Genomic DNA, 57671 nt, shown 5'->3' on the forward strand with positions numbered 1-57671 from the left:
ATTATCTATTTTAAAGAGCGTTGCTAACCGCTGAGTTGTTTAAGCTTGGTCAGTTACTTCGTTGTTTTGAAGCCCTGTCCGTGTCAGCGAGGGCGTATATTAAGGATCTACAGATTTAGTGCAAGTACTTTTTGAAAGTTTTTTCTATAAATCTATTATTTATTCATTACACTCCTTTCCTGCTCATTTTAAAAACAGCAGTCCATCTAATATCTCTAGATCTGATCCTTTTTAGCTTGCCAATCAATCGCTGGGGACGCCAAGCCATGCATTCCTTTATAAGCAGGCGACACTGGAGGCACCCAACACTCTAGGGCCTGGTCATCAAGCTTGTAGATATCCACCTCCAGAGGATGGCAAGTCGATAGAGGATCTTGCCCATCACGACCGAGAAAATCCACAGAGAGATCTCCTCCAGGACAGCATGACATAGCGCAAAGTAAATCGATCTCCGCAAAGAACTCTAAGAAGTCGCCCTTTTTAGCCGGACAAGGCTTCATAAAGTACTGATCATCATTATTCAATCCAGTACACTGAAATACATTTAGTACATCATGCACATCAAACTCTGTTAATCCATACGGCAGAATCGCACGAACCAAATTTGAGTGACAATGAAAATCAAAGTCTTCACCTGTTAGTAGATAATTCACATAAGGATCACAACGCGTGCCTAACAGATCATGTACTCGACCACCATCTGCATCCTCGCCATAATCCTCCAACGTATCTTCTATAATAGTCGCCATTGGTCTTAAAAAGGGTAAGGTTGACCATAAACGGTCATACGTACTGACGTGTGCGCGTTGAAGCTGTCGTGTACGAGAGGCCCACATTCGTTCACGAGGATCATGAAGATTCCACATGTTAAAATCACCAACTTGCGGCCCTTCTGGTACGCGTATACGAAACACATGACCTGCTGGTACTTTCCAAGCCACTCCATCCCGCATGGGCACACGAACAGTATCAACAAGTGTCCTATTTGCATTTCCCTCTTTTAAGGAATTATAAAATGCCTTATTTATCGCCAATTTTGACCCAGGCCCACTACGATAAGCCGCCTCAACATGATTCCCCATGACAAACTCCCTTAAAATGAATTGACTCAAGATTAACGAAAGAGGAAAGTATTAAAAACTGAACAATCTTAAATACACTTAAATATTTTAAAGTGAATGATTCCCTATAATGCTTTAAAGACGTTTCAGCTTGTTATTCAACAGCGCAGCCTCCGCAGTGCTGCAGAAAAACTACACCTAACGGAATCGGCCGTCAGCCACCAGTTAAAAAAGCTTGAGGAAACGCTAGGCGATACGCTTCTATATAAAGAGGGCCGAAGACTGAAAGCAACACCAAAGGGGCTAGCACTTGCCCAGCGTTTACAGGCTCCTTTTGCGGAAATAGAGCATCATGTATCTGCTTTCAAAAATGATACACGCAACGATATTGAGATTTTTTGCCTACCTTCCCTAATTAGTTGTTGGCTGATGCCTAAACTGGTCACCTTTAGTCGGCGTAACCCTGATATCTCGGTTTCTTTAAATTATTTGCAGTCTATGCCAACCTTTATTGATAGCCATGCCATCTGTATACGTAGCATTGAACCAACAGAACCTGCCTCTCTCCCGACGTATACACTATTTTCAGGCGAAACAATTCCCGTATGCAGCCCTCTTTATCTCAACCAAAAAGGATCGATAACAATCACTGATGAACTTTTACAACACGAGCTGCTTCATGATAAAAACACGCTAAGCTGGGAGCATTGGCTGTCTGACCACGGACTTCATTTGAGAGAAAAACCGCAGCACATTTTTGAAGATTTTCACCTGTTAAAAACGGCGACACTTGCCGCCCAAGGAATATCCCTATGCCCCGCAATACTGATTGAAGAAGAACTAGCGAACGGCCAACTCGTCAAATTATTCAGCCAGAAAGGAAACATTGGTAGGCAATATGTAGTGGAAACCAATAACCACCCCAATCACTCGATTAAGAAGCTGTTGAATATGCTAATCGTCCAAAATAACCGGAATGGCATGCGTTAAAGACATCTCAAACTCGTTAATTTCTGTTCGATAGGCGCAAACCTCTACACCTTTATTAACCGCGGAACTTAATGCTTGTGCATATTTCTCATCTATATGCCGAGCGGCAGACACCGAGTCAATACCCGTATGTGAAACACAAAACAATAATACCGCCCGATGACCCTGTTGCACCATTTTCTCAAGCTCACTTAAATGCTTACGGCCGCGCTCAGTCACCGCATCAGGAAAATACCCAAGTCCATCTTCCTCTAGCAGCGTGACGCTTTTGACTTCCACATAACACAGTTCACCAGACTCTTTGCTCAACATCCAATCAATACGACTTGCGTCACCGTATTTAACTTCCGACTTCTGGTTATCGTACCCCGCCAGCTCCACTATCACGCCATTGCGAATGGCCTCTCCCACCACTTTATTTGGCAGTCCTGTATTAATGCAGGCTAAGTGGGCTTGATCAACCTCAACCAACTGCCATGTATAGGCCAACTTAAGTTTGGGGTTATCACTCTTGGACACCCAGACTCTCGCATTTTCTTGCTGACAACGACGCATAGACCCAGTATTGGGGCAGTGAGCCGTAATCACTGCTCCCGTATCCAATTCAATATCTGCAAGAAAACGTTTATAACGCTTAATCAAACGTCCAGAAAGCAAACGAGGTAGCTCCATATCCACTCCACAAAAAAGCGCCTACAAAGCAACCACTCTGCAAGCGCCTTAAAATTACTTATCACTTTATCTATTAAACGTGGCGGGACCGTTTTCTAAACCCAGCACGCACCAATACATAAAGCACACCCAACATACCACCAAATAGCACAACAGCGATCACAATAATCGGCTTCTTACTATCGCTGGAAAAATCACTAAATGGCACAACGGCTTAGATTGGGTCATCTACTACATCCTACATACATCTAAAACAATCCGTCACACATTACCAATCATTTGCGACGTGGACCAGTCAAATAAACGTAAGTGTGTCATGAAACACAACAAACAGCATAACTTTCAACCTCTTAACTGAGTCGACTGATATAAAGCCTCCCCCTGAAACCCAACAAAATCGCTTTAGCAAACCTAGCCAACCGAATAAGCCGACCAGGGCTGAGCACAGAAAACATTATGCAAAAATTGTTACATAATATAACAATTAGAACTATCAACTATCCTGTTTGGGATATGAGTGCCACTCCAAAGCTTGTCATGCTGCATATGAGTTTTATAAAAAAAATGAAAGAGGAACGTATGAAAGCAACTAAATTAAGCTCACTTATCGGCATCGGAGCCAGCCTTCTCATTGCTCAATCAGCACTTGCTACAGAGAACGGAGCCCCGACCACAGCACCAGGTATCTATGGATTTGGAGCAGGCTTTATGCCACCTGTTACCGACATTGGCGCCTTCGCAGTACGTGGCTCCATCTACAATGCAGACAAGAACCTAGACGGTAACGGCGACGATAGCTTGACCGACTTCTCGCAATCCGTCAAAGCTTTGTCATTAACCTACTTGAAAATGACAGAGAAAACCTTCCAAAATGCCAGCTATGGGTATGGCCTTGTGATTCCGTTCGTAGAGCTGGATATCGACGGCAAAGTACCTAACGCTCCGGTTACCGTCTCTGGGTCAGACGCTGGCATCGGTGACATCCAAGTGATTCCATATATTCTTCAATGGCATCCATCAGCCAATCTAGCAACTAACACTCAACTACAGATACAAATCCCAACGGGTAACTATGACAAAAATGATACCATCACCACAGGTCTCAACCATTGGGCATTTTCTCCAGCATTTAACTTCACCTACCTCACCGACTCCGGCTTCGAGGTATCGTCCAGCTTCCAGATAGACATCAGTACTGAAAACAAAGACACAAATTACACCAACGGTATTGAATACCGCCACGAGTTCGCGATCGGACAAGCTTTTAACGATTGGACACTTGGTGTAGGCGGCTTTATCTACAAGCAATTAACTGATGACAAAGGTCCAGCAAGCAGCAACATCGTGGATGGCAACCGAGCTGAAGCAATCGCAATAGGGCCGGAACTTAGCTTCTTCCGCCCAGGTCTACCTTTAGTATCATTCCATGCATACAAAGAGATCAGTGCAAAAAATCGTACGCAGGGCTATTCAGCCGCATTACTGGTTTCGCAAAGCTTCTAACGATTGAAACAGGATCATGTCGACGATAGTCATCCCCTTTTCTATCGTCGCCATGATCCTGCGGATTCGTTACCCAATGGCAACATTGTAAATACCGCCCATTTCAATCGTTTTATCTACTATCCAAAATAGCCACCTGGGTTCCCACGTCTAAGCTAAACCTACTACCAATTTAAAAGGTGTTTTCCGCCCATTATTGGTTACACTGTCAGTATTGTTAAAAGGCTTAAGACTGGGTATGAGAGTAGAAGAGATTTATCGTCGGGATTTAAACCTGTTGGTCGCGTTGCAAGTGTTGGTTGAGGAACGCAGCGTCAGTAAAGCAGCAGAGCGTTTGAACTTGAGTCAGTCCGCCATGAGCCGCGTACTAGGGCGATTGCGCAGCTTGTTATCCGACCCAGTGCTAACACGCCAAGGGCAACATTTAGTCCCGACCGAGAAAGCACTATCAATAAACAAGGCGCTAGAAGAACCGCTTGGCTCTCTACGACAGCTCTTGTCTCCTATTGATTTTGACCCCAAATCTTGTGATCAAACCTTCACAATTGTTACAACAGACTATGCCATGCAAACCATTTTACCCTTTGCATTGCCGCGCATTTACCAAGAGGCTCCGCATGTCGCGTTTGAGCTTCTACCTCTACAAGATGACCGCCTAAAAGAACAGCTAACTTACGGCCGAGCCGACCTCGCGATTTGCCGACCGACCCACTCTATTGAACCATTGCAATACGGGGCACTTGGGCGCGTTGGCGTATCGTGTTTGCTCTCTAAACACCATCCGCTTGCGAATCAACAAATGTGTTTGGATGACTATTTGCATTATCCGCACGCCATGATTGCGATCAGTGATGGTGTAAAAGCGCTTATCGAGCAAGCACTAGAGGATAAGCCGAAGCGGCGCATGGTCCTCAGCGCCTATCATTTAGAAGCCGCGTTAGCGATTATTGATATGATGCCACTCATTATCACAGTACCCGCAGATTTAGCACACTTAGTTTCTGAGCGTTATGACCTGGTCGTCAAACCTCTACCTTTTCATTTTACGCCATTCGATTACTCCATGATCTGGCATCCGCGTTGCGACCATTCGCCAGCACAAGAATGGCTAAGAAGTATCGTCAAAGAAGAGTGTGGCAAACTGATTGCTAACCGTGTCGTAGAAATGGGGCTGGATACGAGCACTGATTCCATACCCTAACGCCAAATAAGCGCAGATTTTAATCTATGTATAATCTGCATAGATCCCTTCACTTTTTATCATTTGAGTCCCCCCTGAATACTCTCTAAACTCCGCCAATCTTGTCATTGAGCGCATAGGCATACTTGCTTGGTTCCATGTGGTGAAACTGCCACACGCTTAACAGTGGACATAACAAGTACCCCATCAACATAAGCATTATTAAGAGCAATTTATGTTTACTTTCCGGTTTCCACTCCTCGTTTGGCTAGGCATAGGGATATTGATTACCAGCTTAGGAATCAGGCAATCCTTTGGTATTTTCATGATGCCGATCACAGACTACTTTCACACAGGGCGGGAGTTCTTCAGCTTTGCCATTGCCTTACAAAACTTACTGTTTGGAGCATTCCAACCGTTTGTAGGTATGGCCGCTGACCGATGGGGCCCCAAGCGTATTATCATTTTAGGAGCCATCGCTTACGCCTCAGGCTTGTATTTAACCTCGATCACCGTCGAGCCCACTATGATGTACCTAACACTAGGTGTCCTTGTTGGGTTTGGGTTAAGCGCCACCAGTTACGTAATCGTATTGGGAGCCATCGCGAAAGTGGTACCCGCTCAACATGCAGCGAAAGCATTTGGTCTAACCACTGCGGCTGGGTCATTTGGCATGTTTGCAATGATCCCTGGTGCGCAAACCATGCTGAGCATTTACGACTGGCAAAGCGCCCTGCAAATCTTCGCAGTTCTATGTAGCTTCATCGTGGTGTTTGCCCTATTCATCAACACCACTAAAAAGGAAGAGGCGCATACCGCCACTCCAGTACACGAAGACACGCAAACAATAAAAGAAGCGTTGAAGGAAGCATTCGCTCATAAAGGCTATTGGTTAATTCATATTGGCTTTTTTGTATGTGGCTTCCATGTCATGTTTATCGCCACACATCTACCAAGCTATGTATTAGATAAAAACCTACCGGCCTCTACCGCTGCGATGGCACTGGCATACGTCGGTATATTCAACATCCTTGGCTCCTACTTCTGGGGCGCCATGGCAGACCGTTATAGCAAACATTACGTCATGTCAGCGCTGTACTTCGTACGAACCGCTGTCATCGCGGCGTTTGTACTGATACCAACGACTGAGCTAACGGCTGGTATCTTCGGTGCCGCAATCGGCTTTTGTTGGCTAGGGACCGTACCTATTACCTCAGGCTTAGTGCGCCAGATATTTGGTGCGCGCTACCTATCGACATTATATGGTTTGGTTTTTTTCTCACATCAAGTAGGTAGCTTTTTGGGGGCTTGGGTTGGCGGCGTCATCTACGACTACTACGGCTCATACGACCCAATTTGGTGGTCAGCCGTCGTGCTTGCGTTTATCTCGGCATTGATCCACTTACCCATCAATGACAAGCCTGTGCCACGATTAAGAATGGCAGCAGCATAATGCCCGAAGGCTCCCAACATAAGATATTGGGAGCCCTTTCTTTAGACCCTAGATTCACAAATGCTGACCCGTGCTCTTGTTCGTCCCTGCTAACAGGAAGAACACCAGAACAGCCAGCCCCGCGACCAATGCCGCAGCCGTCATCAGCAGTACCGAGTGCGTAGCCGAAAAAGCCGCCTTGCCCGCCGCAACCAATGCCGCCGCTTGATCATCGGAAAGCTGTCGAGCAACTAAGTACGTATCTCCCATCGACACAGCCGCCTGATCAGCAAGACCAGATGGCAAGCCAACCTGTGCCGTAAGGTTACGCCCGAAAATTACCGACATAAACACACCGAACACAGTGATACCGAGACCTGTGCCCAATTCGTACCCTGTTGCCTCCAACGACCCCGCAGCACCGCCCTTGCTCGCGTCAACCGAACTCATAATAGCGATGGATGACGCGGTGAGGCCAACACTGAGAGCCAAGCCCAGTAGGGCCAGCAGCACAGGCACCATTACTCCCAGAGCATGAAAGTCCAGCACAGCAAGCCAACCTAGCGACAGAGCAGCCGCCACCATCGACAAGCAAGCCACTGGCCGCAGCCCATACTGAGCCGATAACCAGCCCGCTACTGGCCCTCCTACTGCCGCCGCTGCCATGATAGGAATCATGAATACACCTGCCTGAAGAGGCGTTTTATCTAAGACATATTGCAGCTCCTGCGCCAACGTCAACTCAACCCCCGCCAATGCACCACTCGCAACCACCGCCATGATGATGCCCGCGACAATGGCAGGATGGCCAAACAAGGACAGATCCAACATGGGCGTGGCGGCGTGCAACTGCTTGCGCGCAAACAGAACCAACATTGCCACCCCAAAAACCAACGTCAGCAACACCACAGTCAGGGATTGCTTGCCAGCAAATCCCGTCTTAGCCGCATACACCACCGCAATCATGCCCATCACTAACAACAAAGCTTGGCCAATCGGCCAATGACCAGACGTCGTTTGCTCCTCACGCGACAGCAATAGCCAGCAGGCTGGCGCAACGATCAGCATCACAGGCACATTGATCAGAAACACCGCCCCCCACCAGAAATGCTCCAATAGCGCACCGCCAATTAATGGACCCACCGCCGCACCAGCGGCGCCAACGGTCCCCCATAATCCGAGCGCCAGCCCTCGCTCCTTCTCGTCCTCAAAGGTACGGCGGATAATGCCCAGCACACACGGCATGATCATGGATCCCCCCAACGCCAGCATAACGCGCGCCCCTATCAGCATCTGCGCAGTAGGCGCAAATGCGGTCGCAGCAGAAGCAACCCCAAAGATCAACAAGCCAATCAACAAGATTCGGCGGTTACCCACTTTGTCAGCCAGCGTCCCCATCGGCACCAGCAAACCCGCCATTAACAATGGGTAAATGTCGATGACCCACAACACTTGGTTATTGGTCGCACCCAACGCTTGAGTTAACCTAGGCACAGCCACATGCAAAATGGTCATGTCGAGAACGACGGGTAGAAATGCCAACATCACAGCCAGCAGAATCAGCCATCGCCTGGGGTTTGGAGTGCAGTAAGACACATATTCACCTATAATTTGCGCGTTCTTCAAAATTTAAATACGACCGTATTTAAATGAATAATAGTGGGGTTAGAAGAGAAAGACAATGGGTAGAAAACCAACCATCTCACGAGACGGGCTGCTAGACGTGGCCGAAGAGCTGGTGCGTCAGCAAGGCGGCGGAGCACTCACCATCGGCGCTTTAGCCAAGGCAGCAGGGATTTCCAAAGGCGGTGTGCAGTATTCATTCGCCAACAGGGACGACTTAGTGAGCAGCCTCGTTGACCGCTGGATAAGTCGCTTCGACGCCATGCTAGGCGACACTGAGACGCTCGACCCAGTCGACTTTATCCGACGCTACATCGCCGCGACACGCACCTCACAACAGGCAATGGACGCGAAAATTGCCGGCCTAATGGTCAACTACCTAGAAAACCCTGAGCACCTGAAAGAAACACGTGATTGGTACCGAGGTATTTTTGATCGACTAGCCAGCACATCGCCAAATGCCCAAGCCGCACGAGTGGCCTTCCTAGCCGTCGAAGGACTCTTCCTCCTACGCATCAACGGCATCGATGAAGACGGCGAATGGACGAGCTTTCTGGACGATGTAGAGGCAGTACTCACGCGCTTGGTGTGACTTATTTCTATTAAGTGGCATGATCTTCAGATTAAACTCGACAAATCGATAGGATACTAATGCCAAAAATAGTAAATATTCCTTTAAGCGATTTAAATTAGTTGCCTTCTAAAAGGACGCTACTTATCAAAATATTTAACCATTTTCTGGATGGTATTATATGTAATATCCAACTCATCTCGGGTGAGCTTTGTCGCCACTTCCGTTGCCCATAATGCTTGTCTGTGATCAAGCAAATCATAAATGCGTTTACCCTCAACAGTCAGAGCTATGTGCTTCGCACGCTTATGATTTGGGTTGTCAATAAACTTTACTAAACCGTCTTTCGCCATCACATCCACGATTCTTTGACTGGCCTGCCGACTTTGCCCCATTGCTCGACCTATTTCCGGAACAGTGAGCAGTACATCTGACTTTTCTATTGCTCCCATGATTTTCCAGCGAGCACTACTTAAACCAAACTCTTCACTCATTCGATCGCCTTCTAAATTGAGCGCGCCGCTGACCTTAAATATTGCCAGTACGATCTTAGTGAAAACTGCACCATCTGAATCCATAATCCCTCCCTCACAAATATTGACAACACATTGTCAATTGATCTAGATTGACAATATATTGTCATATCATACTATGCAGGTAAAGAACATGAAACAAATCGTCCACCGAATCGCAGCAGTAACAGCAACCCTATGTGTTGCAACCTTTTTTGTTACTACCTTACTGGTTGAACTATTTGGTTCGATTGAAGCAATCAGGCAAGTGAAGTCTCTTATCGTTTTTCCAGGTTTATTCATTTTGGTTCCAGCCATTGCACTAACAGGCGCGACAGGGTTCTCTTTGTCAAAACAACGTTCAGGAAAAATAGTTAACAGGAAGAAAAAACGTATGCCTTTTATTGCCTTGGGCGGTGTTTTTGTCCTTATTCCTGCCGCCATATTTCTTAATCAATGGGCTGCTGAAGGAAACTTTAATACCCAATTCTACTTGCTTCAAGCTACTGAACTGATAGCTGGCGCAGTCAATCTCACACTCATGACAATGAATATTATTGACGGTAGAAAACTCGTTTTTAAAGAGAGGTAAGCTAATGAAGCTCATAAGTCATTTCGGGTATATAACTCAGGTTGTGGTGCTGTTTGCACTGTTGCTTACTCCTAGCATGACAGTATTTGCAGATGAAACAACATTTCAAAAAGTATGTAGCTCATGCCACTCAGGAGGAATCAAAGGCTGGTTATCAGGTGCACCAAATGTAAAAAAAGGGGAAGAATGGACTAAGTATCATCAGCGCCATAATAAAAAGGAAATGATGGCCATCGTAATGAATGGGCTAAATGGGCACAAAATAAAAGGCGGCTGCAAAAGCTGCTCTGATGATGAGATCAAAGGAGCGCTGAAGTACATCTTTTCAAATACAAAAGTGCATAACAAGGAGTTAGAATGAAACGCTATTCTCCCGTTCTAGTCGCACTGCATTGGATTTCAGCCTTAGTCATCACAATAGCTCTGTTCATGGGATTTGATATTGCGGCACTTTCCAACGAACTTGACCTCAAGGTTGATCGTATAGTAGTCCATGCCATTGCAGGAATTATGATTGGTTGCGCTTTTTTGCTCCGATTGACCATTAAGTGGCTACGACCAAGCAGCGTACCGAGCTACACAAAGCGCTCTATGGTAGAGAGAGTAGCCAAAATCTATCATGCAGGTCTATATATTCTTGTTCTGGCTGTAGTCATTAGCGGTATTACAATGGCGTTCAAAGTGGATTTCCCAAATATTGTGGCGCAAGGAAGCACATTACCAGATGAGTTAACCTTTCTTGTGTCAAGACAGTTGCATGGACTACTAACGCGAATACTATTAGTCGCAGTAATCATCCATATCCTAGCGTCACTATATCACCAACTAATTCTAAAGGATCACTTATTCACACGGATGTGGTTTGGAAAACGATAGTATTTTAGTAGAGTAATATTAAATGCACTATCAGAGTCATGGTCAAGGTTATGGAGGCAGTCATGGCTATGCAGCATGATGATCGATTTCAATTAGATAACTGTGTTGTAGTCAACTCCTGAAACCGCTGAGCCTCCTCCTCATTCCGTATTGGATTAAACTGAATGAGGAGGAGAAGTAATTGAGGACAGTGGAACCACCAACTCAATTAATAACTACTTTTCTAAGTGTGACTTTAACGATTGCCCAGCTTGAACCAGCACATTTTGAACAGCAGGCAGGATATGCGCAAGAACTAATCATCTGCCGGAGCCAGATTAAAACCGCCAAATGTCATGATATTGCGAAAGCGACCTAATCAAGGGAAAGACCAACGCATCGACTGTAGGGATTAGACACAAAAAAGCCCGCTAGATAGCGGGCTTGGGCGTGCTTATTGCAGTTCAGTGCAAGGTGTTACCTAACGCTGAATTATTCCCACTCGATGGTTGCTGGTGGCTTAGACGATACGTCGTAGGTCACGCGGGAGATGTGTTCGATTTCGTTGATGATACGACCAGACACTTTCTCTAGCAGCTCGTACGGTAGGTGTGCCCAGCGCGCAGTCATGAAGTCGATGGTTTCAACAGCGCGAAGTGCGACCACGTATTCGTAACGGCGGCCGTCGCCTACCACACCCACAGATTTCACTGGTAGGAATACCGCGAACGCTTGGCTTGTTTTTTCGTACCAGCCTGCGTTGCGAAGCTCTTCAATGAAGATAGCGTCGGCACGACGTAGGATGTCGGCGTATTCTTTCTTCACTTCACCCAAAATACGCACACCAAGGCCTGGCCCTGGGAATGGGTGACGGTAGACCATGTCGTATGGTAGGCCTAATTCAAGACCTAGCTTACGCACTTCGTCTTTGAATAGCTCACGCAGTGGCTCGACCAGTTGCATCTTCATGTCTTCTGGTAGGCCGCCAACGTTGTGGTGCGATTTGATCACGTGCGCACCACCTGTTTTACCGGCAGCGGATTCGATCACGTCTGGGTAGATTGTACCTTGCGCTAAGAATTCCACTTCTTTTAGAGTCGCCGCTTCTTCATCAAAGACTTCGATGAAGGTATTGCCGATCACTTTACGTTTCGCTTCTGGGTCGGATACGCCGCTCAATTTACCAAGGAACAAGTCCTCAGCGTCAACGCGGATCACGTTAACACCCATGTTCTCTTTGAACATCGCCATGACTTGGTCGCCTTCGTGAAGACGAAGTAGGCCGTTGTCTACGAACACACACGTTAGCTGGGTGCCGATCGCTTTGTGTAGCAACGCGGCGACAACCGATGAATCCACACCGCCAGACAAGGCAAGCAATACTTTTTTATTGCCAACCTGTGCTTGCATACGCTCGATTGCATCTTGCGCGATGTTCGCAGGCGTCCAAAGGGTTTCACAGTTACAAATGTCCACGACAAAGCGCGAAAGGATACGGCCACCTTGCAGCGTATGGGTCACTTCTGGGTGGAACTGAAGACCGTAGAATTTTTTCGCTTCGTTCGCCATAGCAGCAATTGGACAGCTTTCAGTTGAAGCCATTAAGGCAAAGCCTTCAGGCATATCAACCACTTTGTCACCGTGGCTCATCCACACATCAAGCAAAGCCACACCATTGTTAGCAACATGATCTTCGATGTTTTCTAACAGAGAATAGCTGCCGTGGGTGCGAATTTGCGCGTAACCAAACTCACGAACTTCCGATCCTTGGACTTTACCGCCCATTTGCTCGGCCATGGTCTGCATGCCGTAACAAATACCTAATACAGGTACACCAAGTGTGAAAACTGCTTCAGGGGCACGAGGCGAACCTTCTTCTGCAACTGACTCAGGGCCACCTGCTAGAATGATGCCTTTCGGAGCAAAGTCGATGATCTCTTGGTCGTCCATATCAAACGCACGAACTTCACAGAAAACACCAATTTCACGTACGCGACGAGCAATCAGCTGCGTGTACTGTGAACCAAAATCAAGAATAAGAATTTTATGAGCGTGGATATCTTGCGACATTATTAGCTAGTCCTTCGCCCCTACACTGTAAGAGCCATATAAAAAAAAAAGAAGATGGGGCGCGATACGCCCCATCTTGGTTTTTCATCAATCAGGCTTAACCACCGGCTTGGTAGTTAGGAGCCTCTTTCGTGATGGTCACGTCATGAACATGGCTCTCGCGCATGCCCGCACCCGTGATTTGAGAGAATTGCGTCTTAGTACGCATTGTCTCAATGTCTGCTGAGCCAGTATAACCCATTGAAGAACGCACGCCGCCCATCAATTGATGTACCACGGCAGCCATCGGACCTTTAGAAGGTACGCGACCTTCAATACCTTCCGGTACAAGCTTCTCAACACCACTGCTTGCGTCTTGGAAGTAACGGTCAGAAGAGCCTTGTGATTGAGACATCGCGCCAAGAGAGCCCATGCCGCGGTAGGCTTTGAATGAGCGACCTTGGAATAAGACTACTTCACCTGGTGCTTCGTCCGTACCTGCTAATAGGCCACCGACCATGATGACGCTTGCGCCAGCCGCAATGGCTTTAGCGATGTCACCAGAGAAACGCACGCCACCATCAGCGATAACTGGAATGTTGCGCTCGTTCATCACCGCTGCCACATTGGCAACCGCGCTGATTTGCGGCACACCTACTCCCGCAATGATACGAGTGGTACAGATCGAGCCTGGGCCGATACCGACTTTCACACCGTCAGCGCCTGCATCCGCTAGCGCAATCGCAGCTTCCGCTGTCGCAATGTTGCCACCGATCACTTGTACTTGAGGGAAGTTTTCTTTCACCCAACGCACGCGATCGATCACGCCTTTTGAATGGCCGTGAGCGGTATCAACCACAATCACGTCAACGCCCGCTTCCGCTAGCGCTTTAACGCGATCACCAGTGTCAGCGCCTGTACCAACGGCTGCACCAACGCGCAGGCTGCCGTTTTCGTCTTTACAAGCATGAGGATAAGTTTGAGCTTTATTGATATCCGTTACTGTCACCATGCCGCGCAATTCAAAGTTGTCGTTAACAACCAATACTTTTTCAATGCGGTGTTCGTGCAACAGTTTACGGATCGAGCCGCTTGAAGCGCCTTCAAGAACCGTCACCAAACGCTCTTTTGGCGTCATGATGTCTGCGACCGTTTTATCAAAGTCTTTGATGAAGCGAACATCACGGCTGGTAACGATACCAACTAGGTCTTTACCTTCTACAACTGGTACGCCTGAGATGTTGTTGGCAGCCGTTAGATCCATTAGCTCGCGAACCGTCGCACTTGAATGAATCGTCACCGGATCTTTAACGATGCCGCTTTCGAATTTTTTCACTCGACGAACTTCAGCTGCCTGTTGCTCAATCGTCAAGTTTTTGTGGATAATGCCAATACCGCCTTCTTGTGCAAGAGCAATCGCCATGCGGTGTTCTGTCACCGTATCCATGGCAGAAGAAACAAGAGGGAGATTCAGTTCGATATCCTTAGTCAGGCGAGTTTTTAGGCTCACGTCCTTCGGAAGAACTTCAGAATAGCCGGGGATAAGCAATACGTCGTCAAACGTTAAAGCTTGTTGCGCAATTCGTAACATAATAGGGAATTTCCAATGCCAACTGGGTTTCAAGATGGCAAGTAATTCTACTCCAACATTATGAATCGGTAAATCAAAACCACGAGACATTGATGAAAAAATTTACAACTTTGCACAGTTCGGAACCCACATTCAGCGTCTCAGAATTAAACCGGCAAATTCAGCAATTACTGGAAGCCAGTTTACCGTGGATTATGGTGGAAGGAGAGATCTCAAATATTGCAAAACCTGGCTCAGGGCATTGGTATTTCTCCCTGAAAGACGACCGAGCACAAATCCGTTGCGCCATGTTCAAAGGCAAAAATGTCGCGGTGCGATTCAAACCCAAAGATGGCGACCTCGTACGCTTACGAGCACGAGTCACCTTTTATGGCGCGCGCGGTGATTGCCAGCTTGTGGTCGAAGGCATGGAAGCGGCAGGAGAAGGCGCCCTGCAAGCAGCCTATGAACGCCTAAAACATCAATTACAAATGGAAGGCCTGTTCGATCCAGCCCACAAAAAGCCCCTTCCCACTCGGCCCGAGCGTGTCGCCATCATTACCTCTGCTCAAGGTGCTGCTGTGCGCGATATGGTCATTGCATTCCGCCGCCGTTTTCCTCTGACTGAATTAACGGTTTTACCAACCCTTGTCCAAGGCCATGGTGCCGCCAGTAACATCCAACGCCAACTGGAACGCGCCGATTCAAGCGGCCACTTTGATGCCATTATTGTCGGTCGTGGCGGTGGTTCATTGGAAGATCTATGGAGTTTCAACGACGAATCCCTCGCGCGCGCCATTTTCCAAGCGAAGACGCCTATCGTCTCCGCTGTTGGCCATGAAGTGGACTTCACTATTTGCGATTTTGTCGCCGATGTACGAGCGGCAACGCCGACTGCCGCTGCCGAATTACTCAGCCCAGATGTACGCGATCTACAGCAAAAAATTGCACATTTCGAGCAGCTATTCACCCGTCGGTTTGAGCAAACATTACAGCAGCATCAACAACGCTTGGATTTTTTAGTACGTCGAATTCGCCACCCTAAAGAGCGCATCGAGCAACAACAACAGCGTTTAGCGCAAGCTCAAAAAGGTCTACAAAAAGCGCTCGCAAATCATTTAGAGCAACGTAAAGTGCGCCAAAGCCATGCTTTGCAACGGCTTATTGCTGCTACGCCTCAAAAAGCGATTGTCGCCCACCAAGACCGCATAGCCGCCTTAGAACAACGACTGGGCCAAGCGCTAACGAATACACTCGCTCGCAAACAAGACCGCTTTGCCAGCCTCGCTGAAAAGCTTCACTTAGTCAGCCCACTCAATACGTTGTCGCGGGGCTATGCCATCGCCCGACATGGCGAGCAAGTCATCCGATCTAAAGACGACGTTGCAAAGGGTGACGCCATCGAAATTAAGGTACAAGATGGCACCATTGACTGTCTTGTAAACGCCACGCATGCTGGAGGTTAAGCTCCTCGGTTATTCCTTTATTCAAGCGCCTCTATACCGTTAGAGTATTGCTATATAATCCAACGCTCTAAGGACGCACTGTGACCCCAAAAGATTTATTACTCGGCATCGCTATCATTTTTGCTTGGGGGTTCAACTTTGTCGTCATCCGTTGGGGCTTAGATGAAATGAGCCCAATGATGCTAGGGGGCATGCGCTTCTTAGTGCTCGCATTTGTCGGGTCGTTTTTCTTTGCTCGCCCGAAAACACCATTCAAATGGTGGGTTATCTACGCACTCTCGCTAAACTTTGGGCAATTTGCACTCCTTTTCAGTGCCATGACATTCGGCATGCCAGCAGGGCTTGCCTCTCTCGTGCTTCAATCCCAAGCCATCTTCACCTTAATTTTCTCCGTGCTGCTGTTAAAAGAGTACGTTCGCCCTTATCAAATACTCGCCATCGGCATTGCTTCCGCAGGCTTAGCGGTTATTGGTGCTGGGGGAGAAGATACTACGATGACCGCACTCGGCTTTGCTCTGACGCTCGCCGCTGCATCAAGCTGGGCTTTGGGTAACATTACGACGAAAGCCATTATTCAAAAAGGCTATGAAGCCAACCTCAGCCTGATTGTGTGGAGCTGTTGGATCACCCCACTGCCCTTTTTCATCTGCGCCTATTTTATTGATGGCATAGATGTCATGTGGGCGGATATCGTCAACATAAACCTAAAGGTCGTCGCAACACTTGTCTACCTGTCTGTGATCGCAACGTTGGCGGGCTACGGCCTGTGGAGCCACCTGATGTCGCGTTACAGCGCTGGAACCGTGGCACCGCTATCATTGGGCGTCCCCGTCGTCGGACTCACCTCTTCCGCACTGTTACTTGGCGAGCAAGTAAGCTACCAACAATGGATCGGCATCCTGATCGTACTCACAGGACTCATGCTCAACACCTTCGGTGGCGCATTAAGACGCAAAAGATAGCGCAGAGCATAAGCCGTCGTTCTCAGGCATTCTAACGAAGAGCACACACTGCATCTGCGATGTCATCTTTACCGATTCTAGAAAAGGCTTCTGGATATATTAAGTAATAAAACGGGCTATTTACAATATGAGCCAGCTCTCGCCAACTTTTTAAAAACAGTCGATCAAACGCTACCGATTGAGAATAAAATTCTTGGTTTAGCTCTCGCCACAATAAAGAAACCGCTGTTGTATTGATTTCTTTTAGGCTGTAAAGCTTATACTCGAACAAAGCTAGGAGCCGATGACGGTGATACCACTCTATCTCTTGGCGCTTTTGCCACGTTGCAAGTACTTCCTGCAAGCCATGCTTTTCAAGCCAGTAACAGGCCACATGGTGTTCGAAATACAGCGCAATAGTCTCCGATAGCAAGGGGGAAATATCTTGTCTTAGTATATAGCGTTCGCGCACGATTTCTTGATGTACCAAATGCCCACATTCATGGGCGAGTAAGATAAGGGACTCCAGGTCATTTACGTAATTTAGCTGGATATAGGAGCCCGCTGGGGTATCCATACACATTGAAGGCTCGCCTGGTTTAAGCAAACGAATACGCCCGTCTGTGTACGCTTGACGTACTTTTTGCCCATATTGCTCATCAAGCGAAGCAAATGCTTGGCTAACAATAGCGATCCCTTCTACTAGCGAAAAGTGCAGCATGCTCCATGGCGTCCGCTCAATCTCTCTAAGTTGCTTAAGAGAAATAGGTTTATCCATCTTTGTCTGTGATATTAGATTATTAAAATAGTCTCGTGCGACAGCAAAGCACATTCCATCACTTAACTGCCTAACTATCTCTTTATTATCGAATGCAGATAAACGCTGAGTAAGCACCATAGGTGAGCTTTCTTCTAGGCACTTGGCTTGTTTGTGCTGTTTAGAGAGCACATCAAGGCTTAGCCCATTCGCTAAGCCCGTTGCGTCTGCTGCGGTGATGGGCGCTTCACCGTCGTTTAACAAGGCAAGCAGCCATGCAGGCTTAGAGGCTTCCGTTAACAGCGCTAGGGCTTCTTCAATAAAGCCATTGGTTTTTTCCGCTAACGTCTCTGCCAGCGGCGCTACAGCTTCTTTTAGACAAACAAAATATGGATCATTGTTTGACTCGATTAACTTAAGCGTCACAGCACTCTCTAACGCATCAAAGTGCTGATCCAGCATTTCATAGTGTTTCAGCCGCCAAACCAATGGTTTGTCTTTGTGCGCACAAAATTCATCAGCCAGTTGCTCTAGTTGTGCTCGCTTCTGAGGGAAGTCAGTTAGATTGTTTTGCAGCGCTAGCGGTGCCAAACACCAAGATTCAAGCATAAAGCACTCTCCTCTTAGTTAGCAGCTTGATTGTGTACACCCACAGGGAAATTGAGAAAATAACTCACCGAGAAAGTCGGGGAGTCCAAACAATACACAGCGTGGAACCAGCCAGCAGGCTGCACAAGAATTTCTCCCGGATGCAAAATCGCTTCGAGCCGCTTAGCCTGCTTAAACATAGGAAAGTGCTCGTAATTGGGCACTTCTGGCTTTACCCAACAGGGTTGGTAGTTATTGTATGCCTTCATAGGATAAAGACTGGCAGCTTGATCTGGTGAATAAAGAATCACTTTCTTGCGCCCCATGATCTGGTATAAAAAGCCATCCAGTGGATCACGATGCAAGCTGCTAGCGGGCACATTTACTGGCACAGAGCCCAGCCAGATTTGCGGTGGTGTATAATCATGGGTCGTGAAATACTGAGGCAAAAAGTCTTCGATCATTTGCCATGGCAGCGAACACCCTTCCGTATAAACTTTAGTATGCCCTTCGATGATTTCAGCGGCATCCTGTTGATCGTTCGATAATAATTGATCAACAAACTCGGCAACGGTTTCTTGTTGTGTTGCAGATTTAACACGCAACAAAACGTCCCCGTATTTTTCCTTCAGCTTGGTGAGGCTCCACTCAGAATGAGGCACGTCGACAGGTGCATTGCGAATAACAAATGGCTGCTTTTTCTCTATCGCCTCAAGAATCTCCATTTCACTGGGACGATCCAAATAGAGAATGCCATCCGCAGCATACGCTTCCCGATAGTTCTCTGTTGCATCTTGAAAGGTATGCTGAGTCATAGCTGAGGGCTTTACCAAAGCCTTGGCTATATGATTGACAATGTTCAAATTCCCCGTCATATCCATATGGCCAATGATATCTGGGTCACGGTAGTCTACTGCTTCGACGTCCTCGACAATGCGCTCAGCCACGGATAATGGCATGTTAACCTGCGCCTCATAGCCGCCTTCCACTTCCTCAGATAAAAATAAACCCGATGAATTAAACTGGACAAAAAGTGTATGAGTATTGCCCTCGTCTTCGAATTCAAATTTACAGCTTCCAGATAGCTGTTCTGGGTTTTCAAAGCCATCAATTAAGGTTTGTGCAAACTCCCTTAGTTTAGGCTGCATCACAGGATTGACGTTGACCACGCGCTCTTCTGCTAAGCACGCTTCCTTGTGCATGTTCATTACGTATAACTCCTTGTTATATTAAAAGCCTATTTTATTTATTACTCGCGAATATTTGCCCAATATCGGACTGGGCGTAATAGCTTAATTGACTGAGTGACACCGCCAATGATTTCAGGGCGGATAGCCATTCTAGCTGTTTGTCCAATACATCCTGCTGCACATTTTCAAGCGAATAAAAATTAGCCCGACCGACTTTGTAACGTGAGCGCTGTTGCTCAAGTCCTTTCTTCGCTAGGTCTACCTGATGAGCCAGCACCGCGACCTGCTCATTCAGGTAACTAGCACGCTGGCTAAGAGAATAGTAGGAAAGCCTTAGCTGTTTCTTTACTTGGGCTTTTTCCAGATTCGCAACATCGGCCGTCGCACGTAATGCTTCAATTGTCTGATGGGTACTTTTATTCGTTAGCTCATAGGAAAAACGAATACCATAGGTGTTATTTTCCACATCAGGAGATGTGGCGAAGTGCTGCTTTTGATGCCGATAAAATAGATCCAGTTCAGGGACTAAGTCCTGCTCCTGCTGTTGCTGTTGGTATATGGCAGTATCATAAGAAAGCTCAGCCTGTTTTAGCTCTGGATGATGCGACATCCGTTCATTATCTATCTGTAACATTTGCGCTTGCAACGGCTCTAATAGTTGGCTCAATGAAGCGAAAGGTTGCAACTCTAAGGTATCGCTCAACCTTAGAGTTGCCAGTGCAGCCCGTTCCTGCAAAGCGATTTCCACCTTGGCACTGTCCACTTCAACTTGCTGTTGCTGCACTTCTGCCAGTGCTTTTTCCACTTCATAAGGCGTGGCCTTCTCAGCTTGCATCATCTGCTCAGTAATCCGAGCTGTGTGTTGCATACTTTGCAATAGATCCGCTTGAACCTTCCAGTTTTCATAGGCTACTTGAAACTCAATAAACGCTTGTAAACTATCGCGCTGCACACTCAGATTAGACAGATCTCTTTGCGTTTCGAATTGCTGCCAAGCGTTTTGCGCAAGGCGTTTATCCAATTGCTGGAAATAAGGCGTATTATTTTTTAGCAGTGGCTGACTAAGCGTCAAACTCGTATCTCGGCCACTTTGACGCTTCGCTAAGCTATCACTGCCGAGTCCCTCACCTTCCAATACGCTTGTGGAGAGCGATAAGTTCGTTCCAACATCAGAGGTCCAACTGGCTTCAAGCCCTGCTTGCCATTGCTCATAATCCAATGATGTTCCTAAGCTATTGGTATGACTGTTTTGTATATTGGACACAGCCGTAACCGAAGGCTTCCAATACTCTTCCCCTACTTCTAGAGCGAGACGCTGAGCTTTTTGCTGAACTTCTAGTTGCCATAGCTGGTAGTTTTGCTGCTGTTGTAGTGCTAAAAACTGCGTCAGTGATAAAGCCTGTGCATTCGATACACTCGGCAATAGAGCAACACCACTCAGTAATAAGCCATTTAATAAATATTTTCTCATGATGGCTCACTCAACGCGGTACGCAGATACTTGGTAAACGGGTCGAAAATATAGTTGATTAAACGGCGCTCACCGGCCCGTATTTCGACACTTAAGACGCTACCAGGTCTTAGTAGAGCATCTCTTGAATCAGCCCTAAGCGCAGTAATTTCTGTAATTTTGCCCGTCATACGGTACACACGACCACTTGACTGATCACTTTTTTGCGACGAAGACGCAATAAAGGTGATCTCTCCCATCACATAGCCATGATCATCTGGATTATTCCCCAATGAACTGGCACGAAAAGTCATACCGGGCTCCACCCAGATGGCATAATTCGCAGGGATCTCAATATCAATCTCTAACTCATTTTCTGTATAAGACGGGCGAATCGACAATAAGGTAGTGGCTTCAGGAATACGTTCCTTATCCCCCTGAATCAGCATGGCATCAACCGTGCCATTGATCGGAGAAGTAATCCCTAAATCATGCTTCGAGCGTTCTAAGCTCTCCAATTGGAAGAAAGTGGTATGGTAATCATCTAACTGGTCATGAAGCCCGACTAGGCGCTCTAAAATATAAGCACTTTCCGTTTGCGCCTGTTCTTTTTCTAAACGTTCGCTCTCTGATTGCAGCGATACGATAGTCTCATTCACCGACTCTAGCTGAGATTGTAGTGATAGTAAGTTCGCTTGCGCCTGATCAAGGGTTGCTTTGCTTTCTATTTGCGTTTGATATAACTCTTGAATACGTTCCAGCTCCGTCTGTTGTAACGCTTCTCTTGCTTGTAAATTGGCATATTGGTTACGAGCAGAAGCCACTTGTTGGCTCAAGCTAGCACGCGCCTGCTGGTTTACCGCTATCGTATCTAAGAAGGGTCTGGAAAGATAAGACTGATAACCCAGACGCGCAATCGGATTATCGATTTGCGCTAGCCCAACAACCAGCTCTTGACGTGTATGAGCGTCCAGAAGGTCATTAATCTGATAAAAACGGGTCCATATATTTCGAGCTAAGTTTTCGAGCTGCTGCTTGGCTTGGTCTATTTTCAGATCAATCTGCTCTGAGTCAAACTGAACTAATAGATCGCCTTGTTGCACCTGAGATCCCTCTTGTACCAACACGCGAGAGATGAACCCAGGTTCCGTATTGCGCACTTCAAATATCTCAGCTTGGGTATCCAATACGCCTTGGGCTGGCACAATCTTATCCACTTTGAAGAAAGTGGCCCCGAGAATAGCCAGCGTAAAGCAGATAAAAATAATACACACCATGATCTTGAGATCAGAGGGTGTATTAAAGTGCCTACTGTACATAGGGTCGTCACTTAAAATATTCAGCGCGTGAATCTCTTTAAAACTGTATTGCACTGTCTTGCCCTTCTTCCATGATGGCATCTTGATTCAAAAGCAACGGAGTAACTTTATCATTGTCATCGCGAGACAACGAAGCCCACATAGTGCGGTAGCTATTCTCACCCGCTAGCAGCTCAGGGTGACTGCCAATGGCCTCCACCTCGCCTTGGTTCATCACCACCAATCGATCACAGTACGATAAGGTATTCAGACGATGAGCAATGATCAGCCCAGTTTTATCCTGACAAGCCTGATAAATGGTATCCTTTATCTTCTCTTCCGTTTGGTTATCCAAGGCGCTGGTAGCCTCATCAAACAACAAGATATCCGAATGACGCACCAAAGCACGGGCGATAGCAATTCGCTGCCGCTGTCCTCCAGATAAATTGCCACCATCCTCTGATAACTGAGTGAGAAATTTTTGTGGCATGTCATCGACAAAGCTGTCCGCCCCCGAGCCTTTTAACGCCTCTTGTATATCTTCCAAATCAGAGTTTAAACGACCTAAATGGACATTTTCCATCACCGACGTGTTAAACAAAAAGCTGGTCTGTTGAACAGAGGAGATGTGGGAACGCAACACATTTTCTGGCAATAGACCGATGTCATAACCATTAATCTTAATTTTGCCTTTGCTAGGACGATAAAAGCCCATTAGTAAGCTAGCTAAAGTCGATTTGCCTGAGCCACTGCTGCCAACTACTCCAAGGACTTCACCTTTTTTTACCGTAAAACTAACGCCCTTAAGCACATACCCATCATCTTCCAAAGATGTGTCTTCACTGGGATAGCGAAACCAAACATTCTCAAATTCAATATCGCCATTTAGATCCACATCTTTCGCATCCAGCTGCATCACGGGCGCCGTTGGGGGCACTAGTTCATTCAGTTTTTGGTTAGCCAGTTTAAAGTTTTCCCAACCACTGGCGGTCATCACCAGCGACACCAATGGATTCACCACATTACCTGCGAGCATATTAAACGCGATCAACTGGCCGATGGTCAGCTGATTAGCAAACACTGCCTGAGCGCCAAAGAAAATCACCACAATGGTAATTAACTGACTTTGAAACGACACCAACGCTCGCACTACATTGGAAAGACGCGCCACATTAAAGCTGCCATACAAATTGGTCTCTAAGGCAATATTAGCTCGGTTTCGAAAATATGACTCATTGGCTAATGACTTAATGGTTTTCATGCCTTTTAGAGTCTCAATCAGAGTGGATTGAAACCCTGCATCGTACCCATAAGCCTGCATCACTCGCTTACGAATTGGCTTTAACGCCACTGCAACAGTGGCGGCCATCAATATACCTATGCCTAAAACAATCCCCGTCAACTGAGCGCTATACATAAACAACACAGGTAAAACGACGATCAGCGAAATCACCGACACCACCGATGACAACGCCTGACGTACCAAAAAGTTTGAGGCTTCTTCTACTTGATCCACCAGTTTGGTTAGATCCCCAACCTTATTACGATCAAAATACGGCACCTCCATCGCCAATAAACGACGAAACACTTCTTTCCCTAAGCCATTTTGATATTTCGCGAACAACACATTTTCTTGGAAATCGTGATAGCACTGAAACACACTGGAAGCGACCGCAGCCAGTAATAATAAAACCACCACCACATATAAAGAGCCTGTGGCTGAATAAGGTAAAATTTTATCGGCAAAGGTTTGAAAGCCTAATGGTGTTGCTACGCCTAATAAAGCCATAAAAACTGCTGCGCCAATAATACTTAGAATAGTGGGGTTATGGGCAAAAAAGTGCTTAAACGTATAATTTACAGCCACTGTATTAGTATCCATCGTTTCATTGCCGAACATATTTTTTGGTTTAACAGCTGACTGAATATAAAAAGCTTGATCAACTAAATCGAACTCTTTGATAAGCTCAGCTAAAGAGGCTTGATGTCGAAAAATCTCCTCATTTACATTAAAATACTCAGTTAATGAATATTGATCACCTTGCTCCCTCCTCAACAGAAATGAATCGCCATCACTCGATACAACCATGATTTTCAAAGAGGATGAAAGATCAAGCTCCAACAACTTATCTAAATCATCGAGATAAAAATGGACATCATCACATTGCTTAAGTGCATTAATAACAATAGAAATTGCAATATGCCTATCAGATATCTTAGTACTAAGAGACAACCCCAAAAGAGAGCTCGAATCAACTTCACATGAGATCTGGTTAAGTTGATTCAAACAGTTCTCTTTCAATTTCACTGGAATAATCATAGAAAAATCAAAATACATTAAAAAATATTAAAATAGTTCAGCTCTATTTACCTTATCAATAAAATCCAAATTAACTCTGTCACCTTCCTCTATATCATATGTTGACAAGAAAGCGATCATCACATTATTATTTTTCATCCCTTCAAAATAATAATAAACGTCTAACTTAGATTTCAACTTTCTATCACCTTTTTCTAGACTCTGATACCCATAAACAGAAAATTTATTCGCCTCAAATCCAGAAAATATAGAGATTTCATCAAAATCTTCTATGATAAAATAATATTCATTTGGTGATGATTTTTTCATTGATGTCAGAACAACATTCATTATATTCTCTTTTTTTTTCGAAAAAGAAGACTCAAATTCGCTTATTGCAATATCAATATGATTAAAATTATTATCGTATCTTATATAAGTATTTGTTTTTGTTGGTTCATTAACTTCCCATTCATATTTATAGCTGGGAATAGTCCAATAAAACCCGTCAATCCCTATAACTTGATCTGCAAAGCAAGCATAATTATAACAAAGCATAAAAACCAATAAAAAATGTTTCATATCACCTCCAAAAATTAGCACCTAAAAATAGGTGCTAAATTCTATGTTCTATTTTTTAATATGTACGATAAAAATCACTCATGATCATACCTTCTCCTGTTTTAATTGCTGTGTTAATATCTTTTGTTAGCCCCCCTTTATCTATATAGTCAACCGCCTTATCTACTGTTTCGTCAAAATCTTTATCTGCGGAAGAGCCGTCATAAGCTGAACTAGCGAGTGAACTAGCTCCAGCCCCCACGATAACATTCCCTCCAGACATCATAGTTCCCGCAGTAGCAGCACCTTTGGAAATAACCATATTATCAGCAGCCTTTAAAATAGACTTTGCAGCTGCACCAACAAATGAATTTTTTTTCCCATTTTTATATTCGGATTGAATGTTTTTCGTTAAATCATGCACATCTTTAAGTTTATCAGTGGCATTTATAACCTTATCTCTATTTTTTGGTATTGAAAGAGAAAGGGTAATACCACTCTCGCCCTGACTGCTTTTTTTCGAAACCTTTCTAGCTGCATTAGCTATTTTACTGCCACGAGCTTGACTGCGGCGGCTGCGGCGGCTGCCACCACCGCCACCGCCACCGCCACCGCCACCAAAGGCAACACCCGTTAGCGAGTCAGAACCAGCGAAATTTGTTTTTTTATAAATACGTGACATAATAAAATCTCCTTTATGTGTTTCGTTCACGTTTTGGAATACGGAATGCTCACCATGAACATTCCGTGGATTGAGGGGAGTTGCTGCTCCCCTTTAATCTTTAAATCTGTAATACTGTATCAGGTAGAGTGATTACCCGTTGCTTGATATTGATGCCTTTCCAAGTATAAATCTTTCGAATGCTGCCATCTGAGTTGCGCCCTAAACTAAACGCTGTTTCATCTGGGAACACATTGATACGCAAGTCTTTTAAGATGGCTTTCGCATGCCCCCAAGGGGCAATATAGTCATTAAATAGTAAGTGCTCGCCACTCTTCCAATCGTCAAATTCCAATGCACCTTGCTCTTCGATCAAATGATGCCGACATTCATCGCTAATCCATGCCCAAGTGGCTAAGCCAATAGGGTTATTTTGTTCATCAAAGTAGATTCGATACTGCGAGTTTAGGATGGCGGCTGTAATTTCAGCATCAAAGGTAGCCATATCCCAGTTACGATGGTAGTCCGACTGGGACATCAACCACATACACATGCCGAGTGAGGTTTCAAAATCCATTTTCATTATTTACGTTCCATCTTATCCAATACACCGCTACCAAATATGGCGAAGATTACCTGTTGAGTGATCAAGTAAATAAGCGTTTGAAAATTCACGGCCAGCATGACTTTCAAGATAACCCTTAAGAAAACGATAGATATTCAGCGGAGAAGAAAATGGTGAAATAATATAATCAAATACCACATCACCATGCTTTGCTTCACTAGATAATAATGATCCGGACTCTTGAACATCACCGTAAGTACGATACGTCGCTAGAGCAACAGGACGATTCTCATTGTTAAATAGGATAACTGCCTTTTTTTGCTCTAATGCATGTTTAATATGCTCAAAACAATCACCCAATACAGAACTAGAGTAATTATTATGGCAGCTAAAGAGCATGGAGGCGATTCCCATACTTCGCCAAAAATTTAGGTTATTAATGTTTTCAACACAGGGAAGTGGGGATGTAAAAATATCCGTTTCCATATCGCTCTATCCTTGTTTTTTTAATTCTTTTTCGATTGTATTTTTAAACTTATTGAGTTCAAGCGCATTATTTAAAACCAAGCATACGACAGAAAGAGGAAATTGCCATTCCTTATATTCCAATAGCTTTTCCTTTTGTCCTTTAAAGTAATAATGTAAATAAAGTTGGCTAAATAACTTTCTGAACACTGCTGCACATACTCGTGTACCCAGAGAAGCATAACGAGGGAGCTCTCCTAACTTTAACAACATTGCTAGATGAACTGCATCTGCAATGGGGCTACCACACATTGTGCCACACCAATCAATAACTACTCAGTCATCACCATCTTTTATAATATTATTAAAATAAAAATTCCCATGACATAAATAAAAACTATCCTCTAATCCTGAAAGTCTCTCAAGAAAAAACCTTTTTCTCTTTCACTAAATATATCGACGGATTTTGTTTTGGTGGCTAGCTCTTCTTTCTGATCGCATCCATAAGTTATTTTATTCGTATGAAATACCCTGTGTATTAGCAAACACCCTTGCATAAAAAACTTCCAAGACTGCTTGAAGCCAGCATCTAATGCAGATACGCCATAAGCATGTTGAAAATAAGCACTAAGCAGCCTTCATACTCAAATACATTCCCCCACATTCACTACGTTTACAGGGGATGATTTAGCACATTTCGTTATGTCCAATTCATACTGGACGATATTTTGGGGAATATTATGACAAAAAGCTTTGCAACGACATCCTCGTTTATTGCAAAGACTTCTCCCATATGGCCACTTCCAAGTAGCATTGAAAAATCCTTTTTCACATATATAGGTAAAGTAGGGGTTGAAGAATCCGTCTTCATTTAATTTTCAATAATCCTTAAAAATAAATATTCTGTCAACCCAGTTCAGATATAAAATCAGAAAATACTAAAAAGATGGCATTACATATAAAAACTAAACATCAAGTTATCCAAGACTTCCAATCACTTATGATATTAATAACTAGATAGAACACTGCAGTTTCCTAGATCAAGGCTTTCTTCTATCCTCTCTTGCGCGAGCTGAATTCGTTTCGCCAGCCCTACAGGTACCCCGCTGCATGTCTTGCAAAGCAGCCCTTACCCGCAATTTTCAGAAATAAAGCATTGAACTAAACATCATCTTCCTTTATCAAAGACATCTTTCTGATTCCTATAGCTGGCAAACCCAACATGTACGACTCCATAAAATCCAAACTTAATAACCTGAAGAACAATAAGATCTTTGAACTGCTGGTTGTCTCAGTCATCATCATCTCGGCTCTTGAGATTGGGGCGAAGACTTTTGAGTTACCGGAAACGGCGATATCACTCACATCCATCTTGGATGCCTTCATCACTATCTTTTTCCTATTCGAGCTGACGGTTCGCTTTGTTGCAGATGAAGACAAACGAAACTTCTTTAGAAAAGGATGGAATATTTTCGATACGCTGGTCGTTGTCGTCAGTCTTATTCCAATTGAAGACTCAGAAATGGCGCTGCTGGCCCGTCTGGTTCGGGTATTCCGTGTGTTAAGGATGGTTTCGGTTGTCCCAGAACTGAGAGTACTGATCAATTCGTTAATCAAAGCCTTGCCACAATTAGGCTATGTCGTGCTGTTGATGTTTATCATCTTCTACATCTATGCGGCGATCGGCAGTTTCCTATTCAGCGACATCAACTCATTTCTTTGGGGGGACATCGCCATTTCGATGCTGACCCTCTTTAGGGTCATGACATTTGAAGATTGGACAGATATCCAATACGAAACGATGGAAGTTTATCCCTTTAGCTGGATTTTCTACATGTCCTTCATCTTCTTTACCGCGTTTGCGTTTCTCAACATGGTCATCGGGATTGTGGTCAATGTTATGGAAGAGGAGCACCAAGCGGCTAGGGAGAAAAAAGAGCCGTCGCTGAGTGAGCTACAGCAAGAGCTGAAAGAAATCAAAGCGGTGCTGTCAGAGCTACAAAAAAAGTAACCCGTAAGAAGACACTGATCTCAACGCTGGATTGTCGATACATTAGACAAAAAAGCCCACCTTATAGGTGGGCAAACCCGCTGGGAGTATACGCAGCTAGAGTGGAGTCATATCAAACACTGTAGAGCTTAGGACCAACCCGCGGTGGACTTTATTTCAAGATAGTCATGCAGCCCCCATTTACCGTGCTCACGACCATTGCCTGATTGTTTGTAGCCACCAAACGGGGCTCTGGCATCCCAAGCAGCATTGTTAATCCAGATCGACCCAACACGCAGACGCCGCGCAATATAGCGTGCCTTATCTAAATCTGGACACTGCACATAGCCAGACAGACCGTACACAGTATCGTTGGCAATTCGTATCGCCTCATCGATATCTTGATATGGAATGAGCGTAATGACTGGCCCGAAGATTTCTTCACGTTCAATCGTCATGCCTGGTGTTACATCAGCAAACACGGTGGGCTTAATGTAGAACCCAGACTCCAGCCCCTCAGGGCGACCAAGCCCGCCACTCACTAGGGTTGCACCTTCTTCAATACCAGACTGAATCAGAGATTGGATACGCGTAAATTGCAGTTGATTCACTACAGGACCAAGACTCACCGCTTGTTCAGGGTGACCGACGGTATGTGCTTCTGCGGCTTCTTTGGCGTATAGCTTCGCTTGTTCCATTTTGTCGGCTGGGACCAGTAAACGTCCGGGTGAACGACACGCCTGACCGCAGTTTACAAAACACGCTCCAACCCCCTCAAAGATCGCAGTTTTTAGATCGGCTTCAGGCGTTACGATATTCGCAGATTTGCCGCCTAACTCTTGAGCAACGCGTTTGACCGTTTCCGCTGCCGTTTTGGCCACCGCAATCCCCGCGCGAGTCGATCCCGTAATCGAAATCATGTCCACGTCAGGGTGGGCAGAAAGTGCTTCCCCTGCCACCTCACCATAGCCCGTAACATGGTTATAAACGCCTGCCGGAAAGCCTGCCTGTTCGATCAACTCAGCAAACAACAGCGAAGAGAGCGGTGAGTACTCAGATGGCTTTGCCACCACAGTGCAGCCTGCGGCCAAAGCTGGAGCGACTTTCACCACGAGTTGGTTCATGGGCCAATTCCATGGTGTGATCAAACCGCACACACCAATGGCCTCGTAGGATATCTGCGTGTTGCCCTGCATCGTGTCCATTTCAAGCTCATCCAGCGCATCAATCGCCGCTTCCAAGTGAGCCCGCCCTACCCACGCCTGAGCGTCTTTTGAGAACGATAAAACGGTTCCCATTTCTTTGGTCATCAGTTGAGCAATCTCGTCGTAACGCTCGTTATAAAGCTCTAATAGCCGACGCAACAGCGTCAGCCGCTCTTCTTTACTGGTCAATTGCCACGCGTCAAACGCTTGGCGGGCAGCTTGAACGGCATCGTTCACATCTTGCTCATTGCCCATTGGGATATCATAAAGAAAGCTTTCATCTGCGGGGTTAATGAGTGGATGCTTTGCCGTACCGTGGGGCGTCACCCATTGGCCATTGATGTAAAATTTATCGATATTGTTCATCGTTGTTTCCTTCTAACGCAAAGACGTGGGTTTCAAGCCGAAACGCATCGACTCTTGCTGTAGTTGCTCATAAGCATCGGGAATCGCATCAGGGCCAACCAATTTGAACGTCAGCGCCGTCACCGGATGATGATGAATCAGTGTCGCGACATCTTCTGGCACTTTCCCTTCTGGGTCTGAACCATTCAATCGCGCAAATTTGATCGTCTGCATATGTTGGTAGAGATCCTTACCTTTCAGGTTCACACTGTCATTGCAGGCGGTTCTAAGTGTGTCTTCATCTAGAGGTATCAAGCCGCTCCAACTGTAAGCGAGATAACGCGCTTGTTGTTCCAGCACAGGCAAGTAAGGGCCGATTTGTCCCCACAATCCCATGAAGGCTAGGTTCGGTACATCTGGGTGAAAGGTATGATTTGCTAAGGTAATGTGTTTGTTGGTTACGTCTAGTTGTTGCCGTAACTCGTCACTCAAAAATGGCAAATTCAAGGTATACCCTGTGCCAAAGATAATGCCGTCAAAGTCCGCTTGGCTACCATCGGTAAAGTGGACAACTCGGCCCTCTACTTTTTCGATCCAAGGTTTACAGGTAATTCTATTTTCTGCGATCAGATGCAAAAAATGCTGACTGCCCGTCGTTCCCGCAACAAGCACATCTTCGTCAGGTTCTGGAGCCCCATACCAAGCAGGGTTACCTGAATATTTCAGAATAAATTCTCGTGTCTCCGCCGCCCATTCCTCTGGCGTTGCCTGCTCTTGCCAAAGCGCGGCACTCCGAGTGAAGGCATAACATTCTGTTGGCGTACCTGTGATCAATTTAGGCATCACATATCGCTGGCGGCGCATCGTGGTTGTCACACTTTCTGTGCCGAGCATAGCCAAGTCTGACGCGATTTCTAATGACGAAATATTCCCCCCAGCGACGAGCACTTTTTTGCCGCGGTAGCGTTCTGGGTCGTCATAATTAAAGGCATGAATCACACCACAGTCACCAGAAAACTCTGCTAAGCCCTCAATCTTCGGGATGTCAGGCGTGTTGTAAGCGCCTGTTGCAATCACCACTTTATCGAAGGTTTTGTGTTGCACCTCACCATCATGATCAAGCTCAAGATGCCAAACGCCCTCCACCCGTGATAACGATGTGAGACGTGTCTGAGTCTGCAATACACTGTCTAGCTCAAACGTGCTCAAATAGTCTTTTAAGTATTGCTGAATCTCCGTATTTTTCGGGAACAGTGCGATGCCATCTTTATGATCAAGATCGGAAAAGCGCGTTACCATTCTCGCTGTATTCGTACGCATTTGGGGCCACACGCCTGAATTTGGGTTATTGCATGCCCATTGCCCTCCGACGTCACTGTGGCTTTCATAAATCACTGGGGCAAAGCCTTGTGACTTCAAATACCGAGCCGCCGCGATCCCACTTGGCCCTCCACCAATAATTGCTACCGATTCCATCATAGCCTCCTTAGTGAAAGTAAATCCCACCACATACGTTCAGTGCTTGCCCTGTCACAAATGCGCTTAAATCCGAGGCAAAAAACACCGCAGGCCCAACAATGTCACTCGGCTCACCCAGACGTTTCAGCGCCGCCACCTCTTTCCAATGATTGATGGCTTCTTCAGACCCAAGATTGTTTTTGCCCATTTCCGTTAAAATGATGCCGGGGCAAATGGCATTGACGGTGATGCCATCCATACCCGTTTCTTGGGCATAGACACGTGTTAAGGTCACCGCCGTTGCTTTGGTTGCCGCATAATGCCCTTGTGTTGGCACACCTTGACGGGCAGCAATCGAGGCGATGTTGATGATGCGCCCATTTTTGCGCTGGCGCATTTGCGGTAGCACCGCATTGGTGACAAACAATAAGCCTTTACCATTCACCGCAAAGTGCGCATCCCAATCCCCCTCACTAAGGTCTTCCAATAATGACGGTTTAAGAATGCCTGCATTATTTACTAATACATCAATCTGTCCGGCCTGCTCTGTCGCTTGCGCCACCATGTTTTCGACGGCACTCTTATCAGTTATGTCTGCGCCAAACACCCAGCATTTGCGACCAAGCTTTTCGATGGCAGACTTTGCTTCGTTTAACCCTTGTTCTTCACGTGGTAAATCACAAATCACCACATCCGCGCCATGCTCAGCCAAGCCTTCTGCGAGCGCTCGACCGATACCACGGCTGGCACCTGTCACCAAAACAACCTTGTTTGTTAAATCAGACATTGCGAACCTCTTATTCTTGTTTTAAATAGTTTGCGAATTTGGCAGACTCAGCCGCGCTAATTCGTTGCAGACATAGCTTTCAAAGGCCAATCGCTCATGGCCGCCCACGTATCATCAAACGATGTTAATGTGCCGTCCGATCCAAGCCCCATCGCCACTTTTGCCGCTACCGCACCGGCGAATCGAACGCTTTCTTGTAACGTCCAGCCTTTAACCAGCCCGACAATAACGCCAGCAGAAAAGCTATCACCGCATCCTGTGGTATCAACGACATCGATGTCATGTGCCGCTAATGAGAATGACTGCCCTTGTTCTGGGTCGACGTACACTCCGTCTCCCCCCATGGTCAAGATGACATTTTTGACGCCTTTGTCTTTGAACCAACGAGCCACCTCAACAGGAGACTCCAAACCAGCCATCGCAGATGCTTCCTCGATAGAAGGAATGAAGTAGTCAATATACGGTAGCAGTGGTAACACTAACTCCGTGGTCTCTGGCGTCGCTTGAATCAAGTCAAACGTTGTGATGCGCCCAAGCTCTTTCGCTTTTTGAATAAAACGCAATGTCTTGGCGCCGTCGAATGTGCGCAGTAAGCCCGTCCCGCCAATATGAATAATGCGAGCATCCAGCGCGGCCTCCATATCTTCATCCGCCACATCAAAGGTCGCGGCCGTCCCCGGTACATGTAAGGCAGGGCGCTCGCCATTGGGTCGCACAGGTAAAATGGTTGCAGAGGTTTGGACGCTGCCGTCACGTCTTACTAGCGTCGTATCAAGACCGAAAGCATTCATTTTATTAACTAAAAAATCGCCCATTTCATCCGTGCCGACAGTGCTTACCATACGCGTATTCAAACCTAGAATGGCGCAGTCCACCGCGGTGGCCGCGGCTGTGCCTGCGACGGTCATCCGTATCTGTTCAATAAAGTCCGCGCGCCCTCCTTCGGGAATACGACTCACGGGATAGCCTAGGACATCCAGCACAGCAAAACCGACAGAACTTACATCAAAACTTGGCATTTTATTCCCCTTATTCCGCACGTTTGCGAAGGCCAAAAGACAAACCTAATACAATAAATACAAGCAGCCCGATCCCAACTTGCTGCCAGAAGAAGTTCAGACCAAGCAGCAGCAAACCATTTCTCAACATTGCCAAGAACAACACACCTAAAATGGTACCGAACACAGAAGGTTTGCGTTCTTTACTAATGGCGGTACCGATAAACGTCGCGCCAATCGCATCCAGCAAAAAGGCGTCTCCCGCAAGCGGTACATAGGAGCGCACTGTTGAAGATAACAACACCCCAGAAATGCCACACAAAACCGAGCACGAGACGAACACTAAGGTGAGCTGAAATGGCACTCGAATACCTGAGTATTTGGCCACACCAGGCTGCGCGCCTAGAGCACTCACATAACGACCAAATTTACCGCGATGTAACGCAAGATAAACGGCTATGACGCAAGCCACTAACACGAGAAACGGTGTTGGAATGCCAAACAAAGACGTACGAGTAATCGCTTCAAACGGTGCCGCGAATTCACTTTTTGTCAGATAAATCGGTACGCCACCAGACGTCGCCAGTTGCTGTACCGACTTACCGATAAACAGCACCCCAAGTGTCGCTAAGAACGGATCGATCTTGAGCTTATTAATCAACAGAGAATTGGTTAGCCCGACACAAGCCGCGACTAAAATAGCGACGATGACAGCAAACACACCATTATGTCCCGCGCCAATCATCATAATAAACGCCATAGAAGCGAGGTCGATCGACACGCCAACAGACAAATCAATCCCACCTGCTGCGATAACGATGGTCATTCCCAAGGCGACAATTGCCAGTAGGACCACTTTATTCGCAATCAAATTGGAAAAGTTATCGAAGTTCAAAAAGCCTTCGGCCGTCATCGAAAACAGAATAAATACACCGATAAAGGCAACATAAACCGCTTTGTGCGACATCGACTCGAGGGACATTTTTGGGGTAAGCGTTTTATTATTAACAGTCATATCCTTTCCCCTATGATTTTTTTGCAAATGAAGTAACGGCCACGACCACCAGAATCAGAGCGCCTTGTACGCCGCTTACCCAATAAGAGGAGATACCTAGTAGCTGAAAGCCATTCGACAATGCGCCGATAAACAATACCGCCAATAACGTACCGCCGATGGTCGGCACAAAGCGCCGTGAAAAGACCGCACCAAGGAGCGCTGCCGCCAAGACAGGCAATAACAACAATCCAGTGCCAGGTGTCGATGCACTTAACCGCGCAACGATTAAGATTGAGGCAGCGCCCGCAGCAAAGCCTGAAAAGAGATAACTGCCATACACATATCGCCCAGCATAGATGCCCACGGATTTAGCGGCTTCGACGTTGCCACCCACCGAATAAAGCCGTAACCCCACTGGGCTATAATGCACAATAGCAACCATCAGGGCGGCACCAATGATGAGACACCAAGCCAGCGCGCTGATACCAAGGAATTTACCAAACGCAAGCGTATCCAGAAGAGGAGACGCGGCACCTATCACGGTGTTTTGTGTCACCGCCAGCTCTAACCCCGCCGCGATATTCATGACAGCGAGCGTACTCAATAACGGCATAATGCGCAGTGTCACCACGGCAAAGCCATTGAGAAAGCCGACACACAAACCGGTTGCAATGGCCGCTGGAATCGCCAAACTATCACCATAACCACGCTCTAACAAAACTGCATAGACCGCCGCACAGAGACCCGCGTTGGCAGCAATTGAAAGGTCGATACCGCCTTTTTGCACATCGGTCCCAGTGCCGATAAACACCACCGTAATGCCGAACGCTAAAAAGCCTAGAATCGTCGATTGCTCAATGATATTGAGTATGTTGTAACTCGTGGTAAAGCCCCTCGCTGTCACAGCAAAGAACACCATGATCCCTAAAAATGCTGCGAATGCACCGAGCCGTATCGCCATTTTTTGTAGGGTATAACCATTTGAATTCATGTCGGATTTGAACAGTTGGAGCTTCATACTGCACTCCTATTTATCGTTATTTTTTTACCCGAAGCCGCAGCAAGTAGTTGCTCAGAATTGATGCTACTGCCTTCATACTCACCGATAATTTCGCCCTTATAGATCACCAGCACTCGATCACACATCTCTGCTAACTCTTCAAAATCAGACGAGACAAACACAATCCCTTTGCCCTCCGCCGCCAATCGGTTAATCAGCCCATAGATTTCGATCTTAGAGCCCACATCAACGGCTACAGTCGGCTCATCCAATAAGTACACTCGGCTATCACATGACAACCATTTGGCAACGACCACTTTCTGTTGATTACCACCTGATAGGTTTCGCACCAGCATGTCGCCACTTGGCGTTTTAACCCCAAGTTCTTCGATCAATGCGTCAACTGATTCAATTTCTTCTTGGCGGTTTACAAACCCTCTCTTGGAGATTTTGTCGACCGAGGCTAAGGTGATGTTTTCAGCGATAGAGAGATTGACGGCGACACCATGCGCACGGCGATCTTCCGGTATCATGGCAATACCATTTTCTACGGCATTGACAGGGCTTCGGAATTTATGAGATGTGCCATCGATAGAAACTGTCCCACTGTCTGGTGGCAACAGACCAAACAAGCTTTGCAGTACTTCCTTATCACCCGATCCAAGCAAACCCGCCAGACCGACCACTTCACCCGCGCCAACTTGAAAAGATACGCTGTCGAAGTGGCTGGCTAGGCTGAGATTGTCCACTTCCAAAACGGGCGCACCGACTTCAACATTACGTCTTGGGTACATCTCAGAAGTGTCTCGATTGGTCATCATGGTGACGATCTTTTCGATGCCGACTTCTTTTGGTGACACTTGACCGACATTTTCACCGTTACGCAATACCGTCACCGTGTCACAAATACTCTCAATTTCTGACATGTAATGAGAAATGAATACAATGGCGATGCCTTCCTCTTTGAGGCGGCGTAACACTGTAAATAGACTTTCCACTTCTTTCGTAACCAACGCTGCGGTCGGCTCATCTAGCACGAGGACTTTTGCGTTCTGGCTGAGAGATCGCGTAATCTGCACGATTTTCTGCTGTGCCGTAGATAAGTCGGTTATCAGTGTTGTTGGATCGAGCTCCAAATCAAAGTATCGCTGCAACAGCTCTGTTGCTTGAGCATTCATCTTGCGGTGATTAATAAATGGTCCAAAGGTTGGTTCATTACGCAAAAAAATAGCTTCGGCTACCGTTGCGGTGCTAACCAGTAAACGATCTTGGTGAATGAAATGAATGCCGCACTTCTCGATGATCTTCGGGGTAATACTTTTTAGCTCTTTGCCTTCGACAAAGATAGAACCCTCATCGTGACGATAAATCCCCGCCAAGACTTTAATTATTGTGGATTTACCCGCACCATTTTGACCAACAACCCCATGAATCGTCCCGTACTCAATAGTCAACGATGCTTGATTGAGTGCTTTGACTGGTCCAAATACCTTGGATACGTCTCGCATTTCTACTGCGACTGAATTCATACTTCCCCCTAAAAAAACAGGTGATCAAACATGCCGCTTATCACAGCAGGCATGTTTGATCGGACAGAGTCTCTGCTTCGAAAAGATTCGAATTAGAGCTCGCTGTTTTTATTCACCAACACCGCAGGCACCATCGTAAATGAAGGTACTTTTCCGCCATTTAAGTAAGTCGCGACGTTCTGAGCCGCTTGTTTACCAATTTCATAGGCTTGCTGTACCACCACAGCACCGGCTTGTGAATCAGGGTCCTTAACCATTTCCACGTATTCAGGGCTACCATCTACCCCATAGGTTTTCACATCAGTACGGCCCGCTGCCTCAATCGCTTGAGTCGCACCAATCATTGGCACATCCCAGCAGGCAACGACGGATTTCAGACCAGAATCTGGACCATATTTCGTGAGCATGTCTGTCATATCGGAATACGCTTGCTGCACGGTGTTAGGGATCACATCACGTAATTCAGGGTCGATGATTTCGATATCTGGGTACGATTCAAATACATAACGGACTTGATCGAGACGAATCTTACAGACTGGAACGGACGCAAAGCCGTTAAACATCACGACCTTACCTTTCGCATCCATGTCTTGCACCATTTGCAGTGCTAACTCGGCACCGATGTTGTAGTTATTGGAGGTCGTATTATTGATGGCGTGAGGGGTCGCCGTATCAACGGTAAACAAAGGAATGCCAGCTTGTTTGATGCGTTTCAGCCATGGGTTAAGCACTTTCAAGTTACCTAATTGCTCAATAATGGCATCCGGTCTTTGTGCGATCAGTGTCTGAATCTGACTGATTTGAGTCTGGTCGTTACGACCGGCATCTAGCGCAATCACTTCAGCACCCAATGCTTTGAGCTCATCGACTTGCCCTTGGTAAGCCTTTAGATCCCAATCATGGTCTGTGCCGATTACGGTTACGCCCACCGTTTTCCCGGCTAAAGGAAGATCATCCGCAGCGATGCTGTAAGAGCTTGCTGCCATGGCGATGGTCAAAAGTGAAGCGGTGATCATTGTGCGGTTTTTGTTTTTATTCGATTGCATTTTGATAGTCCTATGTTGTGATTAAACACCAGTTCAGTACCAAGACTGACTCAGTCAATTTCAGCATCATCAGTCAGCGTGGCCGTAGCCTGACATTCGATTGATGACGTTCTGAATCTCTTCTTCTGATAACAAAGGCGGCTCGCCCATTGGCAAACATCCCAAGTATTGTTTTGCGAGTGTTTCTACTTCTACTGCTAACCACAGGGCTTTATCTAACGAAGCCGCTGTAGCAATCATTCCGTGATGCGCAAGCAAACAAGCCGAACGCCCTTCGAGAGCTTGCAATGCGTTTTCCGATAATTGGCCAACACCAAACGTCGCATAGGGTGCGCAACGAATATTGTGGCCACCACAAACAGCAACCATGTAGTGGATAGGTGGTATTTCCTTTTCCATAATGGATAGCGTTGTACACGCTGTAGGGTGTGCATGCACCACGGCATTGACTTCCGGCTTACGTCGCATAATTTCCATATGAAAATTCCACTCCGACGACGGCGCTCTGTTGCCCACAATCTGCCCATCAAACCCCATCCAAACAATGTCTTCAGGTGTCATCGTTTTGTAGGGCATGGATGTCGGTGTTATAAGAATGCCCTCGCCGTGGCGCACCGAGATATTGCCCGATGTGCCTTGGTTAATGTGCAACGCATTCATTGAAATACAGGCATCAATGATGCTTTGGCGAATATCAATTTCCGTTGATTCTGTTGAGTTGTTCATTGTGTCCCTCACGTCTAAAGACAGGTGTAACCACCGTCGATGGCAACGACGGAGCCTGTTAAATAAGTAGATGCATCAGATCCAAGAAATAGAATCAGCGCGGCGATTTCTGAAGGTGAGCCAAGTCGGCCTAACGGTGTCATTTCTAGCCATTTTTTGAATAGATCAGGTTGCGCGCGCATCTCCAATGTCATATCAGTCGCGACGTACCCTGGTGCCAAAGCATTTACTCTGATGCCTTGTTGTGCCCACTCAACAGCCAGCGCTTTGGTTAGCTGGTGCACGGCCGCTTTGGAAACCATGTAGCTTGAAGCAAACTGGGGTTGATTGATGACGCTGCCCGACATAGATCCCAAGTTGATAATCGATCCACCGCCTTGTTTCATCATCTGCGCTGCAAACGCTCGGCAAGCCCAGAAAGTGCCGTTGATGTTCACATCAAGCACTTTATTCCAGTCGTCAGAAGAAATGTCGGCCGCTGAATGTAACAAAGCGATTCCAGCAGAATTCACTAACACATCAATCTGTCCGAAAGTGCTCATCGCATTCTGAGCACAATCAACGACGGCCGCTTCATTCGTTGCGTCGACGACATAAGTAGCGATGGTGATGGGGTATTGATTGAGAAGGGTCTCTTTTAGCGATTCCAACGAGGATTGATTGAGATCTATCAGCACCAGATTGGCACCGCAAGCGGCAAATGCCGTGGCAGATTCAAGCCCAATACCACTGGCTGCACCTGTGATAACGACGACTTTTTTTGATAAATCAAAAATATCGGGATAGTTCATGTCGATCTCTTTTTTATTTATTGTTATCAACTCGTCAGAACTAAGCGTCTGCTCATCCTGTAGAAATCACTATAGTGTATGAAATTCGACCATGTCAATCTGGTAATAACCAGAAATTGAATTATTTTTGGTTATTACTAGAAAAAAGTACTTTTTGAAGGTGTTTTTCGTGTCATCAACGCAAAAAAAACCTTTGTTTTTTTGAACAAAAAACAAAGGTTCACTGAAAGGTAATGGGCCAAAAGGCTTTAAAATTCACCCATATTAATTACTAGCAGAATCTCCATTGCTGGTCGCAACGTGAATTCGTGCAACCGCAGAATTGTAATAAGCGCGATAAAATTCTAGCGGCATATCATTCGTATCGTAGGCAATGGATTCGATTGCGATCACAGGTTGATCACTGCTCAGGGCAAGTCGCTCACAGACTTCCACCGACGGCATCGCGGCGGTGAACCAACGCTCCGCCCGCTTTGCCACTAAGCCGTAACGGTCTTTTAGAAGCTGGAACATGGATTTATCTTCGATATCCAAGTGTTCAAAGTCTGGAACCTTATAACCTGGCAACGAAATAATGGTATGGGTAATGGGTGCGCCATCGGAGTAATAGATTCGCCCAATTCGGACGACAGTGCCATCTTTTGGAAGGTTGAACACACGTATCTCAGCGTCATCCGCTTTCACTCGACTGAACTCAAATGTTTTTGAGGTCACCGTGTAGCCGCGCGCTTCTAAATCAGCATGTACTGACATGTTGGAGGTTAGGAAGTCGGTTTCCATGCGAGGCTGAGCAACAAAAACACCTGTTCTTGCGACCTTGTAAAGGAGCCCTTCCGTCGCCAGACTACCTAATGCCATACGCACGACCGAGCGAGACACACCAAAAATTTCGCAGATGGTTTGTTCGGAGGGTAAGCGCATATCAGGCAGTAAAACCTGACAATGTATCTTATCTGCTAGTGCATTTTTAAATTGCACCCACAGCGGCGTGTGGGACTTGCGGTCAAAAAACGCTTTGTCTTTAGCCATCTGGCGCAACGCTTTTGCTGCAGGGCTATTGTTCTCATCATTCTTAGGGCGCCCCCTGCTTCGCTTATCCATTTCCACTGCACCGCCATTCATCGATCTTATGCCCTATAACATGTTGTGTTGAGTAGCATTATGCCTGTTTGTGACGGCCCAGTAAAAATATGCGTTCTATTAAAACGGATTACATTTACTTCGCCCCTGCCGCAAGTCGTTCTGCATCAGGCAACTTGCGCAAAAGCGCCATTGCCACACACCCTATGACAGGCCCCGGAACCAGTATCAAAAAGACCCATTGCCACCCACCTAGCGCATTTGCCAACAGCGGCAATATTGAAATCGCAATCACAGTGAGAGCAAACCCAATGCCTAATTGCAGTGCCAACGCTGTACCAACAAAGTCTTTATCAGCAAGCTCAGTCACCGCCGCAGAAAACTGCGCACTGTCCCCGATAATGCTCATGCCCCAAATCACGGCCACAATCGCCAACAACCAACCTGGGCCATCAAAGACAAAACCCATCAGCAAAGCACAGCAGCCCGAAACCAACATCATCCCAATCGTGGTATAGCAGCGACCAAAGCGGTCAGACAGTATCCCACCTAAAATACACCCAACGCTGCCCGATGCCACGACGATAAAACAAAACATGGAGGGTGACCCAAAAGGGAAAGACACCAAATGCAGCGACGCAGCGTTGGCATAGGCCAACAACCAAGCCCACATGGCGTAGAGCTCCCACATGTGGCCAAAATACCCCATATTGACGAGGAACAGTGGCTTTGACGTGAAGACCTTCAAACACTGTTTCGGATCAAACAACGCCTTACCAAATGCATAAGGGCCTTCTTTTACCTTCCATGAAAACAAAACCGCCGCAAACAGTGATGTCGATGACGACACCAGAACCACCCATTGCCATTGAATATTGTCCGTGACGGCACGAAATAGATGAGGCGCAGACGAGCCAATCGTAAGTGCCCCAATCAGAAACCCCAACGCTAACCCTCTTCCCTTAGTAAACCACGTCGCCATCAGTTTCAGTGCGGCGGGGTAGACGCCAGCAAGACACATACCGGTTAGAAAACGCAACAAAATGGCGACTTCTAGCGAGGGATTGAGCAGTAGCAAACTGTTCGATATGGCAGCTAATAAGGCAGACAGCGCCATGAGTCGATTGAGGCGGATAATATCAGGCAAATTCACCAACGACGCAGACAAGGCACCCAGGACAAAGCCCAGTTGTACCGCGTTGGTTAACCACGATGCAGCGTTGTTGGATAAGTGCCACACCTTAATTAACTCAGGGACGATGGCCGTCGCTGAGAACCAAGTCGCCAATACACCTACAACACCTAGGCAGATGACCATCAGGGCAGACCATCGGCCTGCGGGTTGGTCTGACATGATTAAAGATCCTTTAATGGCATGGTATATGTGGTAGCAGTGCCTTCAATACACACGTCTCCGGCACTGTCGATAACCGTGGTCTTGAGTTGGCAAATAGGTTTATCGTCGCGCACGCTGACCACTTCTACGCGCCCGGTAATGGTTTCATTAACACCAACGGCTTTTTTGAAATTCCATTGGACGCCTAAAAACACAGTACCAGGCCCGGGCAAACGTTCTGCAACGACCGCATTTAATATGCCAGAAGAGACCCCTCCTTGAACAATGATTTTGCCAAAAGGCGTCTTTTCCGCTAGCGCTTTGTCATAGTGAACGGGGTTATGATCCCCTGTCATTTGAGTAAATGCCGTTATGTCCTCCGCACAAGTCGTGCGACTGATTTCCGCCACATATCCCACAGCGGGCTGAGCGTGCATCGTATTCGTCCAAGCGTTTTTGTTATTTGTCATGGTGATTGTCCTCAGGGATGGTAAAAGCGGGCATCAGTTGTCCGCCGATATTGATGGTCTTAAAGCAAACCGCTCGCCCAACCTCTAGTTGCTCGGGCTCTAACAACAAAAGTGCCAGCATACTGGGGCCTTCATCTAACTGAATAATGCCAACGGTATAAGGTGTCACAGCCGACCAGCCAGGTTGACCAGGCTTCCATATAGTGGTGTAAGTTTTGATCGTCGCTTGGCCGGTTACTTGACGCCACGTCAACTGATCACTCCAACAACAGGGGCATATTTCGCGCGGATAAAACACATACGACTGGCAACATTCACAGTATTGCATATGCAGCTCACCGTTGGCGGCCGCTTGCCAAAACGGCTCTGTAAGCGGGATTTTAGTCGGGCCGGGTACGTTCAGCGGCGCAAAATCAAACGATTTCATTGGCCTTCTCCTAGATTGTCTAGTGCCACCTTTTCACTGGCGAGTACCAAGGCGACTGCTTCAGATAAGGTGGCTCCGTTTCCCGTCACAAGGGCATACTGGGCGGAGCGGATCTGACGGCCATAGGCAGTCTCTCTGAGCTGATGAACGGCCTCGACCACATGCGTCATTCCCCCGGCTAAATCAGGTTGCCCAAAGCCAAGTTGTCCGCCATGCGTGTTCATAGGACAGCTACCATCGTAGCCAAAGGTATTGTGACGTAAGAAATCGCCAAATTTCCCGGGTGGACAAATACCACTGTCTTCCAGTGTCAGCGCCACCATAATCGAGTAGCAGTCATACAAAGACAGCAAATCCATATCTGTAACCGATGTATTCGATTGCTTAAACGCCTGGGCCATCGAAGGCTTTAGAGGGCCAGACGTTAGATCAGGCGCTTGAGATAATGCGCGATGTGTCACTTTCTCCCCCGCTCCCATTAAATAAGCGGCGGGTTTATTGAGCGCTTTGGCACGCTCGACCGACGTGACGATGACCGCTTCTGCCCCAGCGACTGGCATGACAATTTCGTACAAATGCAAAGGCTCTGCGATAAGGGGTGATTGCAAAACATCGCTCGCATCACATGGCTTACCGTTGAAAATGGCATGGGGATGATACTGCGCATTATGACGCGCCCATTGCGTAATCAGCGCAAAGTCCTCGTCCTTCGACTGAAAAGCGGCCATATGGGCTTGCTTCAGTTGCGCATACGTTGTGTTGGCACCCGAGGCACCAAAGGGGACATCAAATTCACGAATTGGATTGCGATTTGGGCTTCGTGGAACCTCAGGGTTACGATGATTTCCCAGCACACAGAGCACGGTATGACACATGCCAGCTTCAATCGCGGCAGCAGCACGCCATATCATCCCTGGGCCAGACGCGCCACCTAGATCCACGACATTCGCCATGTTTGGTTGTAAGCCAAGGTATTCTGCCACAGTCGCAGGTACGTGCTGGGGAGTCTCGCCTACCTGAGGGCCGACCAGTAAACCATCGATGTCCGACTTATGGATGCCCGCATCTTTCAGCGCGAGCGCTGATGCTTGGGCCAGCATCCCTAAGGTGCTCGCACCGTTGGTCACTCGACAAGGTTTGAGTTCTCCTACACCAATAATTGCGGCTTTGGGCTGGCTCATAACGCACGCTCCTGAGCAAGGTTTCGATATTGCTCAAGGCATTGTGGGTTTTGTAGCGAAGCCACGTTGTTCACTGGTTTGCCAAGTAGTGATGACTGAGCGGCACCTTCAACACGCTTACCATTCAGGGTGTACGGCACATCGTCAACTAAATAGATCGCGGCGGGGACATGCCGAGGTGAACAGGCCATTCGAATACTTTTACGTATCCGCTGAGCCAGTCCATCATGAGCAGTCACGTCTTCTCTTAGTTGAATACACAAGACAATTTCTTCGTCTCCCGCAATCGGACGACCAAAGACAACGCAATCTTCGATCTCTTTGATACCGTCACACGCATTATAGATATCAGCGGTGCCGATTCGGACCCCGCCGGGATTGAGTGTATTGTCGGAGCGGCCGTAGATAACCGCGGTGCCATCACTGTTCATCTGAGCGTGGTCGCCATGCACCCAGATCTCATCCCGGTCTGAGAAATACGTTTTCTTGTACCGTGCGAAGCCTTCCTCACCCCAAAACGAAAGTGGCATCGACGGGAAAGGCTCGGTACATACCAGATTGCCTTGTCGCCCTATAACGGGCGCGCCTCGATCATCCAGCACATTGACGGCCATCCCCAGAGCCTTGGCGGTTAAGGTCCCTTTTCGCAATGAATGCCAAGGCGTCCCCAGTAAGAAACAGCCCATCAGTTCGGTACCGCCCGAAATAGACGAAAAACCAACCTGCTTTGAAATCGCTGAGTAGATCCAGTCATATTGGTTTGGCGCAACGGGGCTGCCGGCCGATAAGAGCCAACGTAATGACGACAAATCATGGTGTTGCTGGGGTTCAAATTCGGCTTCAGCAAGCGTCCCCAGATACTTTGGTGAGATACCTAAATGAGTGAGCTGTTCTTGCTCGACAACTCGCCATAAGGGTGAACAATCCAATCCAGCGTGTTGCTTTAAAATGGGAGCGCCGTCGTATAGAACCAGTACTGCATCACAACCTAGCGCAGCCACAATCCAGTGATACATCATCCAAGCAGTGTTGGTGTACCACAGCACCCGATCTCCCTTACGTACATCATTATGCAGCAGATGCTCCTTTAATTGCTGCAGAAGTACTCCCCCAGTGCGATGAACAATCGCTTTTGGAACGCCCGTTGTACCCGACGTATATAAGATATAAGCCGGATCATCGAAGCCGACGCGCGTAAACTCTAGGTCTGCTTCATCGCCAAAATCAGACCAGTGCGTGACCTTATCTAGGGGTTCTAAACTGTGGGGCCCGACGATGACTAACTGCTCAACACTTTCTATGCGTTGTGCCAATAAGAGTGCAGATTGTGAGATGTCATGCTGTTTGCCAGCGTATTGAAAAATAGGTTCTACGAACAGGAGCTTGGGAGTAACTTGACCAATCCGATCTATAATGGCCTCTACCCCAAAATCTGGGGAGCAGGAGGTCCATACGCCACCGACCGCTAAGGTCGCCAAATGCGTCACCAAACAGGAGAATTTATTGGGCATCACGACCGCAACACGGTCTCCTGGCTCAACCCCCGCTTGCCTTAAACCTTGAGCCACGCGTGCGACTTCTGCACGCACCTCATCCGCACTGTAAACCTGCCGATCGCCAGATTCATTGGTTTCAATCACGCAAGGCGCGCTGCCTGTCTGTTTGAGTAAATTTTCCGCTAGATTTAACCGCGCAGAAGGAAAGAACTGTGATTCTGTCATCCAGTGTTCAGCGTTAGGGATAAATGTATCGTTCCCTTTTTCGCCTATCACCCCTGCGAAATCCCACACTTGGGACCAAAAACCGGATAGGTCGCTGATTGACCATCGATGCAACGCATCATAATCCTGATTTGGTAAACCAACCTGATGAGCAAAACGTGTTAAAGCACAATCGTCTTTCATTGATTGCGTCGGTGACCACAGTGACTGATTCACATGCCTTACCTCTTAACAGTGTGCCTAATTCGCACAATTTGTTTTTATTTTTGTATTTATCTAATAATCAAGACTATTCTAAGTATACTCAGAAATCAACGTTCTGGTTATACTTAGAATATCGAATCAATAGAACAACAAAAATGCTACATAGGTTGATGTCATGAACGAGGTCTACATTGTTGCGGGGAAACGGTCACCGATTGCAAAATTGTCAGGAGGGTTAGCTGATCTGAACGCCGCGGACATTGGCGCTCAAGTTATCGCTCATCTGTTGCAGGAGTTAGACCTAGATCCAACGCACATAGATGAGGTTATTATTGGGCAAGTGCTCACTGGCGGTGCGGGGCAGAATCCCGCAAGGCAAGCAGCATTACTCGCAGGGCTTGCGCCTAATGTTAGCGCCTTTACAGTGAACAAGGTCTGTGGGGGTGGGCAAAAATCTATTCACCTAGCGGCTCAAGCAATTAAAGCAGGCGATGCGAACCTGATTATTGCGGGCGGGCAAGACTCTATGAGCAATGCCCCTCAATTGATCATGTCCAATCAGATCGCAGCCAAACAACGCCCTCTCAAAATCCAAGACAGTATGATTATTGATGGCTTATGGGATGCGTTTCATAACCTTCACATGGGTGACACGGTCGAACATCTTATCGCCAGATGGCAAATATCACGGGAAGAGCAGGATCGCTTCGCGCACCATTCACAATTAAAAGCCGATAATGCCATACGATCCAATCGCTTTGATGCAGAACTGACTCCCATCAAACTCCCTTCTAAGCAAGGCGATATTTACTTCAGTAAGGATGAGCACCCTTACCTCTCTTCATTAGAAAAACTAGCGCGACTTAAGCCAGCTTTTTGCGAAACGGGCACCATCACAGTAGGCAATGCATCCGGGCTAAACGACGGCGCTGCGGCCGTTCTCGTCGCGAGTGAACAGGCGTTATTGGCGGCCAACTTAGACCCCATTGTACGCATTGCTTCTTATGCGTCGTTTGCACTAGAGCCAATGGATATGGGACTTGGGCCAATCGGTGCTACCCAAAAAGCGCTGCGTTTAGCAGGCTGGAACATAGGTCAAATAGAACTAGCGGAGATCAACGAAGCCTTTGCGGGGCAATCTATCATCGTCTTAAGAGAGCTTGGCATTGACCCTGAGATCGTCAACGTTAACGGCGGCGCCATCGCCCTCGGTCATCCTCTAGCAGGATCGGGTTGTCGCATTGTTGTCTCACTGCTGCACGAGATGCAGCGCCGATCAGCCAAAAAGGGGGTGGCGACGTTATGCATTGGAGGCGGGATGGGCGTAGCGATCTGCCTTGAACGGTGCTGAAGTCATGGTAGTCGTATTCAGTCACGCAGACATACCGGCTCTAACCCATTCGTTAGGTGCGCTTAACCCGTACCACTTTCATCACTTCAACGGCCATTCCTGCCACCGTCTCTTCTCCTGGATAGTAGGTTAGGTTCACTCTAGCGCCACGAAGTGTGCGATATTTACCTTGGCGTTTGAAGCGAAATGGCACGTCGTAGCCTTCAATCATTAGCGTGTGAAGTACCCAATCTTCCTGTGGGCGCTGAACGTGAGACTTCACCTTAAGCGCATCGCTTTGTATAAGACCAGGATGCTTTGATATCAGTGCATCTGGGTTGGATTTCATATGACTCTCCCGCTGAGCGTTTGAAAAACAATAGGCAAGAGTCTTTATTATGCCACACCCATGTCAGGCTGAGTAATTTTTGATCAAATTTTATCCAGACTCTCAGGAACATCCTGTTTTTCTGAGAAGGCGGAATGACGCTGCGCATCGATTCTATCGCGGTAACGGATCACCGGCTTTTGCAAAATAAGGTTATTGGGATACGTCACCGTATCGCCACTGAGGCGTGTAATAATTACATGGAACGTCGAAATTTCATGAATTTGGCCTAGGATTTCCTCATCCTTATCCACCACTTTAACCCAATCACCTACGCGATAGGGAAAACCAAAAAAGATAATCAAACTGGCGGTTATATTGCTGAGTATTGACCATTGAGCGAATAAGGCAACACCGACAACAGCAAAGACCGAAGAGAAAAAAACCGCCAACTGGCCGTAACCTACCCCCAACACCACACAGAGCAGCAAAACAAAAATAGCGGTTAAGCCAAGATGGAGTAATTTCGTCACAACGCTGACACGCAGCTCATGAACCGCGCGACGCAACCCAATCATATGAATCGTCGACGATACAATACGAAGCAGAATGAAATAACCAACAATTAATAGCAGTACTAAGCCAATTTGCAGCAACATAGCCATTGCTCTCCGACAATAGAGTTCTTGTGACAGTTATAGAACGAAATACAGCACAATGGGAATACACAACAGTGCCATTAAATTCCCTAACAATACGATAGTTGCCACCTTTTGTGGCTCCTGCTGATGCACTTCAGCCAGCATATAGTTCAATACCGCAGGGGGTAAACAGGCAAAAATCAGCAGATACCCAAACCACTCTTCACGAATCCCCACTGTCCAATAATATAGATACGCCATCACAACGCCGCTTAAAGGGCATAAAAAGCCGCTGATAACACCAATCCGCCATTGCCCAAAGTCGACATCTTTCATGCGCACCCCCAATGCGAACAGCATTAGAGGAATCGAAATCTGACCCAACATATCGACGCCCGTACCGATTGCTTGCGGCACCTGCCAACCCTGTAAACTCCAGAGGACGCCCAGCGCCGTGGCGATAATAATCGGCATCTTGAGCAAATTAGTCAGGTTGGTTCTAGGATTCAGCAGGTACATCCCGACGGTAAAATGTAGCAAGTTCTCGGTGAGAAACAGAACCACGGCAATAGGCAGAGCGGACTCCCCAAACGCCAGCACCATCAATGGAATGCCCAAATTGCCTGAATTGTTAAACATCATCGGCGGAACAAACGTTTTGAACTCATACCCCAACCATCGTGCAATCGGCCAAGCGACGATCCCTGATCCAATAATCACCACTGCACCCGCTAAGATTAATTCACTGTAGTCTTGAATATTAAAATCTTTTGATGCCATTACCGAGAAAATGAGCGCTGGGATAAATACACTCATGTTGATGCGGTTTGCAATGGTCATGTCGGTCGGTCGGGCTCGAGCGTAGAAAAAACCGATCATGACAATCATCAGCAGTGGGAAAACAGTATTAAAAATTTGTTGGAAAATGTCTGCGGTAGCCATAAAACATCCTTGAGAGTAAGGTGTAAGATTACCGAGCTTAAGCGGATGCGCCAACTAGGGCGCATAAAATTAGTGATTTTGAAGAGGATTTTTCTCGGCTAACTCTGCTGGAATCAAAATAAAGCGCTGCTCAACCTCTTTGCCAGCTAACAGCGCCATCCCTATTTCAACCGCTTTGCGCGCCATTTCCCTAGGTTTTTGCACGGCTGTTGCCAGCCAAATATTGGGCTTTTGGATCTCTTGCTCTGCAAATTCAGAGCCATCGACCGACGCCAATACAAATTCATCCCGCCCTGCTTGATTTGCAGCCAACATAGCACCGTACGCGGTCGGATCGTTTATGGCAAACACCGCATCAATATGATCGTAGGCTTCCATCAGATACGTCATCGCTTCCATGCCACCCTCCTGACTGCCAGTGCCATTCAATCGGTCACTGCGCAACACAATGTCTGGATAACGATTAATGGCGGATTTACACCCTGCGACACGCTCCAAAACGGACGACACCAAAACACCGTTTATAATCACAAACTGGCCCTGATAACCTATTTCTTTAGCTAACCGTTCACATGCCACAACGCCTGCCTGCACATTATCCGTCGTAATGGTGGCATCAGCGCCTTGCGCATTAACATCTACGGCAATGACTTTGATCCCTGCCCGTTGAGCTTTGGCAACCGTTGGCGCGATCTTATACTCGTCTGCCGCAGTCAAAATAATCAGATTGACTTTGCGATCAATAAAATCATTTAACTGACTGATTTGCCGCTCTAGGTCGTAAGCATCTGATCGTACAATCACCTCAACTGGTGCATCATTCAACTCTTGTGCACGATGTGTCGCCGACTCAACCAGCTCCACAAAGAATGGGTTACCAAGGTCTGCGACGCTGATCCCAATGGAACGTAACGGCTGATCTGTCTGGCTATTTGACGCGACAGAGAAAGGTAGACAGAGCAAGGTACTTGCCATCGCGATGGTCATCCAACGTCGTGGCTTAGACAGCCACGTCTTTACATCCCCCATATTATGCGCTGTGGTTCCCATAAATTTTCTCTTGTCTACCTCACTCATCCGCCCAGTAATATTACGCTGCTACTGGATCAGAGTTTACTTCCATTGCCCCAGTCATGATAGCCACAGCTTCAGACATAGTGTGCGAATCAGGGGTGATCGTTGCCGCACATTTTCCTAAACGATGGATGTGAATGCGGTCTGCCACTTCAAATACATGTGGCATATTGTGACTGATCAAAATAATCGGTAAGCCACGATCACGCACCTCTTTGATTAAATTCAATACTCGTCGAGACTCTTTCACCCCTAATGCAGCGGTTGGCTCATCCATGATCACGACTTTGCTACCAAACAACGCTGAGCGAGCTACAGCAACACCTTGGCGCTGACCACCTGATAGGGACTCTACCGCTTGAGAGATATTCTGAATGGTCATCAAGCCTAATTCCTGCATCTTGGCTTGAGCACGCTCTTCCATTGCGCGCTTATCCAGCATGCGAAATACTGACCCAAGAATGCCGGGCTTACGCAACTCACGCCCCAAGAATAGATTGTCAGCAATGTTTAATGCTGGTGATACCGCTAAGTTTTGATAAACCGTCTCGATACCAAGCTCACGCGCCTGCATTGGAGAATTAAAATGCACAGGCTTACCGTCTAGTAAAATCTCGCCTTCATCGGGAATCAATGCCCCAGACAACGCCTTAATAAGGGACGACTTACCTGCACCATTATCGCCAATGACCGCTAAAATTTCGCCTGGGTATAGAGTCAAATCAGCGTGGTCAATCGCCGTCACGCTGCCATAGCGCTTCACTATGCTACGAGCCTGAAGTATGGGTTGTTGATCGTAATGTGCTGTCATTATGCTTTCCCCCTTCTGATCCACTGATCGACACCAACGGCCACGATAATTAGGATACCAACGGTAAATTCTTGCCAAAGTACATCAACGCCCGCAAGCGCTAAGCCATTACGAAACACCCCAACGACCAGTGCTCCGATAAGGGTACCAAAGATAGAGCCTCGCCCACCAAATAGGCTACACCCACCAATCACAACCGCCGTAATACTGTCTAGGTTTGTCGTATAACCAGCCTGTGGACTGACTGAACCAATACGACCGATTAGTACCCAAGCACCAATGGCACAGACGATACCCGCCAGTACATAAACCGATAACAAGACTCGATCTGTACGGATACCGGCTAATTTTGCAGCCGCCGGATCGTCACCTGTGGCGTACACGTGACGCCCCCAAGCAGTCCAATTCAAGGCATACCAAATCAATACAAAGAGCGCCAGCATCAGCAAGGAGCCATAGGTTAAGCGCGCGCCAAAGAAGGTTACGGTCTCACCCAGCCACTGTAGTAACGGTGCATTATTTGCGATTTCTTGAGAACGAATGGTCTCGCTTTTCGAGTACCAAAGATTCAATGCAAAGAATACGTTCCAAGAGCCTAGGGTCGCGATAAAAGGTGGCAATTTAAAGCGTGTGATCAGCGAACCATTAATCAGACCTGTAATCGCGCCGACACCTATACCAATCAGTAAAGCAAGCCATGCTTCAATGCCATGATCAATCGCCATGCGCCCCATGACCACTGAAGCGAGAACCATAATCGCACCAACCGAGAGATCGATACCGGCCGTCAGGATAATCAACGTCTGCGCAATCCCGATGACGCCGATAATGGTGACCTGCTGCAAAATCAAAGATAGGTTAAAAGGGTGCAAAAAGCGGTCGCCGATGATGGCACTAAAACCAATAATCGCTAGGATCAATACAATCGTCGGTGCGGCAACCGGGTACTTATGAAGAAACTTCTTAAAGCGCTCTAATGGGCTTTCTTTCGCCTCAAAATTCGCTACATAGCTACCACTACCAGCCTGATCCGCCACCTTGTCATGATCCGAAATATGCACAGACGGTTTTGAATTAGCTGCACTCATAAGGAATACTCCAAACGTAAATAAGAGCACCGCTAACCGAGATAGATGGTTAGCGGTGTTAAGGGAAAGCCCCTTAATATGAACAAGAAAGGGAGGTTAGCCCCAGCACATCGTTAAGCCCGTTTCGGAGCTAACGTAATCAATTCCCGGAGCTGGGTCATCAGTAATGAGCTGAACGCCTGTGTCATAAAAATCTAGCCCATCAGTTGCGGTAGGACGGGTGCCCGATTTCGCGAATTCGACGATCGCAGTCACCCCTTCTGAAGCCATACGTAACGGGAACTGCATCGATGTCGCGCCGATCACGCCGTCTCGCACGTTACGTACGCCGGGGCAACCGCCATCAACAGAAACGATCATGACACCATCTTCCATACCAAACGACTTCAACGCTTCGTATGCCCCGGCTGCTGCAGGTTCATTGATGGTGTACACTAAATTCACATCGGGATCTTTTTGCAAAAGGTTTTCCATTGCGCGACGTCCACCTTCCTCAGAACCTTGGGTGACATCGTTACCTACAATTCGAGGATCGCTTTCGTCACCAATGTCGTTTGGATCATTAAGATCGATACCGAACCCGCTTAAGAAACCTTGGTCTCGCAATACATCAACCGTAATTTCACTGGTATTTAGGTCCAACAACGCAATTTTGGCATCATCAGCTTTGTCGCCCATTTTGGCTTTAGCCCATTGACCAATCATTTCACCCGCTTTGAAGTTATCAGTAGCGAACGTCATATCAGCGGCATTGGCTGGGGAAAGAGGGGTATCCAGAGCAATGACAAGAAGGCCTGCTTCACGCGCGCGCTCAATTGTAGGGACAATACCTGCTGGGTCACTTGGTGTAATCAAAATACCTTTGGCCCCTGAGGCAATCAGGTTTTCCACTGCTTGAACTTGGGTTTCGTTGTCGCCGTCATAACGACCTGCGAAAGTACGTAACTCAACGCCCAACTCTTCCGCTTTTTGCTGCGCACCTTCTTTCATTTTGACGAAGAACGGGTTGGTATTGGTTTTCGTAATCAAACCGATGATGGGGGTTTCAGCCATTGCAGCGGTAGATAAAGCGCCAGCAGCCACGAGACAAGCGAGTTTACGGTAGTGAAATTTCATTGTGTTGACTCCAGTATTGTTTTTATTGTCGGTTGATACCGTTGAAACAGCTCTTTATCACTGCTTCGTGGAGTCACTATGCTGGAAGAAAACTAACGGAATATTTCAAGAAAACAGCACGGCTTGTAATCTTTGTAATATTCTACTCATCAAATTGAAACACACGCTCCAACTCACTGATTGTAAAAGGTTTTGGTAGGAAGAGATCATCACCTCTTAGGCCGTAATGTTGCGTTAATTCAAGCACTGGAAGACCCGACATCAGCAAAGTTTGCCCGCGCCAGAGTGCAAAACTCTGCAATTGATGAATCAAGGCCACTCCATTTAATTCACCGGCTAAATTCACATCGCTCATGATGACATCAGGGTGAAATGAGCTTTCCAATGCATCGAGTACGCGCTCTGCATTGTTAAAGGTTTGTACAACGCAACCCAGCCGTTGCAACTGCTCTTCGATCACAGTGCAAACTTCGGCATCATCTTCAACAAGCCAAACTAAAGGCTCTTGCGGTAGCCTCAGAACAGGTAGGCTTTCTAATTTGGACGGTTTTAGCGCTTGGGTATGCTGCGCCATCGTGGGCAAGAATAAACATACTTTGGTCCACTTCCCCTCTTCTGACGTTACACAGATTTCACCACCACTTTGTTTCACAAAGCCGTAAATCATACTCAGACCCAGGCCACTGCCTTTCCCCACTGGTTTTGTCGTGAAGAATGGCTCAAAAATCCGCGCCAGTATTTCGTCGGAAATACCATGCCCGGTATCCTCAACCTTAATGCGCACCGCAGGCACATCTGAATCCGGCAAGGTAGTGGTTTTTGTTGAAAAGCTCAGCACTCCACCACGAGTCATCGCCCCAGCACTGTTTAGTGACAGATTGAGCAAGGCATTTTCAAGCTGCGATGGATCTATCAAACATTGCTCTTCTGGACAATCTAGGTCCACTGTAACGGAGATATGATTGCCGACACTGTATTCCACTAGATCCAGCATCCCTTCGATTAAGTCATCGATGTGAGTGGGTTCAGGGAACAACTGCTGACGCCGACCAAATGCCAGCAATCGATGCACTAAACTGCTGCTTTTTTCAGCGACGGCCAAGGCTCGCTCAATGTAGCGGCGTTGGTCTTCCGTCTTAGGAGACGAATCAGACAGCATCTGTAGATTACCCATGATGGCTGCCAGAAGATTATTGAAATCATGCGCGACCCCGCCCGTCAACTGCCCCAGCACTTCCATTTTTTGCGCTTGGCGTAATTGGCTCTCGACACTTTTTCGCTCGGTGAGATCTGTGTACAGCGTGACAAAGCCCCCCTCAGGCATGGGTTTTGAGCGAAATTCAACCACTTTACCCGAGGCAAAATGACGTTCGAAACTTTGACTACGTTGATGACGTGAGGCGTTTATTTCATCCATCTGAACTTGCTGGTTTTCCATATTCAAGTTCTTATGAGAGCTCTGGGTAATCAGCTTCTGAACTTCACTGATGGGCATGCCTCGGTATAACTGACAAGACTCCAGCTCAAACAAGGTTTCATAGCCTTTATTCCACGCGATCAACAAGCCTTCCTCAGAGAACACACTCAGACCATCGTTCATGTTGTCAAAGATGGTCTCAAGTAAACGCTTTTGCTCGGTGAGCTCGGCTGACACCTGCAATCGATAAATCGCATCTCGACGAAACACCTCAAAAGCATTCGCTAATGTGCCGATTTCATCGTTGCGTTTTACCTGAGGATTACGAGAATCGACCTGCCCCATCGACAATTCTTCCATGTCGTGCGTCACAGCTTCGAGGTCACGCGTCATACGACGACTCGATCGATATAAATGTGTTAATCCCAACACTAAGAAAAGCGATATGCCGACCAGCCAAAACTGCCCTGTTGTGACAACTTGAGCTACTTCAATGCGTTGACGGGAAACTTGTCGTTGTAACGCGCCAACGAATTCACTGACCTGCGAGCTCAATTGTTCTGATTTTGCTCGCAGTGAGATGAGTAAATAGCTTTTTCTCTGTTGAATGGCGTTGAGGCGCTGTTGCGCGGTAAGGAGATCTTGCGCAATACGAGCAACATCAGAAGACGATTGAGTCAGCGCAAACTCTTCTGCCATACGATTCACCACCACACCAGGCTCTTCAATAAGCTGAAGTAACCATGTGAGTAACTGCTGTTCTGATACCGTCTTGTCCGAATTCACTGAATCCTGCAGTTGGCGAATGGCGAATTGCTGCGCCAAACTGTCTTCTCGGATATACAACTCTTCTCGAACTAAACCGACGAGCTCAGTCAAAGTTTCCTCAAACCCGTCTAACCGTTCGGCAATGTCTCCTCGAAAGTCAGCGCTATTGAGATTATCGGCAACACCGCGCAATTCATCAATACGGCGCTTCAACCGCTCGGATTCTACCTGCAGTTGAAAGGGGCGAGCGGAACCCGCTGTGTAAGGCGCTGCAGCCGCTAATTGAGCCACGCTCTGTGCCAGCGTCAGGGCAGTACTGATCTCAGGAAGCGTTTGTGCTTCGAATTCCGATAAAGACGCTTCGCTAACGCGCATGGACTGCCAGCCAATGGCCACCATAAAGGCCGCCACCACGCAGATAATCAATATGATAAGGGAGGCTTTTTGACGAATGCTGACGGTTCGCATCGTCTAAGAGCTCTTAGCCACAGGCCCTTGGAATAAGTAACCCAGGCCGCGCTGTGTCTTGATGAATTCAGGCGCTTTGGGGTTCGCCTCTAACTTTCGTCGCAAGCGCAAAATTAGAACATCGACGGTACGATCAAAGACTTCCGTCTCTAGTCCACGGCTTAAATCAATGATTTGCTCTCGACTTAGCACTCTGTCAGGGCGGGTTGCTAACGTTTCTAACAGAGAAAACTCCCCAAGGGTCAAGATCACTTCTTCTCCCTGCTGGTCTCGCAATTGACGCGCTGTCAGGTCTAAGATCCATTTACCAAAATACAGGCATTCATGATCACTGTTCAGTGTTTGCAGTGGTGATATCGTGGCGCTTCGACGTAGCAAGGCGTGAATTCGTGCAGTCAATTCGCGCAAGTTAAATGGCTTCATCATGTAATCATCAGCCGCTAACTCAAGCCCAAGAATCCGGTCCGTCTCGTCGCCTTTACCTGTTAGCATCATGATGGGAGTAGCGTAACGCTCTCTTACTTCGCGCGCCAATTGGAGACCGTCTTCTTCTTGCAAATACAAATCCATAATCACCAAGTCTACCGATTGCTCAGCCAACACTTGCCACATTTCACTGCCTTGACTGGCATCACGTACTTGGTAACCCTTTTGCGCTAATGCATCAGTCAATAAATGACGAATGTCCGGCTCATCATCGACGATCAGCAAGGTTTTTTTGCCCAACTCGCTCATGGGATTTGTATCCTTTCTTATAATATTGCCATGCAGATAGAACGGCTAATTAAGCATTAACATGGATTTGTTAATGAACCATTAACAAACAATAAACCACCCTATCAGATCGCGCACTACGGTAAACACGTTAAACGCTGAAACCTTATACATTAGTCGCTATTATACAGCCTCAACACTTAAGGTTTTAGTATGACATCTCGCTTACCCATCCACTCAGTATTAGACGCACTAAAACGACAGCTATCAGAGCATGACGAAGCCATTCTTGAAGCAGCGCCTGGTGCAGGTAAAACAACCGTCGTGCCACTGGCATTACTCGACGCAGAGTGGTTAGGTAAACGTAAGATTATCATGCTAGAGCCACGACGCTTGGCAGCAAGATCCGCAGCGAAACGGCTTGCCGATCAACTTGGTGAGCCATTAGGACAGCGTGTTGGTTATCAAATACGCCAAGACGGCAAACAAAGTCAGTCGACGCAGCTATTGGTCGTGACCGAAGGCGTCCTCACTCGTATGCTACAGGATGATCCTAGTTTAGATGACGTGGCGCTGATTATTTTTGACGAATTCCATGAACGTAATCTGCACTCTGACTTCGCCTTAGCGCTGTGTTTACAGGCTCGAGTACTGTTCCGTGATGAGATACCGTTAAAACTCCTGATCATGTCTGCCACGCTAGACAGTAGCCGCTTGCAGACGTTACTCGGCTGTCAGCCCATCATAAGCGAAGGCCGCCAATACCCAATTGACATCCGCTACAGCAATCTCGCCCTAAAGCAGCCAGATGTTCCTCTACAGGTTTCAAAAC

At 47.0% G+C, this 57671-nt stretch carries 54 protein-coding genes (1 of these 54 running past the window's edge); 13 read left to right on the plus strand and 41 right to left on the minus strand.

Features of this window, described 5'->3' with window-relative positions:
* Positions 1-215: 215 nt before the first annotated feature.
* Entirely contained in the window at positions 216-1082 is an 867-nt protein-coding gene (locus DN730_RS17310) for an urea carboxylase-associated family protein (protein ID WP_115469395.1), read from the minus strand.
* 96 nt (positions 1083-1178) lie between these two features.
* Here DN730_RS17310 and DN730_RS17315 point away from each other — a divergent pair, with 96 nt between their 5' ends.
* On the plus strand, positions 1179-2051 hold the full coding sequence (locus DN730_RS17315; protein WP_115469396.1) for a LysR family transcriptional regulator: 873 nt from the start codon (positions 1179-1181) through the stop codon (positions 2049-2051).
* On the opposite strand, the gene sfsA is transcribed toward DN730_RS17315, so the two are convergent.
* Entirely contained in the window at positions 2016-2723 is a 708-nt protein-coding gene (sfsA, locus tag DN730_RS17320; protein WP_115469397.1) for a DNA/RNA nuclease SfsA, read from the minus strand. The genes DN730_RS17315 and sfsA overlap by 36 nt on opposite strands.
* 579 nt (positions 2724-3302) lie before the next feature.
* On the opposite strand from sfsA, the gene DN730_RS17325 reads away from it, so the two are divergent.
* From DN730_RS17325 to DN730_RS17335, 3 genes are all read left to right on the plus strand, one after another.
* On the plus strand, positions 3303-4226 hold the full coding sequence (locus tag DN730_RS17325; protein WP_115469449.1) for a SphA family protein: 924 nt from the start codon (positions 3303-3305) through the stop codon (positions 4224-4226).
* 238 nt (positions 4227-4464) lie between these two features.
* Complete coding sequence (locus tag DN730_RS17330; protein WP_115469398.1) at positions 4465-5427, plus strand: LysR family transcriptional regulator; 963 nt, start codon at positions 4465-4467, stop codon at positions 5425-5427.
* A gap of 214 nt (positions 5428-5641) precedes the next feature.
* Entirely contained in the window at positions 5642-6859 is a 1218-nt protein-coding gene (locus DN730_RS17335; protein ID WP_115469399.1) for an MFS transporter, read from the plus strand.
* A 54-nt stretch (positions 6860-6913) separates the two neighbouring features.
* Here DN730_RS17335 and DN730_RS17340 read toward each other — a convergent pair whose 3' ends face one another.
* Positions 6914-8434 (minus strand): MFS transporter, encoded by a 1521-nt coding sequence (locus DN730_RS17340; RefSeq protein ID WP_245958004.1) that lies wholly within the window; start codon positions 8432-8434, stop codon positions 6914-6916.
* Positions 8435-8519: 85 nt separating this feature from the next.
* Between DN730_RS17340 and DN730_RS17345 the strand changes: the two genes are divergently transcribed.
* Entirely contained in the window at positions 8520-9053 is a 534-nt protein-coding gene (locus DN730_RS17345; RefSeq protein WP_115469401.1) for a TetR/AcrR family transcriptional regulator, read from the plus strand.
* A 119-nt stretch (positions 9054-9172) separates the two neighbouring features.
* Here DN730_RS17345 and DN730_RS17350 read toward each other — a convergent pair whose 3' ends face one another.
* Positions 9173-9610 carry a MarR family winged helix-turn-helix transcriptional regulator gene (locus DN730_RS17350; protein WP_115469402.1) on the minus strand — a complete coding sequence of 146 codons (438 nt, stop codon included), beginning with the start codon at positions 9608-9610 and terminating at the stop codon, positions 9173-9175.
* Between the two features lie 88 nt (positions 9611-9698).
* Here DN730_RS17350 and DN730_RS17355 point away from each other — a divergent pair, with 88 nt between their 5' ends.
* Genes DN730_RS17355 through DN730_RS17365 form a run of 3 tightly spaced genes read left to right on the plus strand, consistent with a single transcriptional unit; the run spans position 9699 to position 11012 of the window.
* Positions 9699-10136, plus strand: coding sequence for a hypothetical protein (locus tag DN730_RS17355; RefSeq protein ID WP_115469403.1), 438 nt, complete (start codon positions 9699-9701; stop codon positions 10134-10136).
* Between the two features lie 4 nt (positions 10137-10140).
* Positions 10141-10497, plus strand: coding sequence for a c-type cytochrome (locus DN730_RS17360; protein WP_115469404.1), 357 nt, complete (start codon positions 10141-10143; stop codon positions 10495-10497).
* Positions 10494-11012 carry a cytochrome b gene (locus tag DN730_RS17365; RefSeq protein ID WP_115469405.1) on the plus strand — a complete coding sequence of 173 codons (519 nt, stop codon included), beginning with the start codon at positions 10494-10496 and terminating at the stop codon, positions 11010-11012. Before DN730_RS17360 ends, DN730_RS17365 begins: the two co-directional genes overlap by 4 nt.
* A gap of 471 nt (positions 11013-11483) precedes the next feature.
* Here DN730_RS17365 and guaA read toward each other — a convergent pair whose 3' ends face one another.
* Both guaA and guaB read right to left on the minus strand, forming a co-directional pair.
* Positions 11484-13061, minus strand: coding sequence for a glutamine-hydrolyzing GMP synthase (gene guaA / locus DN730_RS17370; protein WP_115469406.1), 1578 nt, complete (start codon positions 13059-13061; stop codon positions 11484-11486).
* A gap of 97 nt (positions 13062-13158) precedes the next feature.
* Entirely contained in the window at positions 13159-14631 is a 1473-nt protein-coding gene (guaB, locus tag DN730_RS17375) for an IMP dehydrogenase (protein WP_115469450.1), read from the minus strand.
* Between the two features lie 92 nt (positions 14632-14723).
* Here guaB and xseA point away from each other — a divergent pair, with 92 nt between their 5' ends.
* Together xseA and DN730_RS17385 are read left to right on the plus strand one after the other, a co-directional pair.
* Complete coding sequence (xseA, locus tag DN730_RS17380) at positions 14724-16076, plus strand: exodeoxyribonuclease VII large subunit (RefSeq protein WP_115469407.1); 1353 nt, start codon at positions 14724-14726, stop codon at positions 16074-16076.
* An 80-nt stretch (positions 16077-16156) separates the two neighbouring features.
* Positions 16157-17038: an EamA family transporter gene (locus DN730_RS17385; protein WP_115469408.1), complete on the plus strand. Its 882-nt coding sequence runs from the start codon at positions 16157-16159 to the stop codon at positions 17036-17038.
* Positions 17039-17069: 31 nt separating this feature from the next.
* Here the strand turns inward: DN730_RS17385 and DN730_RS17390 are convergent, their stop codons facing one another.
* The 10 genes from DN730_RS17390 to DN730_RS17435 form a co-directional block, all read right to left on the minus strand.
* Positions 17070-18383 carry a gluzincin family metallopeptidase gene (locus DN730_RS17390; protein WP_115469409.1) on the minus strand — a complete coding sequence of 438 codons (1314 nt, stop codon included), beginning with the start codon at positions 18381-18383 and terminating at the stop codon, positions 17070-17072.
* Between the two features lie 14 nt (positions 18384-18397).
* Positions 18398-19570, minus strand: a complete 1173-nt coding sequence (locus DN730_RS17395; RefSeq protein ID WP_115469410.1) for a cupin-like domain-containing protein — start codon at positions 19568-19570, stop codon at positions 18398-18400.
* A gap of 34 nt (positions 19571-19604) precedes the next feature.
* Positions 19605-21023 carry a TolC family protein gene (locus DN730_RS17400; RefSeq protein ID WP_115469411.1) on the minus strand — a complete coding sequence of 473 codons (1419 nt, stop codon included), beginning with the start codon at positions 21021-21023 and terminating at the stop codon, positions 19605-19607.
* Positions 21020-22375, minus strand: a complete 1356-nt coding sequence (locus DN730_RS17405) for an HlyD family secretion protein (RefSeq protein WP_158541235.1) — start codon at positions 22373-22375, stop codon at positions 21020-21022. The genes DN730_RS17400 and DN730_RS17405 overlap by 4 nt, the downstream gene beginning before the upstream one ends.
* On the minus strand, positions 22359-24587 hold the full coding sequence (locus DN730_RS17410) for a peptidase domain-containing ABC transporter (RefSeq protein ID WP_158541236.1): 2229 nt from the start codon (positions 24585-24587) through the stop codon (positions 22359-22361). Before DN730_RS17410 ends, DN730_RS17405 begins: the two co-directional genes overlap by 17 nt.
* A gap of 60 nt (positions 24588-24647) precedes the next feature.
* Positions 24648-25181: a hypothetical protein gene (locus DN730_RS17415; protein WP_115469414.1), complete on the minus strand. Its 534-nt coding sequence runs from the start codon at positions 25179-25181 to the stop codon at positions 24648-24650.
* A 55-nt stretch (positions 25182-25236) separates the two neighbouring features.
* Complete coding sequence (locus tag DN730_RS17420; RefSeq protein ID WP_115469415.1) at positions 25237-25842, minus strand: hypothetical protein; 606 nt, start codon at positions 25840-25842, stop codon at positions 25237-25239.
* 100 nt (positions 25843-25942) lie between these two features.
* Positions 25943-26404 carry a toxin-activating lysine-acyltransferase gene (locus tag DN730_RS17425; protein WP_115469416.1) on the minus strand — a complete coding sequence of 154 codons (462 nt, stop codon included), beginning with the start codon at positions 26402-26404 and terminating at the stop codon, positions 25943-25945.
* 30 nt (positions 26405-26434) lie between these two features.
* Positions 26435-26872 (minus strand): hypothetical protein, encoded by a 438-nt coding sequence (locus DN730_RS17430; protein ID WP_115469417.1) that lies wholly within the window; start codon positions 26870-26872, stop codon positions 26435-26437.
* A gap of 6 nt (positions 26873-26878) precedes the next feature.
* A complete protein-coding gene (locus DN730_RS17435; RefSeq protein WP_115469418.1) occupies positions 26879-27163 on the minus strand; it encodes a hypothetical protein in 285 nt (94 codons plus the stop codon).
* Positions 27164-28073: 910 nt separating this feature from the next.
* On the opposite strand from DN730_RS17435, the gene DN730_RS17440 reads away from it, so the two are divergent.
* Complete coding sequence (locus DN730_RS17440) at positions 28074-28862, plus strand: ion transporter (protein ID WP_115469419.1); 789 nt, start codon at positions 28074-28076, stop codon at positions 28860-28862.
* A gap of 128 nt (positions 28863-28990) precedes the next feature.
* Here the strand turns inward: DN730_RS17440 and DN730_RS17445 are convergent, their stop codons facing one another.
* The 16 genes from DN730_RS17445 to DN730_RS17520 all read right to left on the minus strand — a co-directional run bounded on the left by DN730_RS17445 (position 28991) and on the right by DN730_RS17520 (position 46154).
* Positions 28991-30412, minus strand: a complete 1422-nt coding sequence (locus DN730_RS17445; RefSeq protein WP_115469420.1) for an aldehyde dehydrogenase family protein — start codon at positions 30410-30412, stop codon at positions 28991-28993.
* A gap of 12 nt (positions 30413-30424) precedes the next feature.
* Positions 30425-31867 (minus strand): flavin-containing monooxygenase, encoded by a 1443-nt coding sequence (locus DN730_RS17450; protein ID WP_115469421.1) that lies wholly within the window; start codon positions 31865-31867, stop codon positions 30425-30427.
* Positions 31868-31877: 10 nt separating this feature from the next.
* Positions 31878-32636, minus strand: coding sequence for an SDR family NAD(P)-dependent oxidoreductase (locus DN730_RS17455; RefSeq protein ID WP_115469422.1), 759 nt, complete (start codon positions 32634-32636; stop codon positions 31878-31880).
* Between the two features lie 56 nt (positions 32637-32692).
* Positions 32693-33655, minus strand: a complete 963-nt coding sequence (locus DN730_RS17460; protein WP_115469423.1) for a carbohydrate kinase family protein — start codon at positions 33653-33655, stop codon at positions 32693-32695.
* A 10-nt stretch (positions 33656-33665) separates the two neighbouring features.
* The gene (locus DN730_RS17465) at positions 33666-34649 is read right to left on the minus strand and encodes an ABC transporter permease (RefSeq protein ID WP_115469424.1); all 984 of its coding nucleotides are present in this window, start codon (positions 34647-34649) and stop codon (positions 33666-33668) included.
* 10 nt (positions 34650-34659) lie between these two features.
* Positions 34660-35649 carry an ABC transporter permease gene (locus DN730_RS17470; protein ID WP_115469425.1) on the minus strand — a complete coding sequence of 330 codons (990 nt, stop codon included), beginning with the start codon at positions 35647-35649 and terminating at the stop codon, positions 34660-34662.
* Entirely contained in the window at positions 35646-37160 is a 1515-nt protein-coding gene (locus DN730_RS17475) for a sugar ABC transporter ATP-binding protein (protein WP_115469426.1), read from the minus strand. Before DN730_RS17475 ends, DN730_RS17470 begins: the two co-directional genes overlap by 4 nt.
* Before the next feature lie 92 nt (positions 37161-37252).
* On the minus strand, positions 37253-38206 hold the full coding sequence (locus DN730_RS17480; protein WP_115469427.1) for a sugar ABC transporter substrate-binding protein: 954 nt from the start codon (positions 38204-38206) through the stop codon (positions 37253-37255).
* A gap of 69 nt (positions 38207-38275) precedes the next feature.
* On the minus strand, positions 38276-38932 hold the full coding sequence (locus tag DN730_RS17485) for a class II aldolase/adducin family protein (RefSeq protein ID WP_115469428.1): 657 nt from the start codon (positions 38930-38932) through the stop codon (positions 38276-38278).
* Between the two features lie 14 nt (positions 38933-38946).
* Complete coding sequence (locus DN730_RS17490; RefSeq protein ID WP_115469429.1) at positions 38947-39723, minus strand: SDR family NAD(P)-dependent oxidoreductase; 777 nt, start codon at positions 39721-39723, stop codon at positions 38947-38949.
* A gap of 264 nt (positions 39724-39987) precedes the next feature.
* Complete coding sequence (locus DN730_RS17495; RefSeq protein WP_245958005.1) at positions 39988-40824, minus strand: GntR family transcriptional regulator; 837 nt, start codon at positions 40822-40824, stop codon at positions 39988-39990.
* Positions 40825-40939: 115 nt separating this feature from the next.
* Complete coding sequence (locus tag DN730_RS17500; protein WP_115469431.1) at positions 40940-42157, minus strand: MFS transporter; 1218 nt, start codon at positions 42155-42157, stop codon at positions 40940-40942.
* Between the two features lie 2 nt (positions 42158-42159).
* Positions 42160-42609 (minus strand): MaoC family dehydratase, encoded by a 450-nt coding sequence (locus DN730_RS17505; RefSeq protein ID WP_115469432.1) that lies wholly within the window; start codon positions 42607-42609, stop codon positions 42160-42162.
* Positions 42599-43036, minus strand: a complete 438-nt coding sequence (locus DN730_RS17510; RefSeq protein WP_115469433.1) for a Zn-ribbon domain-containing OB-fold protein — start codon at positions 43034-43036, stop codon at positions 42599-42601. The genes DN730_RS17505 and DN730_RS17510 overlap by 11 nt, the downstream gene beginning before the upstream one ends.
* Complete coding sequence (locus DN730_RS17515; RefSeq protein WP_115469434.1) at positions 43033-44217, minus strand: thiolase family protein; 1185 nt, start codon at positions 44215-44217, stop codon at positions 43033-43035. The genes DN730_RS17510 and DN730_RS17515 overlap by 4 nt, the downstream gene beginning before the upstream one ends.
* The gene (locus DN730_RS17520) at positions 44214-46154 is read right to left on the minus strand and encodes an acetoacetate--CoA ligase (RefSeq protein WP_115469435.1); all 1941 of its coding nucleotides are present in this window, start codon (positions 46152-46154) and stop codon (positions 44214-44216) included. Before DN730_RS17520 ends, DN730_RS17515 begins: the two co-directional genes overlap by 4 nt.
* Positions 46155-46317: 163 nt before the next feature.
* Here DN730_RS17520 and DN730_RS17525 point away from each other — a divergent pair, with 163 nt between their 5' ends.
* Positions 46318-47493 carry a thiolase family protein gene (locus tag DN730_RS17525; protein ID WP_115469436.1) on the plus strand — a complete coding sequence of 392 codons (1176 nt, stop codon included), beginning with the start codon at positions 46318-46320 and terminating at the stop codon, positions 47491-47493.
* Positions 47494-47545: 52 nt separating this feature from the next.
* On the opposite strand, the gene DN730_RS17530 is transcribed toward DN730_RS17525, so the two are convergent.
* The 9 genes from DN730_RS17530 to DN730_RS17570 form a co-directional block, all read right to left on the minus strand.
* Positions 47546-47821, minus strand: coding sequence for a hypothetical protein (locus tag DN730_RS17530; protein ID WP_115469437.1), 276 nt, complete (start codon positions 47819-47821; stop codon positions 47546-47548).
* An 83-nt stretch (positions 47822-47904) separates the two neighbouring features.
* Positions 47905-48465, minus strand: a complete 561-nt coding sequence (locus DN730_RS17535; protein WP_245958006.1) for a mechanosensitive ion channel domain-containing protein — start codon at positions 48463-48465, stop codon at positions 47905-47907.
* Positions 48466-48495: 30 nt separating this feature from the next.
* Positions 48496-49383 (minus strand): AEC family transporter, encoded by an 888-nt coding sequence (locus tag DN730_RS17540; RefSeq protein WP_115469438.1) that lies wholly within the window; start codon positions 49381-49383, stop codon positions 48496-48498.
* A gap of 69 nt (positions 49384-49452) precedes the next feature.
* Positions 49453-50433: an ABC transporter substrate-binding protein gene (locus DN730_RS17545; RefSeq protein WP_115469439.1), complete on the minus strand. Its 981-nt coding sequence runs from the start codon at positions 50431-50433 to the stop codon at positions 49453-49455.
* A 40-nt stretch (positions 50434-50473) separates the two neighbouring features.
* Complete coding sequence (locus tag DN730_RS17550) at positions 50474-51268, minus strand: ATP-binding cassette domain-containing protein (RefSeq protein ID WP_115469440.1); 795 nt, start codon at positions 51266-51268, stop codon at positions 50474-50476.
* Positions 51268-52356 carry an ABC transporter permease gene (locus DN730_RS17555; protein ID WP_115469441.1) on the minus strand — a complete coding sequence of 363 codons (1089 nt, stop codon included), beginning with the start codon at positions 52354-52356 and terminating at the stop codon, positions 51268-51270. Before DN730_RS17555 ends, DN730_RS17550 begins: the two co-directional genes overlap by 1 nt.
* Before the next feature lie 96 nt (positions 52357-52452).
* The gene (locus DN730_RS17560; protein ID WP_115469442.1) at positions 52453-53472 is read right to left on the minus strand and encodes a sugar ABC transporter substrate-binding protein; all 1020 of its coding nucleotides are present in this window, start codon (positions 53470-53472) and stop codon (positions 52453-52455) included.
* 142 nt (positions 53473-53614) lie between these two features.
* Entirely contained in the window at positions 53615-56125 is a 2511-nt protein-coding gene (locus tag DN730_RS17565) for a PAS-domain containing protein (RefSeq protein ID WP_115469443.1), read from the minus strand.
* A 3-nt stretch (positions 56126-56128) separates the two neighbouring features.
* Positions 56129-56860 (minus strand): response regulator, encoded by a 732-nt coding sequence (locus DN730_RS17570; protein ID WP_115469444.1) that lies wholly within the window; start codon positions 56858-56860, stop codon positions 56129-56131.
* A 192-nt stretch (positions 56861-57052) separates the two neighbouring features.
* Between DN730_RS17570 and hrpB the strand changes: the two genes are divergently transcribed.
* Positions 57053-57671: the 5' portion of an ATP-dependent helicase HrpB gene (gene hrpB, locus DN730_RS17575; protein ID WP_115469445.1), read on the plus strand. The gene runs 1865 nt beyond the window's last position; 619 of the gene's 2484 nt are visible here — the first part of the coding sequence; its start codon is at positions 57053-57055; the stop codon falls past the right edge of the window.

This window comes from Marinomonas piezotolerans (assembly GCF_003362755.1).
Taxonomy (GTDB): Bacteria; Pseudomonadota; Gammaproteobacteria; order Pseudomonadales; family Marinomonadaceae; genus Marinomonas; species Marinomonas piezotolerans.

Bases quoted from the DNA above. Each gene is read 5' to 3' on its own strand.
- DN730_RS17310 (WP_115469395.1), bottom strand. From the start codon at position 1,082: ATGGGGAATCATGTTGAGGCGGCTTATCGTAGTGGGCCTGGGTCAAAA.
- DN730_RS17315 (WP_115469396.1), top strand. From the start codon at position 1,179: ATGATTCCCTATAATGCTTTAAAGACGTTTCAGCTTGTTATTCAACAG.
- sfsA (WP_115469397.1), bottom strand. From the start codon at position 2,723: ATGGAGCTACCTCGTTTGCTTTCTGGACGTTTGATTAAGCGTTATAAA.
- DN730_RS17325 (WP_115469449.1), top strand. From the start codon at position 3,303: ATGAAAGCAACTAAATTAAGCTCACTTATCGGCATCGGAGCCAGCCTT.
- DN730_RS17330 (WP_115469398.1), top strand. From the start codon at position 4,465: ATGAGAGTAGAAGAGATTTATCGTCGGGATTTAAACCTGTTGGTCGCG.
- DN730_RS17335 (WP_115469399.1), top strand. From the start codon at position 5,642: ATGTTTACTTTCCGGTTTCCACTCCTCGTTTGGCTAGGCATAGGGATA.
- DN730_RS17345 (WP_115469401.1), top strand. From the start codon at position 8,520: ATGGGTAGAAAACCAACCATCTCACGAGACGGGCTGCTAGACGTGGCC.
- DN730_RS17350 (WP_115469402.1), bottom strand. From the start codon at position 9,610: ATGGATTCAGATGGTGCAGTTTTCACTAAGATCGTACTGGCAATATTT.
- DN730_RS17355 (WP_115469403.1), top strand. From the start codon at position 9,699: ATGAAACAAATCGTCCACCGAATCGCAGCAGTAACAGCAACCCTATGT.
- DN730_RS17360 (WP_115469404.1), top strand. From the start codon at position 10,141: ATGAAGCTCATAAGTCATTTCGGGTATATAACTCAGGTTGTGGTGCTG.
- DN730_RS17365 (WP_115469405.1), top strand. From the start codon at position 10,494: ATGAAACGCTATTCTCCCGTTCTAGTCGCACTGCATTGGATTTCAGCC.
- guaA (WP_115469406.1), bottom strand. From the start codon at position 13,061: ATGTCGCAAGATATCCACGCTCATAAAATTCTTATTCTTGATTTTGGT.
- guaB (WP_115469450.1), bottom strand. From the start codon at position 14,631: ATGTTACGAATTGCGCAACAAGCTTTAACGTTTGACGACGTATTGCTT.
- xseA (WP_115469407.1), top strand. From the start codon at position 14,724: ATGAAAAAATTTACAACTTTGCACAGTTCGGAACCCACATTCAGCGTC.
- DN730_RS17390 (WP_115469409.1), bottom strand. From the start codon at position 18,383: ATGCTTGAATCTTGGTGTTTGGCACCGCTAGCGCTGCAAAACAATCTA.
- DN730_RS17395 (WP_115469410.1), bottom strand. From the start codon at position 19,570: ATGAACATGCACAAGGAAGCGTGCTTAGCAGAAGAGCGCGTGGTCAAC.
- DN730_RS17400 (WP_115469411.1), bottom strand. From the start codon at position 21,023: ATGAGAAAATATTTATTAAATGGCTTATTACTGAGTGGTGTTGCTCTA.
- DN730_RS17415 (WP_115469414.1), bottom strand. From the start codon at position 25,181: ATGAAACATTTTTTATTGGTTTTTATGCTTTGTTATAATTATGCTTGC.
- DN730_RS17420 (WP_115469415.1), bottom strand. From the start codon at position 25,842: ATGTCACGTATTTATAAAAAAACAAATTTCGCTGGTTCTGACTCGCTA.
- DN730_RS17425 (WP_115469416.1), bottom strand. From the start codon at position 26,404: ATGAAAATGGATTTTGAAACCTCACTCGGCATGTGTATGTGGTTGATG.
- DN730_RS17430 (WP_115469417.1), bottom strand. From the start codon at position 26,872: ATGGAAACGGATATTTTTACATCCCCACTTCCCTGTGTTGAAAACATT.
- DN730_RS17435 (WP_115469418.1), bottom strand. From the start codon at position 27,163: ATGTGTGGTAGCCCCATTGCAGATGCAGTTCATCTAGCAATGTTGTTA.
- DN730_RS17440 (WP_115469419.1), top strand. From the start codon at position 28,074: ATGTACGACTCCATAAAATCCAAACTTAATAACCTGAAGAACAATAAG.
- DN730_RS17445 (WP_115469420.1), bottom strand. From the start codon at position 30,412: ATGAACAATATCGATAAATTTTACATCAATGGCCAATGGGTGACGCCC.
- DN730_RS17450 (WP_115469421.1), bottom strand. From the start codon at position 31,867: ATGGAATCGGTAGCAATTATTGGTGGAGGGCCAAGTGGGATCGCGGCG.
- DN730_RS17455 (WP_115469422.1), bottom strand. From the start codon at position 32,636: ATGTCTGATTTAACAAACAAGGTTGTTTTGGTGACAGGTGCCAGCCGT.
- DN730_RS17460 (WP_115469423.1), bottom strand. From the start codon at position 33,655: ATGCCAAGTTTTGATGTAAGTTCTGTCGGTTTTGCTGTGCTGGATGTC.
- DN730_RS17465 (WP_115469424.1), bottom strand. From the start codon at position 34,649: ATGACTGTTAATAATAAAACGCTTACCCCAAAAATGTCCCTCGAGTCG.
- DN730_RS17470 (WP_115469425.1), bottom strand. From the start codon at position 35,649: ATGAAGCTCCAACTGTTCAAATCCGACATGAATTCAAATGGTTATACC.
- DN730_RS17475 (WP_115469426.1), bottom strand. From the start codon at position 37,160: ATGAATTCAGTCGCAGTAGAAATGCGAGACGTATCCAAGGTATTTGGA.
- DN730_RS17480 (WP_115469427.1), bottom strand. From the start codon at position 38,206: ATGCAATCGAATAAAAACAAAAACCGCACAATGATCACCGCTTCACTT.
- DN730_RS17485 (WP_115469428.1), bottom strand. From the start codon at position 38,932: ATGAACAACTCAACAGAATCAACGGAAATTGATATTCGCCAAAGCATC.
- DN730_RS17490 (WP_115469429.1), bottom strand. From the start codon at position 39,723: ATGAACTATCCCGATATTTTTGATTTATCAAAAAAAGTCGTCGTTATC.
- DN730_RS17495 (WP_245958005.1), bottom strand. From the start codon at position 40,824: ATGGATAAGCGAAGCAGGGGGCGCCCTAAGAATGATGAGAACAATAGC.
- DN730_RS17500 (WP_115469431.1), bottom strand. From the start codon at position 42,157: ATGTCAGACCAACCCGCAGGCCGATGGTCTGCCCTGATGGTCATCTGC.
- DN730_RS17505 (WP_115469432.1), bottom strand. From the start codon at position 42,609: ATGACAAATAACAAAAACGCTTGGACGAATACGATGCACGCTCAGCCC.
- DN730_RS17510 (WP_115469433.1), bottom strand. From the start codon at position 43,036: ATGAAATCGTTTGATTTTGCGCCGCTGAACGTACCCGGCCCGACTAAA.
- DN730_RS17515 (WP_115469434.1), bottom strand. From the start codon at position 44,217: ATGAGCCAGCCCAAAGCCGCAATTATTGGTGTAGGAGAACTCAAACCT.
- DN730_RS17525 (WP_115469436.1), top strand. From the start codon at position 46,318: ATGAACGAGGTCTACATTGTTGCGGGGAAACGGTCACCGATTGCAAAA.
- DN730_RS17530 (WP_115469437.1), bottom strand. From the start codon at position 47,821: ATGAAATCCAACCCAGATGCACTGATATCAAAGCATCCTGGTCTTATA.
- DN730_RS17535 (WP_245958006.1), bottom strand. From the start codon at position 48,465: ATGGCTATGTTGCTGCAAATTGGCTTAGTACTGCTATTAATTGTTGGT.
- DN730_RS17540 (WP_115469438.1), bottom strand. From the start codon at position 49,383: ATGGCTACCGCAGACATTTTCCAACAAATTTTTAATACTGTTTTCCCA.
- DN730_RS17545 (WP_115469439.1), bottom strand. From the start codon at position 50,433: ATGGGAACCACAGCGCATAATATGGGGGATGTAAAGACGTGGCTGTCT.
- DN730_RS17550 (WP_115469440.1), bottom strand. From the start codon at position 51,268: ATGACAGCACATTACGATCAACAACCCATACTTCAGGCTCGTAGCATA.
- DN730_RS17555 (WP_115469441.1), bottom strand. From the start codon at position 52,356: ATGAGTGCAGCTAATTCAAAACCGTCTGTGCATATTTCGGATCATGAC.
- DN730_RS17560 (WP_115469442.1), bottom strand. From the start codon at position 53,472: ATGAAATTTCACTACCGTAAACTCGCTTGTCTCGTGGCTGCTGGCGCT.
- DN730_RS17565 (WP_115469443.1), bottom strand. From the start codon at position 56,125: ATGCGAACCGTCAGCATTCGTCAAAAAGCCTCCCTTATCATATTGATT.
- DN730_RS17570 (WP_115469444.1), bottom strand. From the start codon at position 56,860: ATGAGCGAGTTGGGCAAAAAAACCTTGCTGATCGTCGATGATGAGCCG.